The organism is Flavobacterium sp. (assembly GCF_036515215.1).
In the GTDB taxonomy this organism is placed as follows: Bacteria; Bacteroidota; Bacteroidia; order Flavobacteriales; family Flavobacteriaceae; genus Flavobacterium.
The window spans coordinates 1-57,256 of record NZ_DATBVQ010000177.1 but is presented as its reverse complement, the minus strand read 5'-3'; the positions used below and the strand labels follow the sequence as shown (position 1 = coordinate 57,256).

Below are 57,256 nucleotides of genomic sequence, written 5' to 3'. Positions count from 1 at the left end.
CCACTATTTGTAAGAAAAAAATTAATATATTTGAAAGTATATAAGGCAAAACAAAACTTCGTATTTACACCCATATTGGGGTAGATTGGCGAACTTTCATTTCGCCTAGATACTAATTGTACGAAGGCCTAAAAAAACTCTCGTCTTAAAATAGGTTGACAAAAAATTAATCAAAAAAAATGAAGAAAATAATAATAGTATTAATTTTGGCAATAACAGGACTTTTTTCCTGTAAGCAAAGCAGTAAATCAAAGCCAGATACTATTGGTGTAGAAACTTTAGATTCGACAACAAATATCAAAAGTCAAAAGCTATCGGCTAAGCATAGTGAAAATAATTTTTACACTAAATATGAATATAACGAGTCTAACGGTGCACGCCTAATAATACAAAACAGCTTTCCAAAAAGTGGAATAAACTATATTGACCCAAATGGTAAGAAATATATGTATGCTGTATTTTGGACTCGAATAACAAATGAGACAATTAATCCTATTGAATTGACAATTGATTTTCCTTTAGATTCATTTGAGATTCCATCTTCATCGGGCAACCATATGAAATTACTTCTTCCTTCCGACACAATGACAATTCATAAAGAGCCCTTGTATGATTATGGTCTGACAATAAAATCTTTTTTAGATAAGAATAGACATAAACCGTCTTCGTTGAAAAGAACTATTAATCCAAAAGGCACAAGTGCTTTTTATGTTGTGACTCTCTCTAATCGTGGAGTAGGCGGAACTTTGCGAACAGGATTTAGCTTAAAAGGGCAAAATCTATTTTATATAGTTAACAATAAAGAAATTCTTTGCGGAACGATTGATTTAACAAAATTAATGCTACGAAAATAAATAAAAATTCAGCACACAACAGCTACTACAACGGATTTGGGCAATTGGCTTAGTGGAAAGTTGCTTTTGTATTAGGGATGATTGCTATGGCCTTAATTTAACCCTAAACCCGCTGTAGTAACAGAACGTCACAACCAATTTAAAAACAAAAATGATGAAGAAATATATTTTTGTAACTGTATTATTTTTAATTTCTAATTTAATAGTTAGTCAAAAAATAGAACAAGAAGAAATCAGTGGAACTTGGAAAGTCGCAAAAAATTTGACGAAAACCACTGATCCTAAATTTAAAGATTTAATTGAAGGATTTAACTCCTCAATTTTTAAGTTCAAACAAAACGGAAATTGTGAAATGTCTTCTCCAAATAAAAGCAAAATTTTTTTGATGACATTAGAAATGATTACTAACAAAAAATGGAGATTTAATAGTAATCGACAAATGATTAAAATTGGAAGCGAAAAAGATTATTTCTCCATTATGGGAATAAATGTCCAAAAAAATCAAGGTAAAATGATTTTTCAAATAAGCGAAAGTGAACTGCAATTTGAAATGATTAAATCATAAATAAACTGGCTATAACATATGTTATTCCTTTCTGTTAGCGCGAGCGTCTCGCTCGTGACTACAAAACAAATTAGCCAAAGTTGAAATCCTAGATGAGATTGCTTCGTTCCTCCCCTTCTGGTGATCGTCTGCGACGAGTATCTACTTTAATTAGAAAACAAATCGTAGCGTTTATAACGCGGTTTCTTAAACTAAATACTTCCTACTTCCCCAAACTTGTACTCTTCATTGTCGAAATCCTGGATGAGATTGCTTCGTTCCTCGCAATGACTCAGATTATATAAAACAAATGCAAATGCTTAACAGTTAAACTATTTTGCGTTTTCCTCAAAATAACGCGCTTCGATGCGTTTGATGTCTTTTATTGAATTCTTGGCCCAAGCCAGGCGCTTGACTAAAATTTCCTCCTCGGACAAATGCCAATCGATATTGGAGTTCCGCAATCTGTTGGTCAGGTTTTGAATGATGATTGAGGCCGAAACGGAGATGTTCAGACTTTCGGTAAAACCGACCATCGGGATTTTAAGGAAGCCGTCGGCACGCTGCAAAATTTCTTCTGACAATCCGTCCCTCTCTGTCCCGAAGAACAAAGCGCTCGGTTTTGTAATATCAAAATCGTCCATCAAGCAATCATTTTCATGTGGCGTGGTGGCGATGATTTGGTAGCCTTTGTTTTTCAAGGTATCCACGCAGTTCGTAATGCTATCATATGTATTGATATCAACCCATTTTTGGGCCCCCATCGCAATTTCCTTGTCGATACTTTTCCCGTAACGCTGCTCGATGACATTCAGCTCCTGTATCCCGAAAACCTCACAGCTGCGCATCACCGCACTGGTATTGTGCATCTGGAAAATGTCCTCTACGGCAATGGTGAAATGCTTGGTTCTGTTTTCCAGTACTTTCAGGAATTTCTCTTTGCGGTTGTCAGTAAGAATGTTTTCAAGGAAATTAAGGTAATCTATATCAGTCATTGGAAATTATTTTTGGCAAAAATAGTAAAAAAGACTAGCTTTAAATAAATATAGTAAGTTTGTCATTTCGACGAAGTAGAAATCACAAGATATTGAAAAATAAAAAATGAAAAAGAAACTAGTAGTACTAACTGGCGCAGGGATTAGTGCAGAAAGCGGCATCAAGACTTTTAGGGACAGTGACGGACTTTGGGAAGGACACAACGCCCAGGATGTGGCAACCCCTGAAGGCTGGTATAGAAACCCTAGTTTGGTGCTGGATTTTTACAACCAAAGGCGAAAACAACTCAAGGAAGTGAAACCCAATCTAGGGCATCAGATTCTGGTAGAACTGGAATCTCATTTTGACGTTTTTGTGATCACACAGAACGTCGATGATTTGCATGAACGTGCAGGAAGCACTAATGTGCTGCATCTGCATGGTGAATTATTGAAAGTAAGAAGTATTGCAAACCCAAACTACATTCTGGATTGGAAAGACGATTTGAACATCGGCCACTTCGACAACAATCAAAACCAACTGAGACCACATATCGTCTGGTTTGGAGAAGAAGTCCCGGCGCTTGAAGAGGCGATCGCCCTTACCGAAACCGCGGATTATTTTGCCGTGATTGGAACTTCCTTGCAGGTATATCCAGCGGCGGGATTGATTGATTTTACCAATTCCACAACTCCCGTTTATTACATTGACCCAAAACCCATAAAAATCCCGAATCTGCGAAATCCCCTTCAGGTTTTTCCGCACGTCGCTTCTGAGGGAATGAAACTATTAAAAAAGGAGCTTCTTCGGTTTATTTAAAAAACAATCCTTTTCGGAATTGCTTCTAAAGGTTTATATTTGTGCCTTTCCAACAAATAACACAACAATGACTACTTTAAACGAATTGAATGCTATTTCTCCAATTGACGGAAGATATAGAAACAAGACTCTTTCTTTGGCTCCTTTTTTCTCGGAAGAAGCGCTAATCAAATACCGCGTATTGGTTGAAATTGAATATTTCATTGCTTTGTGCGAGGTTCCTTTGCCACAACTTAAAGGTGTAAACCCGGATTTATTCGAAAGTTTGCGTAACATTTACAAGAATTTCTCCACTGAAGATGCGCTTTGGATCAAAGAAACGGAGAAAGTAACCAATCACGACGTTAAAGCGGTTGAATACTTTATCAAGGACGCTTTTGAAAAATTAGGTCTATCACAATACAAGGAGTTCATCCATTTTGGGTTGACTTCACAAGATATAAACAATACGGCGATTCCACTTTCAACAAAAGAGGCTTTCGAAAAAGTATATATGCCTTCTTTGATCACTTTAACTTCAAAATTGAAAGATTTAAGCGGAGAATGGAAGGACATTCCAATGTTGGCCAGAACGCATGGACAACCTGCCTCCCCTACTCGTTTGGGTAAGGAAATTGGTGTTTTTGTGGAAAGATTGGAAGAGCAAATGCGTTTGTTGTTCAACATCCCTTTTGCAGCCAAATTTGGCGGAGCAACAGGAAATTACAATGCGCATCATGTGGCCTATCCACAAATTGACTGGAAAAAATTTGGTGGGAATTTTGTTGAAGAGAATCTAGGTTTGCACCACTCTTTCCCTACAACCCAAATTGAGCATTACGATCATTTCGCAGCGTTTTTTGATGCGTTAAAAAGAATCAACACCATTATCATTGATTTGGACAGAGACATTTGGACGTACGTTTCGATGGAATATTTCAAGCAAAAAATTAAAGTGGGTGAAATTGGGTCATCAGCGATGCCACACAAAGTAAACCCTATTGATTTTGAAAACTCAGAAGGAAACTTAGGTATAGCCAACGCTATTTTCGAACATTTGTCCGCTAAATTGCCTTTGTCAAGATTGCAACGTGATTTGACTGACAGTACGGTTTTGAGAAATATTGGAGTGCCAATTGGACACACCATCATCGCTTTTGAAGCCACCTTGAAAGGATTGAACAAATTATTGTTGAACGAACCTAAGTTCCACGAAGATCTGGAGAAAAACTGGGCAGTTGTTGCCGAGGCGATCCAAACCATTTTGAGACGTGAAGCCTATCCAAACCCTTACGAAGCATTGAAAGGATTAACAAGAACCAATGAAGCGATCGACAAGAAAGCAATTCACGGTTTCATTGCCACTTTAGATGTTTCAGAAGAAGTAAGAGCGGAGTTAATGCAAATCACTCCAAGTAATTTCTTGGGAATTTAAAGAACCAATAAGAAAATGAAAATTCTTAGTTTATATTTTTTCGAATATGACAAAAATTTTCTTTACACTTAAAAATATAAAAAAATAATCTTCAAAAAAAGCTATCTTTATCGATAGCTTTTTTTATTACAATACACATCCAAAATACAAAATATGAGTACTGTAGCAACAGTTGCTGAGGCATCACACCATTTAGAACCTTTAATAAGTGACTTAGGATTAATCCTTATGACCGCCGGAATTGCTGTATTAATATTTAAAAAACTAAAACAACCTTTGGTTTTAGGATATTTAATTGCGGGCTTTTTGGCAGGTAATCACTTTGACTTTTTTCCCTCAGTAAAAGACATAAAAAGCGTAGAGGTTTGGGCAGAAATAGGTGTTATCTTTTTGCTGTTTAGTTTGGGCCTCGAATTCAGTTTTAAGAAATTGATGAAAGTGGGAGGCACAGCTTCTATCAATGCTTTTACACAAATAATAACAATGGTAATCATGGGTTATTTAGTTGGACAGTGGATGGGCTGGAAACAGATGGATTCCATTTTTTTAGGGGTAATACTCTCCATTTCTTCCACAACTATTATCCTTAAGACTTTTGATGAATTGGGTGTAAAAGCACAAAAATTTGCAGGTATTGTTATTGGTTCCCTGATAGTCCAGGACATTGTAGCCATCTTAATGATGGTATTACTTTCTACTTTAGCTGCCAGCCAGCAATTCTCAGGAACCGAATTATTACAGTCAATTTTGAAGTTAGGTTTTTTCCTGACAGCCTGGTTTGTGGCGGGTATCTTTTTTATTCCAACATTATTAAAAAAAACCAAACACCTTTTAACAGACGAAATGATGTTGATTATTTCAATCGCCTTGTGTTTGATGATGGTTATTTTAGCTGCAAATGTCGGATTCTCACCTGCACTTGGCGCCTTTATCATGGGATCTATTATCGCCGAAACGACTCAGGCGGAACAAATCGAACATTTAGTAAAACCCGTTAAAGACTTATTTGCCGCCGTGTTTTTTGTGTCAGTTGGAATGCTTATCGACCCAAACACGCTATACGACTATGCATGGCCCGTTTTAATTCTGACTTTTGTTACCATTTTCGGTCAATCCACCAGCTCAATAATCGGTTCGCTAATTTCAGGACAGCCTTTAAAACAGTCCATCCAAATCGGTATGACTTTAGCGCAAATAGGCGAGTTTTCTTTTATTATCGCCACTTTAGGAATGTCATTAAATGTAACTAGTGATTTCTTATATCCAATAGTTGTTGCCGTTTCTGCTGTCACCACTTTTACGACACCGTTTATGGTAAAAATGGCAGTTCCTTTTTCTGAGTTTTTAGACAAAAAACTACCCCGAAAATGGGTTAAAAGAATGGCACGATACAGTGCAAATGCACAAGCGATAAAATCCATAAGTACATGGCAGGTGGTATTAAGAGCTTATATGATTCAAATTATAGTTCACACCATTATAATTACTGCAATAATTTTATTGTCATCCAGATTCGTTTTGCCTTTGGTCGAAAATTCAAAATTTGGTAATGCTATCGCAGCTTTGATAACTATGATTATAATTTCTCCATTTTTATGGGCTTTGTCCTTGCGACGTGTTGCCGTAAAAGAGGTCGAAATATTATTTCAGGAGCGTAGATACAGAGGCCCAATTTTAATGATGATCTTTTTTAGAATGGGATTGGCAATATTCTATATTGGTTTTTTACTGAATATCTTTTTTTCTCCTATAATTGCATTTTTCGCATTGATAAGCGCCGGAGTTCTTTACTATCTATTTCCAAAACAACTGCATGAGCAATATCACCGAATTGAAAATCACTTTCTAAAAAATCTTAACGACAGGAATTCTGTAAAAATAACCAGACAATATGCCAGTTTAACTCCCTGGGATGGACATATGACTACATTTGAAATAGCAAAAGAATCAAATATTGCAGGAAAAACTTTAGAAGAATTACGCCTTAGGGAGCAAATGGGGATTAACATTGCTTTTATCAAAAGAGGTGACATTATGGTAAAAATACCTACCAAAAATGAGCGGTTATTTCCCGGAGATGAAATTTGCGTTATTGGCTCAGATGAACAGGTGGACGAATTCAAAAACTATTTGCACCAGCATGAAATAGAATCTCCGGAAAGTGTACAAAAAACAGAAATCATATTGCAACAGGTACCGTTAAATAATGAAGAATTCATCGGAAAAAGCATAAGTCAGTCTAACATCAGAGAGAAAACCAACGGAATGGTAGTCGGTATTGAACGAAGTGGAAAACGAATTCTAAATCCTGAATCAAATTTAATTTTAGAAAAAAATGATATTCTATGGGTAGTAGGTGACAAAAAAAGAATGGGCCTTTTATTCGAAAATTAGAGAATTGAAAAAGGGCATAAGTTTTAAACTTATGCCCTTTTTGATTTATATCTGCAATAAATTATCTTGAATAATTTGGAGCTTCTTTGGTGATAGTAACATTGTGCGGATGACTTTCGTTGATTCCGCTCGCGGTGATTCGAATGAAACGTCCCGTTTCTTGCAAAGTAGGAATGTCTTTTGAACCACAGTATCCCATTCCGGCACGAAGACCCCCAATGAACTGCAACATACTTTCGTTCAATTCCCCTTTATAAGGCACACGGCCTACAATCCCTTCAGGAACTAGTTTCTTAACGTCGTCTTCAACATCTTGAAAATAACGGTCTTTAGAACCCGTTTCCATCGCTTCAACAGAACCCATTCCGCGGTATGATTTGAATTTTCTGCCCTCGAAAATGATAGTCTCTCCGGGAGATTCTTTAGTTCCCGCAAGAAGTGACCCTAGCATCACGCAATCGGCACCTGCGGCAATCGCTTTAGGAATGTCTCCTGTGTAACGAATTCCACCATCAGCGATTACGGGAACTCCCGTTCCTTTTAACGCTGCGGCAACTTCGAGTACTGCAGAAAACTGAGGGAAACCAACGCCCGCTACAATACGAGTGGTACAAATTGAACCTGGACCAATTCCGACTTTTACTCCATCGGCTCCATTTTCGACTAAAAATTTAGCGGCTTCGGGAGTGGCAATGTTACCAACGATAACGTCTATTTGAGGAAATTTAGATTTTACTTGTTTCAGTGTGTTTACCACACCTTGAGTATGACCATGAGCCGTATCTATAATGATGGCATCAACTCCAGCATTTACTAAGGCTTCTGCTCTTTCAAGAGCGTCACCGGTAACTCCGATTGCAGCCGCTACGCGCAAACGTCCGAAAACGTCTTTGTTTGCAATTGGTTTTTGAGTTAACTTCGTGATATCCCTAAAGGTAATCAGTCCAACTAATTTATTGTCTTTATCTACAACTGGCAGTTTCTCGATTTTATGTCCTTGCAAAACCACTTCCGCTTGTTCTAGGGAAGTTCCTGCGGCAACGGTAACTAAATTTTCTTTAGTCATCACCTCAATGATAGCTCTTGCATTGTTTTTTTCGAAACGCAAATCTCTATTGGTAACAATTCCTTTCAATTTTTGATTTTCATCAACGATTGGAATACCGCCAATTCCGTATTCTTTCATCGCGTTTTTTGCGTCTGCCACCGTTGAAGTTAGAGGCAAAGTCACTGGATCAATAATCATTCCTGACTCCGCACGTTTTACTTTACGTACTTTGGCAGCTTGTTGCTCGATCGTCATGTTTTTATGCAGAACACCTATTCCACCTTCTTGAGCAATAGCGATTGCCATAGCACTTTCAGTAACGGTATCCATAGCAGCGGACACTATAGGAACGTTAAGCGTTATGTTTCTTGAAAATTTTGATTGGATACTCACTTCGCGAGGAAGCACATTGGAGTAGTTAGGAACTAATAATACATCATCGTAAGTTAAACCTTCACCGATAATCTTTGAGTTGTGTGCTATCATGTTGCAATTTGTAGTTGAATTGCGTGCAAATATAGCAAATTATTTTGATTTATTTTTGAAAAATGGGGACGAAAAAAAATAGCCCCTGCCGTCAACAATTTCCTTAATTGTTTAATAGGATAATTATGATATTAGAACGCGGCGTGAATTACTATAACTACTGCCCTAGCCCAAAGAGCAATGGAAAGCCGCGAAAAAAAAACAACTCTTTTTATGAAGTGCTTGAAATGTATCGCTGGATTAGCCCTTATTAAAAATCAAAAGGGTTCATTATTATCCTTGAAAATAAAATTAAGTCCGAATTGGAAAGAAAGGCTGTTGGCTTTTGAGACATCGCGATACTCCAGAAGATTATCAGCCATGGCATACATATTAAACTTCCCTATGGTGGTGGACAAGCCCAAACCAATATTCGTATAAGAAAAAGAGTCCAATGTATAGGTCGCTTTTAGCTGCAAATTGCTGAGGACATTCCTTTTATAATATCCCGTAAGAGCCATGATCGGCGCTCTTGGCGCAGTCATCAAAAACAATTGAGCACCTACGGCATTTTTATAAGCTGCATCATCATTGCTACAACTACAGTCACTCCCTCTGGAATCGTCAAATGAGTACTGATAGGAAGCATTCAATTTTGTGGGCCTCCAAGTGGTATATTTGGTATATATTGTATCCAAAGGAATGGCATTTTTAAATTCCTGGTATACATCCCTGGGAGCATCACTATCATTAAAATTAGGGTTTATCCCTTCGTATTTATAAAGCCCTTTGTAAGTGAAACTCTCCACTTCTTTGGAATGCTTTATAAAACCAATGTCTAAAACGCTGGCTGTAATTTGAATGTTTTCCTGGAGATAATAGGTAAACCCCAAATCAAAACCTAGACCCAAATTACCTCCCAAAAAAGTCTTTTTCTGAATATCACTTGCCGCATCCACATCACTATCTTCCTCAATATAAGGCGAAATCCCCGAGGTATTCAGCTGTGAATTTGAATAAATAACCTGTTCATAGGCCGTAGTTGTCCCAGGAATCGTATAAATGTAGCCCGAATTGTCAGTGGAAGTCGCATTAAAAATACTGGAATAAATCTTTGCTCTCATTCCTACGACAAGATTCTCCCTAATGTTTTTATTATACCCAAAATGTAAAACCGAAAGCATTTCTGTTCTTCCATTTAAATCGCCCAAATTGAACACCTTACCTAAGTAGTCTCTGTTTCCGTCTAGAGCGAGTATTGCCAAATCCTTAGGCATATAGGACAGAAAATCAAATTCCTGATACATCCCAAAAGAAACATAGGCATGATTTTGCCAATCCCCAACTTTAAAGCCTCCGTTGAACAATTCGATTTGTTCGTTTAAAATCACCTTATCTTTTCTGGAAGTCGACGATAGCACATCACGCAGTTTCGTATTAAAATCCACACCGTTATTGGCGAACAAGTCGTAAGTGGAAAAACCGGTTGAGCCCACATTTAATGAAATTCCCGAAAGTAAAGGAACACCAAAATAATAGTTATATTTAAAATCGGCTCCTGGATTTGTCAACAAAGACTGAGGAACTGTTCTGAAATTATATAAAATTTGTTTGTTTTGGGATAAGCAACCAATCGATAGTAATAGAAGCAAAATTAAGTATACTTTTCTCATTCTACCGATAAATAAGCTGTTGCACTTGAACGCAATTTAATACTCCCCAAGCTACTCTCGCTTAATGCCGGGCCGGGAGCCATAGAAAGCACGAATTCCATCCTCTTGGCGGTTTTCAACAAGTCAAGTCTGGCGTTTTCAAAAACCTCCGTTTTTTCTATAATGATGGGAGCGCCGGTAGAAGCGGGAACATCGAAGCGAATGGTAATGACTGCCTGACCATTCTGATCTAACAGGATCAAATCAAAAGAGTATGCCCTGTTTATGGTGTTTGTGACTTCAAAAAAGAAATCAGCTCTTTTTAAATTATTTCGCAAAAAGGCATCCCGAAAAACATCAAAATTTTCTGCATCGAAGGAAACAGTCCGCTCCATCCCATTGTCAACAAAATTTTTTGCGGGAACATCAAAATAGCTTAGATTAGCAATAAATATGGGTTCTAACTTGAGATCGTTTACTTGATTGAAGTCTAAATCACTGTTACATGAAAAGGAAAATAATGTCAATATGACAATTCCTATTAATCTATATGTGGGGTATGCTTTCATTATAAAATTGTATTGGCAAAAGTAGGTTAGGGATGAAATAAGAACGCCTCAAAGAGATACATATTATTTCGTTATCCTTTTTTTGATCATGGAAAAAGTCAATTGCTCCTAATGAAATTCTCCAAAGAGTTTAGAAGCCTCATTATAAGCGCTTTCAAAACTCAGTGGGTTTAGGTTTGTGTTTTCCTTGTTGGATGTAAAATAGGATAATAATTTTTCAGTGGGCATATTTCCAGTTAAATCATCCTTAGCCATGGGACATCCACCGAATCCCTGAATAGCGCCGTCATAACGACGACAACCAGCACGGTAGGCGGCGTCAATTTTTTCGAACCATTTGTCGGGCGTGGTGTGCAAATGGGCTCCAAACTCAATTTCGGGATATTGTGGAATTAGATTCGAAAACAAGTAACTGATCACCTCGGGCGTTGAGCTACCAACGGTATCGGAGAGGGAGAGAATCTTGACACCCATAGCGGATAATTTCTCGGTCCAATCGCCAACAATCTCCACGTTCCATGGGTCCCCGTAAGGGTTTCCAAAACCCATAGACAAATAGGCAACCACTTCCTTTTTGCTTTTGTCGGCAATTTCAAGAATTTCCTGCAAAGTAACTAAGGATTCCGCTATGGTTTTATGAGTATTCCGCATCTGAAAATTCTCGGAAATCGAAAAAGGGAAACCCAAATATTGAATTTCATTATGAGTGGAAGCTATTTCCGCCCCTTTGGTATTGGCTATAATCGCCAGTAATTTGCTCGTTGTTTGTGACAAATCCAGTTGCGCCAAAACGGCTGCGGTGTCCTGCATTTGCGGAATCGCTTTTGGGGAAACAAAGCTTCCAAAGTCAATTGAATCAAAACCTACCCTCAACAAAGATTGAATGTAAGCCACCTTTCTTTCGGTAGGGATGAATGGTTTGATGCCTTGCATTGCATCACGGGGACATTCTATTATTTTTATTGGCTCCATAGACTTTCAAAGATAATAAAACTTGCAAATTGGCAAAGAGTAGCTGCGATAAAGTTTGCAAAAAAAGAGTGGTATTTTACAAACTATTCCGTTTTATAGTCATAAACATAATTATTACATAATTTGGCAATGGATTACTTTAAATATTCACCAAATCCTTTTCGCTCAAAAAGGCATTTCATAAAAAAACGGCAGCAAAAAAAATTCCTGCTGTCGTTTTAGATAGTTATATTCCTTATTTCAATCTCTCCAAAATCTTTTTATTAATGGCTTTCACCAAAGCGGGCCCTTCATAGATGAAGCCCGTATACAACTGCACTAAACTGGCTCCAGCATCCAATTTTTCTATCGCATCTTCGGCAGAATGGATTCCTCCCACTCCGATGATTGGAAATGCCTTATTGCTTTTTTCAGATAAAAATCGGATCACTTCGGTAGAGCGTTTTCGCAAAGGCTTCCCTGATAAACCACCCATTTCGGCTTTATTATCGGATCGCAATCCTTCTCTGGAAATGGTGGTATTAGTGGCAATTACTCCAGCAATTTGCGTTTCTTTTACTATCTCAATAATGTCCAACAATTGTTCGTTGGTCAAATCGGGTGCGATTTTCAGTAGGATTGGCTTTTGTTTTGGCTTCGCCAAATTCTTATTTTGCAAAGTTTGCAACAATTGCGTCAACGGCTCTCTATCTTGTAAGGCACGAAGGTTCGGTGTGTTTGGGGAACTCACATTCACCACAAAATAATCCACATAATCGTACAAAGCATCAAAGCAAATTTCGTAATCTGAAGTCGCCTCTTCGTTTGGTGTCAGTTTGTTTTTACCAATGTTCCCTCCAATCAGTACACCGGTGTTTGCCTTTAGTCGTTCTACCGCTTCCATAACACCACCGTTGTTAAACCCCATTCGGTTAATGATCGCTGAATCTTCTTTCAAACGGAACAGACGCTTTTTCGGGTTTCCCTCCTGCCCTTTTGGCGTCAAAGTTCCTATCTCGATAAAACCAAACCCGAAATTGGACAATTCCCTAAATAACTTTGCATCCTTATCAAAACCAGCGGCCAAGCCGACAGGGTTTTTAAATTTTAAACCAAAAACTTCCGTTTCCAGTCTCTTGTCTTCAACCAAATAGAGCGAACGATAGATAGCTGAAAAACCTGGTATTTTGGACGTAAAACGAATTAAAGAAAAGGTGAAATAATGGACTTTCTCGGGATCAAAAAGGAAAAATAACGGACGTATAAGGAGTTTGTACATGAGTGTTTTGTTGTGTCGTGCAAAAATAGAATTATCTAGCCGATAATTATAATTATAACCAAAAGTTTATTCTTTATCACAATAAATAAACCGAACCCATCATTGTGATGGGTTCGGTTTATTTATCTAAAATCTATAATGTATAAGGATAGTGACAATGAATGTTCCATTCTAACTTAATCTTCGCTCACATCATTCCATTTCCATTTTATCCATTTTCATTTTATGATCTTTCATATCATGCATCATCATACCGTCCATGTCCATCTTATCACCATTTTTCATCATCATGGTTTTTCCGTCTTTCATTTTCACCATTCCATTCGGTGATACCACAGTCCCATTGGACATTGTCATTTCCTTGTCCATCTCCATCATCTTACCGTCCTTCACCATCATCATTTTGCCGTCTTTCATTTTGACGTAATTTTTCATTTGGTGCATCATCATCATTCCGTGCATGTCCATTTTATCTCCATTTTTCATCATCATGGTTTTTCCGTCTTTCATTTTCACCATCCCGTTGGGATAAACCATTGTCCCGTTCTCCATTGTCATTTCCTTGTCCATCATCATCATTTTGCCGTCTTTAACCATCATCATTTTACCATCTTTCATTTTTACGTGGTCCTCCATTTGCATCATTTTTGTGTCCTGCATGGTCTTTTTCTGCATTTCTTTTTCCTGGGCCATCATCCCAATTGAGAAAATGGCAGTTACTAAAAACATAATTATTTTTTTCATAACATATTGATTTTAAGATAATTAAATTAATTTTTAAACAATAAATTTACAAAAAAAATATTTTAGAGCAATATTTTTACTCAATTAAAAAACAGTGGGAACAAAAAATATAAAAACTTGGGTAAAATCAAATTTTTTCCATCATTAGAGCTCTAACTCGATGATTTATTTTAAACGTCCATTTCTTCACTAGAACTGAAAACCAAAAAACAAAGATTCCCCTTTGTAAATTTAAAATGCACAAAAACAGTATGGCCTATTCCATAAATAATTTTCTATTCATGTATATAAACAATTTATTAACAGCTATTTAAAAAAATGATGACTAACTTTAAACTATCAAATAGAAAAATCGCTAACCTAAATACAACTCGAAAATGGAAAAGCACATTCACTCAACAACCAAGGACAAACAGAACAAGAAAGGCCTCTTGATAACAAGGACATTTGACGCCCCTCAAGAACATGTTTGGAAAGCTTGGACAGACTCTGAAAGCTTCATGAAATGGTGGGGACCCAAACATTTTAGCTGCCCTTTTTGCGACATCGATTTTAAAGTAGGTGGCAAATATTTGAACTGCATGCTCTCACGTGATGGAAAGAATTTTTGGGGCACGGGCACTTATAAAGAAATTGTCCCCATGAAACGAATCGTATATACCGATTCTTTTTCGGACGAAAAAGGAAATGTCGTTCCATCCACATATTATGGGATGGAAGGGTTGCCTTTAGAGTTAGAGGTAATCCTCACATTTGAAGAATTTGAAGGCGGAACGAAAATGTCTCTTACACACATAGGCATTCCTGCTGGTAAAATGGAAGAAATGACAAAAACGGGATGGAATGAATCCTTTGACAAACTCGAAAAAATGCTAATTGCAAATAGGCTTCAGGTTAATCCGAAAATGAAAGTCATAGCGATTCCAGGCATACCGGAATTATTTATCATCCGCGAATTTGAGGCTACACGGGAAACCGTTTTTAATGCCCATATAGACCCTGAACTTTACATACAGTGGCTTGGCCCGCGCTATCTTAAAACGACGCTAAAAACATTTGAACCGAGAAGCGGCGGCAAATGGCGGTATGTTTCCAAAGACGATGACGGTAATAAATACTCTTTTCATGGTTTCTATCATGAAATTTCCGCGCCAGAGTACATTATTTCCACTTTTGAATACGACAAGTTTCCAGAAAGCGGCCATGTATTTCTACAAAAAATCAGATTTGATTCCTTATCAAAACAAAGAACAAAATTAATCTACCAGATGATATTCACCTCTGTTGAAGATCGCGATTTCATGCTTCAATCCGGAATGGAAAGGGACATCGAGGAAAGCTATGAAAGACTCGAAGACCTTTTGTTGAACAAATAAACACATGCAATTCTGACATAATTTAAATCAATAGCATCATGAACTCGTTAATCAGCAAATCGATAATGGGCGGAATAATAGGCTCGGTTATAATGTCAATAGAACTGTTTGCGGCATCAAAGATAGGAATGCCCAAAATGTCACCGCCAGATATGTTAGCCGATATGATGACCATTCCCCTGTCTGTCGCTTGGGGCCTGCACATCCTGATAGGAATTACCTTTGCCTTGGCATATAGCTTTATTTTCGCACCAAAGGTGAAAATCTCAAATACCTACCTGAAAGGCGCGATATTCGGTTTTGCAGTTTTCGTTTTCGCACAAATAGCCATAGCACTTTTGGAAATGATATTTCCAACTCCTCAAATGGAAGGTTCCATGACGCAGCTGATGATAGGCAGTATTATAGGCCACGTTGTTTTTGGGATGGCGGTTTCTAAAACAGTTGGTCATGCTTTCAGCACGGAAAAAGCTATCGAATACAGCTAGGAAAAACCGTCAACTCAACCATTGGTGAATGGGAAGACAGATTGGCTATAAATTAATTTTTATACCGTAAATTGATAATGTTTTATGTTGCTAGTTATAAAGAGGGCGTTTTTCAAATAAACTGTATCTTTGCTTTTCATTATAAAAAAAATTTATGCAACATATAATCGACCGTTTCATCAGCTATGTAACTATTGATACGGAATCTGACCCAAACTCTGATACTACACCAAGCACGGCAAAACAATGGGACCTGGCCAATAAATTAGTCGAGGAATTAAAAGCCATCGGCATGCAGGATGTCACGATTGATGACAAATCATATATTATGGCCACTTTAGCCAGTAATGTGGACCATGAAGTGCCTACCATTGGATTTGTTTCTCATTTTGACACTACTCCTGATTTTACGGGTGCAAATGTAAAACCGCAAATTGTCCCTAATTACGATGGGAAAGATATTGTCCTTAATGCCGAACAAAACATAATACTCTCACCTAGCTATTTCAAAGATTTATTGCTTTACAAAGGGCAGACTTTGATCACTACTGACGGTACGACCTTGCTTGGCGCAGATGATAAGGCGGGAATTACCGAAATTATGACTGCAATGGAATTCTTGATCAATAATCCTGAAATCAAACACGGAAAAATCAGAGTTGGCTTTACGCCCGATGAAGAGATCGGTCGCGGTGCACACCATTTTGATGTGGAGAAATTCGGCGCTGACTGGGCTTATACCATGGACGGAAGCCAAGTGGGAGAGCTGGAATATGAAAATTTCAATGCGGCTGGAGCAAAAATCACTTTCAAGGGTAAAAGTGTGCATCCTGGATATGCCAAAGGAAAAATGATCAATTCCATTTTGATAGCCAACGATTTTATCAACGCTTTGCCGAAGGACGAAACACCGCAGGAGACTAAAGGTTACGAAGGTTTCTTTCACGTAAATCATCTTACGGGAGGCATCGAAGAAACGGTTTTGGAGTTGATCATCAGAGATCACAGCAAGAAAAAATTCGAAAAACGTAAGGAACTAATTGAGAAAATTGCCAAGAAAATCAACAAGAAGTTTGCGAAACAGTTTGGAGAAGATATTGTCGCTGCTGAAATTAAAGATCAGTATTACAATATGAAGGAAAAAGTTGTTCCAGTAAAACATATCGTCGATATCGCCGAAAAAGCGATGAAACTGGTCAACATCAAACCTTTAATAAAACCAATCCGCGGGGGAACAGACGGTTGTCAATTGTCATACAAAGGACTGCCTTGCCCGAATATTTTTGCGGGCGGACACAATTTTCATGGCAAATATGAATATGTTCCCGTAGAAAGTATGCAAAAAGCAGTGGACGTGATCGTAAAAATCGCTGAGCTGACAACAATGCCAAATTTTGGATTGGAGCAACCTAAAACTAAAAAAGGAAAATAATTGGAACCTTCACAACCAAAAAAGCATACTTGGGACAAGAACAATAAATGGATAGAAGAATTAAATCTACTAAAAGGAATTATTGCCCAGACTGAACTTGTCGAAACTACAAAATGGGGAGGCCCAGTTTATGTTTTAGACGGGAAAAACGTTTTGGGTATTGGGGGATTTAAAAGTTATTTCGGAATTTGGTTCTTTAATGGAGTTTTTCTTGAAGACAAAAAAAAAGTATTAATCAATGCTCAGGAAGGTGTTACCAAATCCCTACGGCAATGGCGCTTTTTATCAATAGAAGAAGTCAATGAAAATAGGGTGTTAGCTTACATTCATGAAGCTATTGCTAATGAAAAAATCGGCAAAACAATTACTCCTGCAAAAAAAGAGGCTCTTGTTTCGGAAATGTTGCAGCAGGAATTAGAAAACAGTGCTGATTTGGCTAAAGCCTTTCAGCAATTCTCACTCGCCAAACAAAGGGAATTTCACGAATACATTGAGGAAGCCAAAAGAGAGCAAACCAAACTTTCCAGAATGCTGAAAATAAGGCCAATGATCATGCAAAACATTGGTTTGAATGATAAATACAAATAAAAAAAGCCCCATTTTCATGGGGCTTTTTAGGTTTTAAGCCCTATCAGTTTTACAAAAGCGATGAAATCCTTAGGCAAAAGCTTAACATTATCGTGTTTCTTTATTCACTATATTTACTATTGCCCTGTTAATCAGTTGATTTAAATCAAAAAAAAAAAGAGAAAGAATGTACTATTAAAACTAAACTGAAGACGCAATCATGGATGAAAAAAAAGTAGAGATAAAAACTCCAGCGGCCACCATTAAAAAGGTAGTTCCTGTTAAACCTAGAAAACCAACAGTTAATAAGCCAACTGCTGACGCCATTCCCAAAGCCTCCAAGGACGCTAGCATAGAGAAAAAACCAATTGTAATTCCGCAAAAAGCAATTACCCAAGACGACAAAGACGAAAAGAAAAAGGCAAAAACTCAACTGAAGAAATTAAAAGCAAAAGAGAAGGCTAAACTAAAAAAACTGATTGTCAGCGAAATAGCCAAGCTAAAAGCCAAGGCAAAAAAAGCAAAAGCTAAGAAAGCAAAAAAGGACAAAGCCAAGAAAGCAAAATTAAAATCGAAGCTTAAAGCTAAAAAAGCCAATGCAAAATCTAAAAAGAGCAAGAAAAAGCAAAAAAGTAAAAAGTGATTTCCTTTTTCTGCCAAAAAAAAAGTCCCATTCAGAATTAAATTCCGAATGGGATTTTTTTGTAACCTTAAAAAAATATTATTTTTTTGCCAATACAGCACTCATTTCCATAGAAATTGCAGAACGCTCCATTTTTAATTTTCCAGCCATTGTTTCGATAACAACTGTAGTATCAGCAAGCTCGGAAACTTTTCCATGAAGACCACTTTTAGTAACGATCTTATCGCCTACTTTTAAAGCGCTTTCAAATTCTTTTTCACTTTTCGCTTTTTTCTGTTGTGGTCTAATCATAAAGAAATAGATTACTACAAACATTAATAGAAAAGGGGCAAATTGAGTTAATTGTTCCATAATTTTTAATTCTTTTTTTATTTAATTACTATTACATTAATCCGCGACCGGTCTTAATCATTTTTTTACTGGCTTCCAGCTCTTTAACTAAATTGTCTAAAATCCCGTTGATAAAAATACTACTTTTTGGTGTAGAATACTCTTTGGCAAGTTCTAAATATTCATTTAAAGTCACTTTTACAGGAATTGAAGGGAATTTCAAAAATTCACAAATAGCCATTTTTAAAATAATGGTATCCACCTCTGCAATTCTGTCACTATCCCAATTGGGGGTTTTATCAGCAAATTCCTTTGCCAATTCCATTTCGTTCAAAACTGTTTTTCTAAACAAATCTTTAACGAATGCCTTGTCTTCGCTGTCCTTGTAAACTTTAGGAACAGTGAAATTATCGTCCATGATAGGTTTCATAGCCTTCAACTGCTTAATTATATGGGTGTTAACCAATGGGATATCATCAATCCAAGTCAGTTTATCGTCTTCCAAAAATTCGTACAATTTTTCGTTTGGCACGATCACCTCCAAAAACAAATCCACTATAAGCTGTCTGTCCTCTTCAAAGGAACCCGCTGGACTACTCATGTAATCAGTATACGGCTTACTCGCTTTTACGGCATTCAACAACAACAAAATATAGTCGTCATTCAAAGTCCAAGCGTCAATTTTACGGCTCTCCATAGCGATGCTCAGAGAATTGTTTTCAGCTAGAATTTGAAAAATACTGTTTTTGATGAACTTTTCGTTGGGTTTGCGTTCTTCAGGAGTTGCAAGATGCTTAAGACTTGATTTATGCAGAAATTCAGTTTCTTTTTTACAGATTTCCATAAGCGAGGAAATCATTGTAAGGTATAAATCTTGAATATTGTCGATACTATAAAAAAGAAATTTTTCTTCTTTCTCTAAGTTATCAGAACCGTTTTGATGCATCGCATAAATGGATTGCATGACTTTAACGCGTATGTGTCTTCTATTTACCACCTTGTAAGAACTTTTATTAAATTATTTTGCAAAAATAAGAATTTCATTCTTGTAAATAAAATATATAATTGCTTATTTTAAAAGTATTCAATGATGGGCATTCAGGGGTCATTATAATCAACCCCTGGATTCCGCATCACGAACACCTGATATTATTTATTTCTGTTCTCGATCCTTCTTTGATCAATTCTGTTTTGCGCGATGGTAAGCGCCGCTTGATGCGTTGTGATTCCTTTAGCAACAGCGTAATCTATTATCTCTAAAGTTGTATTGTAAATATTTTCGGTTCTGCGCATTATTTCTTCTTTCCCGTAATGTGCTAATTCAGCGTAAACATTGATAATTCCACCGGCATTAATCAAGAAATCCGGTGCATATAGAATACCGCGTTCTTGCAAAATAGCACCGTGAATATCTTCGTTTGCCAACTGATTATTGGCGGCTCCAGCGATCACTTTTGCTTTTATTTTATGAACCGTACTGTCATTAATTGTCGCTCCCATAGCACAGGGCGCATAGATATCTACATCAGCGCCATACAAATCTTCTCCAGTGAATATTTGAGCATTGTATTTAGTTCCCACTTGATATAGTTTTTCTTCGTTGATGTCAGCAATGGTTACCAGAGCACCCTCTTTAGTTAAATAATCCACTAAAGTTTCCCCGACATGACCAATCCCTTGGACCAAGACTTTTTTGCCAGCCAGCACGTCCGAGCCAAATTGATGCTTTGCGGCTGCCTTCATTCCCATATACACACCATATGCAGTGACAGGCGATGGATTGCCTGCTCCACCTCTTGATTCAGAAATTCCCGTAACATATGGAGTTACATCTCTCACGATATCCATGTCACTTGTTTCCATTCCCACATCTTCCGCCGTAATATATCTTCCTGATAAAGAATGTACGAATTCACCAAACTTGCGCATCAATGCAGGTGTTTTTTGCGTTTTGGCATCACCCCAAATCACGGCTTTTCCACCGCCAATGTTCAATCCTGTAATAGCAGCTTTATAGGTCATCCCACGTGAAAGGCGTAATACGTCATTTAAGGCATCCCATTCGGTTGCATAATTAAACATCCTAGTTCCTCCCAAAGCTGGTCCCATAACCGAATTATGAATACCAATAATTGCTTTTAAACCCGTATCTTTGTCGTTGCAAAAAACAATTTGTTCGTGATCATCAAATGATAATTGTCCAAATACGGGATCCATTTTTTGAAGTTCCTTTGCTGTTGTGAAAGCTGCATTCATATCGTAAATTTTTATAATGATAAAATTATGAATTTGTCAAAAAGACAAATCAAAATTACGTAAAAAATACAGATATGTCAAAATTATTAATAAAAATCACTTATTTGACAATTCGAGAACGAAAAAACAAATTTAAAATTATTGAAAATCGATTAAAAACCGAAAAATAAAACTATTTCAATACAGAATCTCTTAAAAAAATGAAAGAATTACTTTATTTAAACAAATATTTTGTCAAATATAAATATCGCTTTTTACTAGGAATAGTGTTCACCATAATTGCACAAATTTTCATGTTGTTCACCCCTAAACTGATCAGCAAATCTTTTAAGGTAATCGAGACTTTTTCAAAAGACAAAAGCATTGCCACATCAGTGATTCGCCAAGAGTTAATTTCCAATATTTTACTGATTATTGCCACCACAATTATCGCTGGTTTTCTTACATTTTTGATGAGACAAACCCTAATCGTAATGTCGCGTCACATTGAATTTGACTTAAAAAACGAGGTCTTTAGACAGTATATGAACTTGTCCCAAAATTTCTACAAAAAGAATCGTACGGGCGATTTGATGAACCGCATAAGCGAGGATGTTTCGAAGGTGAGAATGTATGTTGGGCCAGCGGTCATGTACACCATAAACACTATTATCCGATTCACAATCGTTATTATGTATATGTACAATGTATCCCCTCGATTAACTTTGTATACCATTCTTCCGCTGCCTTTGTTGTCGTATGGAATTTTCAAATTGAGTTCAGAAATCAACAAGAGAAGTACCATTTTCCAGCAGTACCTATCAAAAGTATCCAGTTTTACACAAGAAATATTTTCAGGAATTCGCGTAATTAAGGCCTACTCGCTTGAAGACCAACATCAAAACAACATGGTGAATCTGGCTAAAGAAAGCAAACGTAAAAGTTTGAATTTAGCCAAAGTACAATCATTATTCGGGCCATTAATGTTGGCTCTTATCGGCATAAGTAACCTGGTGGTCATCTATTTTGGCGGTTTAATGTACATTGACGGAACGATCAAAAGTATCGGTACAATCGCCGAATTTATTTTATACGTCAACATGCTTACTTGGCCTGTTGCCTCGTTAGGCTGGGTTTCATCAATGGTTCAAGAAGCTGAAGCTTCACAAAAACGACTGAACGAGTTCCTTAAAATTGAACCCGAAATAAAAAATAAAAACCCAAATCACTCCATAATAAATGGCTCGATTTCATTCGAAAATGTTAGCTATACCTACGAGGACACCAATATAAAAGCAATTAAAAACATTTCTTTTACCGTCAAAAAAGGAGAAACATTAGCCATTCTCGGAAAAACGGGATCAGGAAAATCAACTATTCTGTCGTTAATTTCAAGATTGTACGATGTGACAGAAGGTAAAATCACAGTTGACGATAAAGAAATCAGCACCTTAAACCTTTTTGATTTACGAAACAGCATCGGAATTGTGCCTCAAGATGCCTTTTTATTTTCCGACTCGATTAAGAACAACATCAAGTTTGGTAAAGAAACTGCAAGCATTGACGAAGTGATTGCAGCTGCAAAAAATTCGGTTGTACACGACAACATCATGGGCTTTAACAAACAATATGACACCATTCTGGGCGAAAGAGGAATCACATTGTCAGGAGGACAAAAACAAAGGGTTTCCATAGCGAGAGCCATTATAAAAAACCCGCCTATTTTACTCTTTGACGACTGTCTGTCAGCGGTTGACACTGAAACCGAAGAAGCTATTTTGAACAACCTAAATGAGATTTGCAAAGACAAAACGACCATAATTGTTAGCCATAGGGTATCATCTGCCAAAAATGCCGATAAAATCATTATTCTGGAGGACGGAAAAATTATCCAACAAGGATCTCATAACCAGTTGATAAATCAAGAAGGGTATTATGCTTCCCTCTATCTAAAACAACTTTCCGAAAAAGAATTGCAGTAATTGTTGTTTAATACATATATTTTTAGGATTTTTGGTTACGATTTAATAACCATAAATTGACTGAAAGGATTATGAGAGAAAATGACATGTTAGAAAAAGAAGAGATATTTTCTAAAGTTTTACGTGCAGGAAGAAGGACTTACTTCTTTGATGTTAGAGCGACAAAAGCGGATGATTATTATATTACGATTACAGAAAGTAAAAAATTCACCGAAGAAGATGGCTCATTTCACTTCAAGAAACATAAAATATATTTGTACAAAGAAGATTTCGCATCATTCTCGGAAATCCTTAACGACATGACTTCCTACGTTTTGAACCACAAGGGCGAAGAGGTGATATCAGAAAGACATCAAAAGGATTTTAAAAAAGAATATGCCACTGAAAAAGTGGTAACTGAAGAAACAGTACCCGAAACATCCAGTTTTATCGATATTGATTTTGATGATATTTAAGATATTTATTTAAATTAAATATTTTGCACAAAAAGCAAAAAGTCCAAAAACCATACGGCTTTTGGACTTTTTGCATATAAAATAATTCAAATAAAAAATTTTCATGAACGAAATTGCATTACAATATACCGAAAAGTATAGTGAATTAATTATCCCATGGTTGCTGACAAGCGGACTCAAAATCGTACTAATCATTGTAGGCGCTTTAATCCTCAATAAAGTGATCACCTCTTTCATTGAAAAAGCGGTTAGAATCGCGGTTAGACCGGACGGAATCTCTTCAAAAGAAGCAGAAGAAAAGAGAGAAAACACCTTAATCCAAATATTCACCACCACGGCAAACATTGCTTTGCTAACCATCACCGGTTTAATGGTGCTGCAAGAATTCGGAGTAGAGATTGCCCCTATTTTGGCCGCCGCAGGAATTGTGGGCTTGGCTTTCGGTTTTGGTGGGCAATACCTCATTCGCGATATCATTTCCGGCCTTTTTATCATACTTGAAAACCAATACCGCATAGGCGATGTGGTGAGTTTTGATAACGCAAGTGGTACAGTTCAGGAAATCAGTTTAAGGAAAACAACTTTACGGGATTTAGACGGAACCGTTCACCATATTCCTCATGGTGAAATTAAAAAAGTATCCAATTTTTCCAAAGATTTTTCCCGTATCAATCTGGATGTCGGGGTTGGATACAGTTCCAATTTAGAACATGTCATAGCGGTAATAAACAGGACAGGAACTGAATTGGCGCAAGATGATTTATGGAAAGATTCCATCATCCTTGTCCCCCAATTCTTGCGTGTAAATGATTTTGCAGATTCGGCCATTATGCTAAAAATATTAGGCGAAACTTTACCTAGCAAGCAATGGGAGGTTACAGGAGAACTTCGCAAGAGATTAAAAGTAGCTTTCGACAAAGAAGGAATCGAAATTCCATTTCCGCAGATGGTTATTCACCAAACCAAGGAACCAGAAAAAGAGACAACTAAAAATGAAACTTTAAAACAAGAGTAGTTTTAAACCCTTAATCAATTCCCATTTAAAAAGTCTGAAAATCAATTGGTTTTCAGGCTTTTTATTTACATTTATAGAGGCATTAACAAACAATCTCTAATTTTGAAAAACATCAGCCGAACCGTCTGGATTTTATCATTAATCAGTTTGTTTACTGATACGGCCAGCGAAATGCTGTATCCTATCATGCCTATATATCTTAAGTCCATTGGCTTTTCAATTGTTCTTATTGGTATTCTTGAAGGTGTTGCTGAGGCGACTGCGGGACTCAGTAAGGGTTATTTTGGAAAACGCTCTGATGTAACAGGAAAACGAGTTCCTTTTGTCCAAATTGGCTATGCCTTTAGTGCAATGTCTAAACCCATGATGGCGGTTTTCATATATCCTTTATGGATTTTCTTTGCTCGCACAATTGACCGCTTTGGCAAAGGAATCCGAACAGGAGCTAGAGACGCAATCCTTTCTGAGGAAGCCACTCCCGAAACCAAAGGAAAAGTGTTTGGTTTTCATCGCTCTATGGACACATTAGGAGCCGTTTTGGGCCCTTCATTGGCATTGCTCTACCTATACCTCTACCCTGAAGACTATAAAACTTTGTTTTACCTTGCTTTCATTCCGGGACTGCTTGCCGTGGGCGCCTCCTTTTTCTTGAAAGAGAAAAAAGGAACCGTTCCCACAGAAAAAAAACGGACGCCCTTTTTCTCCTTCCTAAATTATTGGAAAGTAAGTCCTGTCATGTACCGCAAGGTTGTAATCGGTCTTTTGGCTTTCACTTTATTTAACAGTTCAGATGTTTTCCTGCTGCTTAAAGCTAAGCAATCCGGAGCAAGCGATAGCGTCATCATTGGCATTTACATCTTTTATAATCTCGTATACGCAACATTTGCCTTCCCTTTGGGAATATTGGCAGACAGAATCGGATTAAAGAAAATGTTGATGTCCGGAATCGGGATTTTTGCCATTGTCTATTTCGGGATGGGTTTCAACCACAACATCTATGTTTTCATGGGACTGTTTGCCCTTTATGGAATTTATGCCGCCGCGACCGAAGGTGTCTCGAAAGCTTGGATCAGCAACATCACGGACAAGAATGACATCGCTACGGCCATCGGCACCTATTCAGCTTTTCAAAGTGTTTGCGCCATGTTGGCAAGTTCCTTGGCGGGACTGATTTGGTATCAATTTGGATCAGATGCCACTTTTATCGTAACCGGAACGGCAAGCGTTTTAATCTTGCTTTATTTTGTTTTTATGACCAACGAAAAAAATAATGGGGCTTAAATTGCAAAACAACATCTGATTCATTGATAAAACACTCGAAAACAACTATTTTAATAAATCTAAAAATCTTATATTTGAGTATCACTATTCATCATCAGTTCAATGTCCAAAAAAATAAATATTCCTGATTGCTTTATTGGCTTGACAGACACCGAGGTGCAAGCCTCAAGGGAACAATTTGGAAATAACGAACAAATACACAAACAAAAATACAGGTGGTGGTTAGCCCTTTTTGACCTTTGCAAAGAACCAATGTTGTTGTTATTGATTGTAGTGGCCATCATTTATTTTATTTTGGGTCAAAACAACGAGGCTTACTTTATGTTGGCTGCAATAATCGCCATTTCCGGGATTTCATTTTACCAAGACAACCGCAGCCGAAAAGCATTGGACGCTCTAGAAAAGCTGAATGAACCACTGAGCACCGTACTGAGGAATGGCGTAACGAAAAGCATTCCTACCAAAGAGATTGTTGTCAATGATCTTGTAATAGCCAAGGAAGGCAACACCATTAATGCTGATGGGGAAATAGTCCACAGCAATGATTTTTCGGTAAACGAATCCGCACTTACCGGGGAGCCTTATGCGGTATTTAAATCAGAAAAAACAGAAAACAAAACTATTTACAGCGGAACCCTGGTCGCATCAGGACTGGCTGTTTATAGGGTGAATAAAATTGGTCCTGCAACAGTGATCGGCAAACTCGGAAGTTCCCTAATAGGCATTAAAGATGAAGCGACACCACTTCAAATACAAATCGAAAAATTTGTAAAAGGGATGGCGATCATAGGTATTGCCTTTTTTTTGTTGGTTTGGGCAGTCTATTTTTGGCGAACCCACAATCTGCTTAACAGTTTACTGAAAGGATTGACGTTGGCCATGTCAATTCTTCCCGAAGAAATTCCGGTGGCCTTCACCACATTTATGGCTTTGGGCTCTTGGAGATTAATGAAAGAGGGAGTTATTGTCAAAAAAATTAGAACAGTGGAAACCTTGGGGGGAGCCACGGTCATTTGCACTGATAAAACAGGAACTATTACCGAGAATAAAATGAGTCTGCAATCCATCTACGCTTTCAATACCGACAAGCTTTACGAAAAGGAAGATTGGAAAAACGTTGAGGCCGAAAAAGTAATTGAAATTGCCATGTGGGCAAGCGAGCCCGTTCCCTTTGACCCTATGGAAAAAAGTTTGCATCGTGAGTACGAGAAAACAACGACTGCCGACACCAGACGTGAGTATATGATGGTGCATGAATATCCACTGGACGGAAAACCGCCTATGATGACGCACGTCTTTCAAAATAAGGATGGCAAACGCATCATTGCCGCCAAAGGTGGCCCTGAAACCCTTATAAAGGTCTCCAATATTGACGCAGAGGATATAACCAGGATTCAAAAAACAATAGACAATTTAGCGTCCAAAGGCTACCGCATCCTTGGCGTGGGCTACTCCGAATACGGAGGAACGGACTATCCAAAAAACCAACAAGACCTTCCTTTCAATTTTGTGGGACTAGTGGTTTTCTACGACCCGCCAAAGCCTAATATTCAACAAGTAATCCAAAAATTCTATAATGCGGGGATTCAGGTAAAAGTGATAACTGGCGATAACAGCATCACAACCAGGGCCATTGCTGAAATGGCCGGAATAAAAAATCCTGGTTTTGTGATGGAAGGCGAAGAAATCATGCAAATGGATGAAGAGAACAGATTAGAAAACATTCACAACAGTACGCTAATGACCCGAATGTTTCCTGAGGCCAAACTTGCGGTGGTGAATGCACTAAAAAAAGACAATCAAGTAGTCGCCATGATTGGTGACGGAGTCAATGACGGCCCGGCATTGAAAGCTTCCCACATAGGGATTGCTATGGGCAAAAAAGGGACTGAAATCGCCAAAACGGCTGCCGACTTAATCTTAGTCGATGACGATTTATCCAAAATGGTAGTAGCTATAGCCGCAGGGCGCCGTATTTATACCAATCTCAAAAAGGCAGTGCAATATATTGTTTCCATACACATTCCCATTATCCTTACGGTTTCCTTACCATTGTTTTTGGGTTGGGTTTATCCCGACATTTTTACGCCCGTGCATGTCATTTTCCTGGAGTTGATTATGGGTCCCATGTGTTCCATTGTATATGAAAATGAACCTGCCGAGAAAAATAGCATGCTTCAAATGCCGCGGCAATTGGGGAGCACCTTCTTGTCATTAAAAGAGATGGGAATCAGCATTATACAAGGAATTGTCATCACGGTAGGAATATTGTTTGTGTATCAATTATCTGCTCAAAATGGAGGCAGCGAAAATTTAACTCGAACTATGGTTTTTACCACGCTAGTTTTTTCGAACATAATATTGTCATTGGTCAATCGTTCGTTCTATTATTCCGTTTTCACATCGTTGCAAAACAAGAATAACATGATGGTATTTGTCAATTCAGCAACGCTCCTGATGCTTGCCGTGATTATATATATTAATCCTATTGCCCATTTTTTTGCCGTTCTCCCATTGCAACTCCATCAAATTGGAATTTGCATTTTGGTAAGCACGGTTTCTGTAGGCTGGATCGAAATCTGGAAATGGAACAAACGCGCCAAAACAAAATCTTTAAAATAATTATAAAATGAAAAAACCTATCGTATCCGTAAAATGGCTTCATGAGCATCTTAACGATCCCGATTTAATTATACTCGATGCCAGCCAACAGGTAAACCAAGCAAAAGTGGAACCCCAATTTCAAGATATCCAAATTAAAGGCGCCCGTTATTTTGATATCAAAAACGAGTTTAGTGATACCGATAGCCCTTTACCTAACACGCTTCCTAGTCCCGAAGCCTTCGAAAAAGCAGCCAGAAAACTGGGCATCAACAACGACAGTAAAATAGTCGTTTATGACAGTTTGGGGATTTTCTCGAGTGCAAGGGCATGGTGGTTGTTTAAAATCATGGGGCATGAAAATGTTTGGGTTTTAGATGGCGGACTACCGGAATGGGCAAATCACGCTTATACTGTTGAAAAACCCGAAAAACGACACTATGCCTTGGGGAATTTTGTATCGAAATTCAAACCGGAACTTTTCAAAACCAAGGAGCAAATTTTAGAAAACATATCCACAAAGGAAGCCGTACTGATTGACGCAAGATCCGAAGATCGCTTCCTGGGCGAAACGACGGAACCCAGAGCGGGACTACGAAGCGGCCACATTCCTGGATCCATCAATATCCCGTACAGCAATCTCTTGAAAGACGGTAAATTTTTGCCCAAGGATGAATTGGCAAAAATACTGCCGCAAAACGACAAGCCCTTACTTTTTTCCTGCGGCTCCGGAGTGACGGCCTGCATTGATTTGATAGCGTATGAACTCATCGGAAACAACAACCCAAAAGCAGTATACGACGGTTCCTGGACCGAATGGGGACAAATTGACAGTTTGCCTATTGAGTAAAAAAAAATCCAGATAAGAACAGTGAAATAATCAAAGCTAAAATGAAACAAATAAAATGGTTTGACAGAAAATTTGAATTTTCATCCGAACAGAATATTTTTCCATCGATCATCGAGAGACTGGAATGCGCACCAGCAAACTTGCGACATTTAATTGATCAGATTTCCGCTGAAAAATTAATAACTAAGATTGATGAAAAATGGTCCATTCAAGAAAACGTAGGACATCTTATTGATCTCGAGCCGCTATGGCAAGGAAGACTTGAAGACATATTAAATGACAAGGAATTTTTGAGACCCACCGATTTAGAAAACAAAAAAACCGATCTGGCAAGGCACAATGAAAAAGACATTAATGTCCTAGTAGCCGAGTTTCGAAATCTTAGGGAAGCAACAATAAACGCATTAAAATTGCTCTCGGAAAAGGAAATTAACAAATTTGCCTTACATCCAAGGTTAAAAACGCCAATGCGAACCATCGATTTGTTCTTTTTTGTAGCGGAACACGATGACCACCACTTTGCGCAAATAGGTCATCTGTTTTCAAAATAGACGGTAGTCGGAAAAGTCAATTAATCACACACCACTAGATTTTCACCCATGAACGAAGAACAAAAATTGGACAATCCCGTTTGGTATTCCTTGGTGGAAAGCCATAAAAAACTGGTTCTCACTTACAACAAAACCCGCTTTTATCATCAAGATTATTGTGCCTTTGGCGCTTTTAATGAAATGCCGAACAAAGGAGAGGACTTTCTGGCCTATTCAAAACTAGTTCCTTCCTTTTTTATATTCGGGAAAAAACCGAGCATCCCGGCTTCTTTAAAGCTCAAAGACGAATTGGTGTGCTTGCAGATGATTGTACGCAATAAAATTGTAATTCCTTTTGCCGATGAAATTATAAAACTGGAAGAAAGCCATAGAGAAGCACTTTTGGGACTGGTCAAAATTGTTTATCCGGAATACTTTAAATCCAAGACGGCTGATTTAGGCAATTATTACGGCATATTCAAGGGCAACCAACTTGTCGCCATAACAGGCGAACGCATGCAAATGAATGCATTTACGGAAGTGAGCGCCGTTATTACGCATCCTGAACATATCGGAAAAGGCTATGCGAAGCAACTGGTTGCGCATGTTGCAAATGCCATTTTTGAACAAAACAAAACTCCTTTCTTACATGTAGCCACGGCCAACATTCGAGCCGTCAAATTATACGAAAAATTAGGATTTGAAACCAGAAGAAAAATAAGCATTTGGAACATAAGCCCGTGATGCAATCCTAAAATTGGTTTAGAGTTTCCGCAATTCCCCGTTGTTGAAATATTGATCTTGTGGCAACTAATCACTGGCATTCGCTTTTAAACATATTTTGCTGATTATCAAGTGAATAATTAAAATAAACCGTAACTTTAATCTTATATTCTATAATTTGAATAATCTTTAAAAAACGGCATCATGGAAAGCACAAAATGGGTGATAGACCCGGCACATTCTACGCTACAGTTTAACATTCAACATCTTAACATTAGCACCCTAAGGGGAACATTCACCAAAATTGAGGGAACGGTAGAAGCTGGCGAGCATTTTGAAAACGCAAAATTTTCATTTAGCGCAAACGTCAATTCCATCAATACTAATGATGAAAAAAGAGACACCCACCTTAAAAGCGCCGATTTCTTTGATGCGGAAAAATTCCCGAAGCTTTCCTTTATCTCAACAAACTTCACAAAAAAGGGAGATGACAAATTTGAATTGACAGGCAATCTTACCATTAAAGATATAACGAAACCGATTACACTCGCTGTAATATATGGAGGAACAGCGAAAGATCCTTGGGGCAATACCAAGGCGGGTTTTGAGATTAGAGGTAAAATTGATCGCAGAGAGTATGGACTGACATGGAATGTTGCAATAGAGGCCGGAGGGAAAATGGTGAGCGAAGAGGTCGCCCTAATAGCAGATATCCAGCTCTTAAAAAAATAATTACGCCCTTGATCTTCCGATACGCTTACACTAAAAACATAAGTTATATTTATCAATTAAAGTGATAAATATACTTATGTCCTTTTTACAACTAAGTCTCGAGAGTCCGTTTATTTTTCAAAGTCTTTTATACAATCCAATTAATTCCCCGGAAGCAATTATATGCTTTTTCATGGCATTCATTAGTTCATTTTCATTGGTACTTGGTGGCAGGGAGTTCAATTTAACGTCCAAAGCAAATACCTTAAAATGATAATGATGTGTGCCTCTTGAAGGACATGGCCCAGCATACTTGTTTTCATTCATGCTGTTTTTGCCTTCTATTCCGGGCCGGCTATTCTCTTTTATGGTGTTGCTTGGCAGAATATTCCACACTACCCAGTGGGTATAATTTCCATTCGGAGCATCCGGATCGTCGACAATTAAAGCGAGACTTTCCGTGTTTTCGGGAATATTCCCGATAGTTATATCCGGATTAATATTCTTCCCATCGCAGGTATATTTTGACGGGATAGTTTCGTTGTTCTTAAAAGCGGAACTTTTAATTGTCAAGGTGGTGCTTATGGTTGCTGACATGATATAAAGAATAAGAAGGTTCTTAGTTATGGGTTGTAAATAGTGGTACTTGAAATCCCTTTTCAGGTTTTCTTTTTCGGAACGTCCTCCGAAATCAGCCCCTGCTTGCTCGCCCAAGTTTTGGCATTATTTATTGCTGTGGCGATAATTCTACCCTCCTCCATGTTTCCTTTTTCCAGCAAGGCATTGGCGATTTCGATAGCTTTGTTGCGAACCGGGGGAGGAAGATTCTTCAGAGAACTCGGATAATTTGTTTTTGTCCAAGGCATGACTGTTGCTCTTCAAGTCCAAATACCGGCTATCGTCATTTCGGATAACGATAGCCTATTTTTCTAATGTGCCAATTCTTGTTCATGGCACATTGCTGCGCATTCGCGGCATGCCTCAGCGCATTTTTTGCAAGCTTCCATCTTTGGATATTTCTCACATTCGGTGGCGCATCTCTCGCACATCACCATGCACACTTTCAGAAATATATCCGCATTATCCGAGTTTCGTTCCAGTACCTGTGCCGTTAAGCGGCATAAATCGGCACAATCCTGATCGTTCATCATACAGCTGGACATATCCATTTCTTTTTCTAAATGGCAGGCATCATAACAGTGCGTGCATTGTGCGGCACAAAAATGCAATACGTCAATCATTTTTTTCTTTTCCATTTTATATTGTATTTAAAATTTATAATCCTCGTTACTTTTTAAACTCCAAATGGGAAGGTTTCCGGCATCTGATTTCCGTCCGGTTTTATGTGAAGCGGATGCAATGCCGACGTTTCGTCAATGTAAACAAAAGCATTATAGCGATACGGAAGCATACTCGGGACATAATTGCCAAAATGCTCCTGCTTTGGATGGTACACCACGCCGATGGCCCGATGGTCGAATTCCCTTTTCCCGATGCGGTTTTTCATCTCTTCTGTCATAAAAACGATCCTGTCTTTAGCATCCAGCTTATGTAATTCGTATTCCCAACTGTGCTTTATTGCCTCCGGAACTTTCATTACTTGCATCACGTCGCCCCATTCCCGGCCGGCAATTACAGTGCCCTGATAGCTTCCAAATCCAACAGAAAACACTTCCTCGGGTTTATGCTCCTCGTTTATAATTTGTCCCACATTTATCTTACCCCTGTGGGCCATATCTGTCGCGCGCGCATCACCAATATGGGTATTGTGCTCCCAAATGATTCCCTTGGCTTCAGCCCCATGGAATTCCATTAGCCTGTATAAAGTCTGTACCATGTGCCGGTCTCGAATATTCCAAGATTTTGGACCTGAACTTAGCATTGCGCGATAGTACCGCTCCGCGTTGACAATCACCTGGGCATTTTGCTCGACATTAATCACCGCTTCAGGATCCGCATTATACATCGGGACATTTCTTCTGATTTTGGTCAACAGATTGACAACCTCATCTTCACACTGCAGCGAAACCATTCGGGTGGCCCTTGCATATTCCTGCCCTTCCCCGTAGTTATAGGGCTCGAAACAGCTGAGCGCATCGATTGCCGCTTGCTTTGTCACTGGATCTTTCTCATCCAAATAGTTTATGATCTCATCAAATGATTCCCAGAGACTATATACATCCAATCCATAAAACCCTACTTTCCTACCTTTTGAATGATTGTCATTATGTGTGCGAAGCCATTCCCCCAATGCGACGGTCTCCCAATTTGCCCACATCCAAGTAGGCCATCTGTTGAATGCTTGAAGTACTTCGAAAGCGGTTTTTCCTGCGTCGGGATAATTTTTCACATATCGGTTCAGCTTGTAGCAATCCGGCCAGTCACCTTCCACGGCAATAAATGAAAAGCCTTTTTGCTCAATCAGTTTTTTGCTAATTTGCATGCGCCAAGTGTAATATTCATGGGTACCGTGAGAGGCTTCCCCTAACAGTACATACTTGGCGTCTCCTATCCTTTCAAGAAGGGCATCAAGATCCTTCTCGTCATTCGGCTCTAGTGAATTTTCAAGAATCAACTTTCTTACATCAACCGTTTCGGCTTCATTATAATTTAGATTAGAAGAGTCCATAATTTCGGGATTATTTTAGTCTTGTTGCCAACAATTGTTGGGGACTTATTGTTTACTGCCGCACAAACAGCCGCATCCATTTAGTTTTAAATCTTAGGAATGTTTATCCCCGATTTCTTTTCAATTCGCATAAAACATTTAATTAGAATGATTTATACAGCAATCAAGGTTCCCCTTGTTAGGTGTAGGGGAACCTTAACCAAACGAAATAAATTATTTGGGGCAAAAAACACTATCGCTCAATTAAGCCCAAAGTAAATTTACGATATTTTTTAAACTAAATATCTATAATTCAGCTTATTAACATTTTTGTAACTGAAATATGCGATTGTGGATTTTTAAGCCATTTGAAGTTAGCCAATCCGTAATCCATTTTCGATTTTGAAATCCGGTGCAAGTAAAACAACGTCGCTATCAGCCCCAATTGCTCCCAGGACAAGACATTCGCTCATGAACTTCCCAATTTGCTTTTTGGGAAAATTGACTACAGCAACAATTTGTCGGTTGATCAAATCTTCTTTGGAATATCGTTTGGTGATTTGCGCAGAGGTTTTTAGGATCCCTATCGCGCTACCAAAATCAATGCTGAGCTGGTAAGCAGGTTTTCTGGCTTCGGGGAAATCGTTTACTTCCATTACGGTGCCTACTCGCATTTCCACTTTTTCGAAATCTTGCCAACTTAAATTATTTTCCATATCAATGCAATCATTAGCGTCCAAAGCCATTTAAAACCTAAATGTAGCTTTTTTGAACAAAAAAGCAATCCTTTTTTCTTAACTTTAAGCTCTAAAAATTAAACAATGTCGCGAACCGCATCTAAAATGCTTCCCTTGGGAACAAGAGCTCCCGAATTTTATTTAAAAGACATGACATCCGGAACAGAATCCTTTTCTTTTGCGGATCTGAAAGGAGAAAAAGGCACATTGGTTATGTTTATTTGTAATCACTGTCCTTTTGTGCATCACGTTATTGAGGAGGTGGTTATGATTTCCAATGATTACAGGGTACAAGGACTTGGTGTTGTCGCCATATCGAGTAACGATGTGGTAAACTACCCTCAGGACGCTCCTGAATTGATGACCGAATTTGCTTTCGAAAATGGTTTTGAGTTTCCCTATCTGTACGACGAAACGCAAGAAGTAGCCAAAGCCTATGATGCTGCTTGCACGCCCGATTTCTTTTTGTTTGACAATCAGGACAAATTAGTTTATCGCGGGCAACTAGACGACAGCCGTCCAGGAAATGGTATCCCGTTAAGCGGAAGCGATTTGAGAGGTGCGATTGACGGGGTGATTTACAACAGAACAATCAATCCCGATCAAAAACCAAGCATAGGCTGCAATATAAAGTGGAAAAAATAGAGGAAAGAATAAAGAGGAAAGAAAAAGGGAAGGACATTATCAAAACATCCTTTAAAAACAAAAATCCCCTTCGCCGCGGCGAAGGGGATTTCGATATATTCTTATAATCTCCGACCACTAAAAACTGGCCGCTGAATACTTATTATTTAACGTCCATCAACTCTACGTCAAAAATCAAAGTGGCGTTTGGTGGAATTGCTCCTCCGGCACCGCGAGATCCGTAACCTAAATGAGCCGGAATGACGAAACGCGCTTTGTCACCCACTCTCAACAATTCGATACCTTCATCCCATCCTTCGATCACCTGACCTTGGCCTAATCTGAATTCGATTGGTTTTTTTCTTGGATAAGAAGAGTCAAAAACTTTACCGTTTTCTAATGAACCCTCGTAATGAACTGAAACCGTTTTTCCGCTTTCCGCTTTTTTACCCTCACCTCTTTGGATGAACTGGTAACGCAATCCGCTTTCCGTTTTTTCAAAACCGGCCGCCAGTTTTTCCATCGCAGCTTCCGCATCAGCTTTCATGGCAGCGTCACGCTTGTTACGTGCCCCTTTGAAAGTGATAAAAGCTTCGATGGCGTTCCAATTCTTTGCTTCGTCCCCTACTCTTACAATTTCTAAACTGTCTAAAACATCACCTTGAGCAATAGCGTCAACGACATCCTGTCCTTCGACAACATGTCCAAATACAGTGTGCTTCCCGTCCAACCATGGAGTCGGAACGTGTGTGATATAAAATTGAGATCCGTTAGTTCCAGGACCTGAATTAGCCATAGCTAAAATTCCTGGTTTGTCGTGTTTCAAACTTGGGTGGAATTCATCATCAAATTTGTATCCTGGGTCCCCAGTTCCAGTTCCAAGTGGACATCCTCCTTGAATCATGAAATCTGGAATTACTCTATGGAATTTTAAACCGTCATAAAATTTTGTCCCCTGCGGTTTTACTTTATTTTCCATATTTCCTTCTGCAAGTGCTACAAAATTCCCTACGGTTCCTGGTGTCAATTCGTGTTCTAGTTTTACTAAAATAGCACCTTTAGCGGTGTTGAATTTAGCGTATATTCCATTTTCCATTGTTGTATGATTTTTATTGAATCGCAAATTTACAAATTAAATGACCAATTTGAAAATTTGAAGATTTGTTAATTCAGGACTATTATTTTATTTTAGTCGGATGCCAAGAATCATAACGCTAAAAATAATCTAATATACTGATATTTAACAATATAACTTTGATATTTCATTGCGCTATTTTGTATCTTTAGTAAACATTAATTTTAAAATCTATTGCTATGAAAATGTTAGTCAATGTAATCTTCCCTATTGAACCGTTCAATTCAATGGTTAGAAATGGTTCAGCTGGAGAAATCATCGGTCGAGTAATTGATGATATTAAACCGGAAAGTATTTATTTTTCAGAACAAGATGGCAGCAGAGGAGCTGTCATGATTGTTGAAGTTCCGGAAGCTTCTGCAATTCCTTCAATTTCCGAACCCTGGTTTTTAAATTTTGAAGCCCACTGCGAGTTCAGGGTTGCCATGACTCCAGATGATCTAATGAAGGCTAACCTGACCAAGCTCGCCGAAAAGTGGAATGACATTCCCGTAATGTAACTACGGAAACGAACGATTAAAACCACTTCAAATCAGTAGAAGGGGTTATTTTTTAGCTCTTATTTAAGCGGATAAAAAATACAGTTCCTGAAATAAATTTAAAAAAAATGGCGTCTTTTACGGATGCCATTTTTTTGCTTCTTTTTTAAAATTGTTCAAAGCGTTAATTTCTAGCGATTTGAAAATCTTGTGTCGTTTACTGTTCAAGTATTTCTTATCATTTCGCACTTGTATTAAATCCCAGTTGTAAAAAATACTGGCGGCTCCTTTTTAAAGCCAACATGCTGTTTTTGAAATTTGGTCTAGCGGGATTGTTCACAATATTTTGAATTTCCTGATTATGATTTTTAAAACCTTAGTCAGAAAAACGAAAGCCAAATTACTCCTGAAAAATCTTTGTACCTTTGCAGCTTTCAAACTAAGATTTAAAATTATGCGCATTGATATCGTTACCGTTTTACCCGAATTATTGCGGAGCCCTTTTGAGGCTTCGATTATGAAACGCGCCATCGACAAAGGATTGGTGGAAGTTCATTTTCATAATTTACGGGACTATACCACAAACAGGCAGAAAAGCGTTGACGATTATCCCTATGGCGGGGGCGCTGGCATGGTGATGACGGTGCAGCCCATTGATGCCTGCATCACGCACTTGAAAAGCGAAAGAAACTACGACGAAATCATCTATATGTCACCTGACGGGGAAACTTTGAACCAAAAAATGGCCAATACCATGTCGATGTATGAAAATATCATCATCCTGTGCGGACATTACAAAGGAGTTGATCAACGCGTTCGCGACCATTTTATCACAAAGGAAATCTCCATTGGGGACTACGTGCTGAGTGGAGGCGAGCTGGGAGCTCTGGTATTATCCGACGCTTTAATCCGATTGATTCCGGGCGTTTTGGGTGACGAAACCTCGGCATTGACGGACAGTTTTCAGGACGGATTACTATCAGGGCCGATCTACACGAGACCTGCGGACTACAAAGGATGGAAAGTCCCTGATGTTTTGACCAGCGGAAACTTTGCCAAAATTGACAAATGGCGTGAAGACATGGCCTATGAACACACCAAAACGAGACGCCCGGATTTGCTGGAAGAATAAGCACCATTATAAATGTTGAATTTTAAATATCTAAGAATAGGATTCAAATAATTCAAAATTTATAATCTATAATTCAAAATAATTATTTACTTTTGCGCCCACTTTAGACCAACCTCTGGCGAGATCCGTGAATGTTGATTTGATAAAAAACCATAATTAAAATTATCATGGCAGATTTAATGAAATTCGTTCAAGACGAATTAGTAGCTAGAAAAGATTTCCCTGTATTCGGAGCTGGTGATACTATCACTGTATACTACGAAATTAAAGAGGGTGAAAAAACTAGAACACAGTTTTTTAAAGGAGTTGTTATTCAAAGAAGAGGTTCTGGTAACACAGAAACTTTTACAATTCGTAAAATGTCAGGTGCTGTAGGTGTTGAGCGTATCTTCCCTGTAAACTTGCCTGCTTTGCAAAAAATTGAAATCAACAAAAAAGGTGCAGTTCGTAGAGCTAGAATTTTCTACTTTAGAGAACTTACCGGTAAAAAAGCAAAAATTAAAGACAAAAGAAGATAGTCAAATATCTCTTTATCATAAAAGTCCCGACAGTGTCGGGACTTTTTTTTGCCTTTTTTTTAGGCAAAGGCAATAAAAGAAATAACATTTTAAGATTAAGTAGTTAAGTAATCCCATCACTGACACATTTCTACCGAAATCCCGCACTAATTTCGGTCTGATTTTCATATATTTGCTTCGCTTAATTTTTAGCAAAATACACATTTCACATCCTATTCTTCAGGGTACGATCATAAAAATAAAAAAATGACACAAAAATCAAAGATTGTTTACACCTTAACTGATGAGGCGCCATTATTAGCGACTTACTCTTTTTTACCAATTGTTAAAGCATTTACCGCACCGGCGGGGATTGAAATCGAGACCAAAGACATCTCTCTTGCCTCCAGAATTTTAGCTAATTTCCCTGAATTCCTTACCGAAGACCAAAGAGTTAACGATGCTTTAGCTGAATTTGCACAATTGGTGACTACCCCTGAAGCAAACATCATCAAGCTGCCAAATATTTCCGCTTCGGTTCCTCAATTAAAAGAGGCTATTGCAGAATTACAAGCGCATGGATACAAAATACCTGATTTCCCTGAAGATCCCAAAAGTGATGACGAGAAAGAAATAAAAGCAAAATACTCTAAAATTCTTGGTTCTGCGGTAAACCCTGTTCTACGCGAAGGAAACTCAGACCGTAGAGCTCCAAAAGCGATCAAAAACTTTGCGAAAGTTCACCCGCATTCCATGGGCCCTTGGTCCCCAGATTCAAAAACAAAGGTGGCGACAATGGAAAATGGTGATTTTTACGGAAGTGAAAAATCGATAACTATTCCTGAGGCCACTGACGTGAAAATCGAGTTTGTAGGAGCGGATGGAACAACAACCGTTTTGAAAGCAAGCACTCCATTGAAAGCGGATGAAATAATTGACACTTCAGTGATGAGCATGAATGCTTTGAAAACTTTTGTAGCCAAAACGATTGAAGAAGCTAAAAAAGAAAATGTATTGTTTTCGGTGCATTTGAAAGCGACAATGATGAAAATATCGGATCCAATTATTTTTGGTGCCGTTGTTGAAGTTTTCTTCAAAGATGTTTTCGAAAAATATGATGCCATTTTTAATGAATTGAATATCGATACCAGAAACGGATTAGGTGACGTCTACGCAAAAATTGCGGGACACCCTAAACAAGCTGAAATAGAAGCCGCCATCAATCAAGCAATTGAGAATGGCCCAGCATTAGCGATGGTCAATTCAGACAAAGGGATTACCAATCTTCATGTGCCTTCTGACGTAATTGTTGACGCTTCTATGCCAGCAATGATCCGTACTTCAGGGCAGATGTATAATAAAGACGGAAAACAACAGGACACGATTGCATTAATTCCGGATCGTTGTTATTCTGGAGTTTATGAAGCTACGATTGAATTCTGCAAGAAACATGGTGCATTTGACCCAAGAACAATGGGAAGTGTCCCTAATGTGGGCTTGATGGCGCAAAAAGCGGAAGAGTACGGTTCCCATGACAAAACATTCCAGATGGCTGCAAACGGAGTTGTTCGTGTAGTAGACACCAAAGGGAATGTATTAATGGAACAAGCTGTTGAAGCAAAAGACATCTTTAGAATGTGTCAAGTAAAAGACGCTCCTATTCAGGACTGGGTAAAACTGGCGGTAAATAGAGCTCGTGCAACAAATGTGCCTACCATATTTTGGTTGGATGAGAACAGAGCGCACGACAGAAAAGTAATCGAAAAAGTAAAAAAATATTTAAAAGACTACGATACGACAGGTTTAGACATCCGAATTCTAAACCCAATCGAAGCTACCAATTTTACATTAGAAAGAACAAAAGAAGGACTAGATACTATCTCCGTAACCGGAAACGTATTACGTGATTATTTAACCGATTTATTCCCAATTCTTGAATTAGGAACCTCAGCAAAAATGTTATCTATCGTTCCTTTGATGAATGGTGGTGGAATGTTTGAAACCGGCGCCGGTGGATCTGCTCCAAAACATGTAGAGCAATTCACGCAAGAAGGATATTTACGTTGGGATTCCCTTGGGGAGTTCTTGGCATTGGCAGTTTCACTGGAACATTTAGGTTCTGTTTTTAACAATCCAAAAGCATTGGTTTTGTCTGAAACTTTGGATTTAGCTACGGAGAAATTTTTGGCGAACGACAAATCACCTGCCCGCAAGGTAGGCCAGATTGACAATCGTGGTTCGCATTTTTATCTTGCCATGTATTGGGCGGAAGCGTTAGCGGCTCAAACTAAAGACAGTGAATTGCAAGCTATTTTTACTCCTATAGTAAAAGACTTGGAAGGAAATGAAGCTAAAATTAATGAGGAACTGATTGGAGCGCAAGGAAAGCCGCAAGACATTGGAGGTTATTACCAACCAAATCCGGAATTGACCGGCAAAGCAATGCGTCCAAGCGCAACCTTAAATGCCATATTGGATAAAATCGCCTAATTCGACTTTACTGCTTAGCATACTTACAAAGGCAACCGAAAACGGTTGCCTTTTTTTCTTAATAGTACTTTAACCATTGTTTAATAGCAATTTACTTATCTTTTTACCAAATTTGCAGTTCAAAATTTAAGAAATGATTTTAAAAAAATGTAGTTGCCTCTTCGTCTTTCTTTTATTAACCATTTCTTCCTTTTCGCAAGATAGATTTACTTTAAGCGGAACAATTACCGACAATAAAAACAACGAAACACTTATTGGCGTAAATGTATATATACCTGAAATAAAATCGGTTGCCATTACCAACGAGTATGGCTTTTATTCGATTACACTTCCCCAAGGAAATTATACCATGCAAATTAGCTATGTAGGATTTCAAACCATTACCGAAAAGGTAGTGTTATTGGAAAACACTAAAATCAACTTTAGCTTATTTGACAGCAGTGAAATATTAAAAGAAGTTATTGTTTCCGGTCAAAATACTGGTAGCAATATCCGTTCTCCCGAGATGAGTCTCAACAAACTTTCCATTTCGGCGATTAAAAGGATGCCGGTAGTTCTAGGCGAGGTAGATATACTAAAATCGCTTCTACTGCTTCCCGGTGTTACGAATGCCGGTGAAGGAGCCTCAGGATTCAATGTCCGCGGTGGCGGAGCCGATCAAAATTTAATATTATTGGACGAAGCAACCATATTTAACTCCTCCCATGTTTTCGGTTTTTTCTCTGTTTTTAATCCTGATGCCATAAAGGATTTAAAATTATACAAAGGCGGAATTCCGGCACGTTATGGCGGAAGGGCCTCTTCTGTTTTGGACATTTACCAAAAAGACGGCAGCAGCAAAGGTTTCCATGTAGATGGCGGAATTGGCTTAATCTCCAGCAGGATTTTGGCCGAAGGACCATTGGTAAAAGATAAAGGTTCTTTCCTTGTCGGCGGAAGAAGTTCCTATGCCCATTTGTTTTTAAAGCTATCCGAAGATCAAAAAGACAACTCCGCTTATTTTTATGATTTGAACACGAAATTGAGTTATAAATTAAACCCCAATAACAACTTATATTTATCGGGATATTTTGGGCGGGATGTTTTTAGTCTAAACAAAAGCTTCATTAATATTTACGGAAACTCAACTTTGAACTTACGCTGGAATCATTTGTTTTCAGACAAGCTTTTTTCAAATTTATCGTTGATCTATAGCGACTATTATTATGGTCTGGACCTTGACTTTGTTGGTTTCAAATGGGATTCCGGCATCAAAAATTATAATATCAAATACGACTTCAAGAATTACATTTCCGACAAGTTTAAATTGAATTATGGTGCAAATGCCATTTATTATGATTTCAATCCCGGAACCATCCGACCTTCTGATGAAAATTCTGGAATTAATTTTGACCAATTGGATAAGAAGTACGCCTTTGAACCTGCATTATACCTCAGCGCTGAGCAAGAAATTTCAAAAAAAATCTCTTTATCCTATGGTTTTCGTTACAGCCTGTTTTATCGTTTAGGCAAATCTACCGTAAACAATTATGAAGACAACAATCCCGTCACATTCAATGCTGATCTACAGATCTATGAAAAGGCGACTCCGATAAGCACCCGATTCTACGACAAAAACAAAACCATCAAAAGCTACAACAACCTGGAGCCACGCTTTTCCATTGCCTATAAAATCAATGACGACCAGTCCGTTAAGGCAAGTTACAACCGCATGGTACAGTATCTGCAATTAATCTCAAACACCTCATCACCTACCCCTCTTGATGTATGGACTCCAAGTGACAGCTACATCAAGCCACAAATTGCGGACCAAGTTGCCCTGGGATATTTTAAAAATTTCACTAATCAAACCTATTCACTCGAAGTAGAAACCTATTATAAAAAAGTACAAAATAGACTGGATTACATCGATGGAGCCGATTTGATTGCCAATAAGGCAATAGAGCAAATAATTCTAAACGGCCAATTAAGGTCCTATGGTTTAGAACTTATGTTTCGTAAAAATGAAGGGAAACTGAATGGATGGATATCATATACGTTATCTAAATCCGAGCAGCAAACACCCGGAAGAACGCCTCTCGAAACCGGAATTAACGATGGCCAATGGTACAATTCCGTTTATGACAAATTACATAATATTGCCATTACCAGTTCTTATAATTTGAACGAAAAATGGTCTTTTGGAGCCAATTTTTCATTACAAACAGGACAAGCCGCTACCTATCCAAAAGGGAAATACGACTATCTGGGGATTTCCGTTCCAAGTTACGGATTGAGGAATGAGAATCGCCTGCCAACCTACCATCATATGGACATTGGAGCAACATTAACACCTCGTAAAAATAACGGTAGAAATTGGAAAGCCGAATGGGTTTTTAGTGTCTATAATTTGTATAACCGAAAAAATGCAGCGTCTATAAATTTTAGGGAGAACGTGGATACGGGAAACAACGAAGCGATAAGAACATCCATTTTCGGCATCGTCCCCGCGGTAAGCTATAACTTCAAATTCTAATTCCATGAATAAAATAAATGTTTTCTTACTAATAATAGCGGCCATTTTCTTGAACGGCTGCGAGGACGTAGTCGCCATCGATTTAAAAACTGATCCACCTAAACTCGTTATAGAAGCCTCTATTAATTGGTATAAAGGCACAAATGGACAAGAGCAGACAATAAAATTAACTACCACTACAAATTACTACAGCGATGAAATCCCAAAAGTGTCCGGGGCGACGGTTTTCATAAAAAACAGTTCCAATACAACATTTGATTTTATAGAAATTGCAAATACAGGAGTGTATGCTTGCTCCAACTTTAAACCCATCATTAACGAAGCATATACTTTAACAATAACAAACAGCGGCAATACGTATACTGCTACTGAAACTTTAAAACCAGTAGCTTCCATTAGTGAAGTTATTCAAAATAACGAAGGCGGTTTTACAGGAAACGAAATAGAAATCAAAACTTATTTTACGGATCCTGTAAATGAGTCCAATTACTATCTGTACCAATACAGTTATTCTAATCAACTGAAGCACAATATTTATGCAGATGAAGATACTTTTTTCCAAGGAAATGAATTTTTCAGCATTTCGCAAAATGACGACCTGAAAATTGGAGATGAAATTTCGGTTACCCATTATGGGATATCTAAACCTTACTACAATTATGTGAATGTATTGATAAGCGTTGCCGGGAATTCCGCTGGCGGGCCGTTTCAGTCGCCACCGGCAACGGTGAGAGGAAACGTTATCAATACCACAAATCCGGATGATTACCCATTGGGCTACTTTTCGCTAAGCGAAGCTGACAGCAAGACATATGTAATTAAATAAAGTGGCCCTTTTTGAATCTTATTACCAATTGCTGACTATAGAAGTGACCAAGCGAAAACGGTATTGGAAACTATTTTCTATCTTTGCGCAAAATATAATTGAATTAACGATTTTAGATCCTAACCCCACTTCTCACAATGTCCTCACATCATATCGTTCGCGATGACCAAGAACCCGCACTAATAATCGCAAATGGCGCTTCATGCAACCCTGAATTGTTGGGTCAGTTATTGGAATGGTCCCCTTTGGTGATCGTTTTAGACTCCGCTATGGAACGGGTTATGCAAATGGATATAAAAGTGGATGTTCTGTTAGGCGATTTTGACCGTGGTTTTGACGCTAATTTTTACAAAGAAAAACAGTATCCTATTGAAATAGTGCATACTCCAGACCAAAACAAAACCGATTTAGAAAAAGCGTTTGATTATCTCCACGAAAGAAATATTCCCGCTGTAAATGTGGTTTGGGCTACAGGAAAACGCACTGACCACACCATTACAAACCTAACCAACATTGTGCGATACAGGGAAAAATTGAAGATCGTCATACTCGATGATCATTCGAAGGTTTTTTTATTGCCCAAAAGATTTGAAAAATGGTATACTGCAAACACACCAATTTCACTAATCCCAATAGGTCATGTAACGGGAATTCACTCCGAAAACTTATTTTATCCTTTGCAAAATGACACTTTAACCATTGGTTATCGAACCGGAAGCAGCAATCATGTAATTAATGATGGAATCGTAATAATCGAACACGACCAGGGAGACCTGCTTATGATGGAGTGTACGGATTAACCATTAAATAAAAATAAATTATCTAAGCCGTTAATTTTTTACATAACTTGCTGAAGATTCTCATACATATGAAATCACAATTTTTGCCCTGAAATACAGAAAATGACACCTAAAACGATTACAGAAAAAACCAATTTACATCCAAGAAATCAACATAGATTCCGATACGATTTTAAGCTTTTAATTGAAAACTGCCCTGAACTTAAACCTTTTGTTTCCATAAACGAACACCAAATTGAAACAATCGATTTTAGCAAGCCTGAAGCGGTAAAAGCTTTAAATGAAGCGTTACTAATAACCTATTACGACATTCAAAATTGGGACATTCCCGCGAACTATTTATGCCCTCCCATTCCCGGCAGAGCTGACTACATTCATTACATCGCCGATTTATTGGCTGGCAGCAATAATGGAGTAATTCCTGAAGGTGATGCAGTACAGGGCTTAGACATTGGGGTTGGAGCCAATTGCATTTACCCAATAATTGGGAATGCCACTTATGGATGGAGTTTCGTAGGAACGGATATAGACGAAAAGGCGATTGAAAATTGCGAAAAGATAATCGAAGCCAACCCAAAGTTGATCGATTTTATCAGTTTGCAACAACAAACCGAATCGCGCTTTATTTTTAAAAACATAATTACGGCTGAAGACAAATTTGCCTTCAGTATTTGCAATCCTCCTTTTCACTCCTCCCAAGAAGAAGCCACAAAAAGCAGCATAAGAAAGGTAAACAATTTAGAAAATACGAAAACTACCAAACCGGTATTGAATTTCGGCGGCCATAATGCAGAATTGTGGTGCGAAGGTGGTGAACTCGGTTTCATAACACAGATGATATACGAAAGCGCCAAATATCCAATGCAATGTTTATGGTTCACGACCCTAGTGTCCAAACAATCGCATCTGTCGAGCATCTATAAAACATTAAACAAAGTAAATGTTGTCGAAGTAAAAACAATTGATATGGCTCAAGGCCAAAAAATCAGCCGCATAATTGCTTGGACATTTCAAAGCGAATCTCAACAGAAAGAGTGGAAATTTTAATCGATCTTGTAAAATAGTCTTTCGCCCTGATCGGCGCTCTAGATTCTCAACAAATCTAATTTGAAAATCCACGCAGTTAATTTTTCAAATTAGATTTTTTTTTGCATATAAATGGTATAAACAGCAACGATACCATACATTAATCGTCATAAGATAAAATTTACAAAACCCTTAAAACTAATGTATTACAAAAGTACCGCCTAAAAAAATGACAATTTCACAATAATCAGGGCCAAACCAAACATCATATTGCCAATTTCCTATTTTTTAACATATAAATAACATTTTACTTATAAAATTGTATTTTAGCTAGAACAAACTAAACAACCAAAAAAATGAAAAAACTACTTTTTATTCTAACCCTAATTTTTTCTGCAGGCATAACTGCACAGGAAATTAACGTCTCCGGTTTAGTAACGGATGAAATGCAACAGCCATTGCCAGGAACAACAATCCTTGTAAAAGGAACTGCTAAGGGAGCCACGACCGATGCTGACGGAAGATATTCCGTAATAGCAAATATGGGTGAAACCCTACAATTTTCTTATGTAGGTATGGAAACTCAAAACATAAAGATATCTGGAACCACTATTAATGTTACTTTAGTTGGAACGGGAGAAACACTTCAGGATGTTGTGATTCTTGGTTCGCGTAGTGCTGCCAGAACAGTTACGGAATCTGCCGTGCCAATTGACGTGATCAGCATGAAAGATATCGCTTCACAAGGGCCGCAAGTCAATTTAAATCAGATCTTGAACATGGTAGCCCCTTCGTTCACTTCAAACACTACCACCGTGGCCGATGGAACGGATCATATTGACCCTGCCCAATTGAGAGGTTTAGGCCCGGACCAAGTTTTGGTATTGGTTAACGGAAAAAGAAGACACACTTCTTCATTGGTAAATATTAACGGCTCGCCAGGAAGAGGGTCTGTAGGAACCGATTTAAATTCCATTCCTGCGTTTGCAATCGAAAGAATTGAGGTTCTGAGAGATGGCGCTTCTGCACAGTACGGTTCAGATGCAATTGCGGGTGTTATCAACATCAACGTGAAAAAAGCCACCAATAAATTTGACATCGCTCTTTTTGGAGGAAGTCATTTTTCAAAAAACGCCAATGACCACCGAGGAGGAAATGATGGTAACAATGCCCAAATAGATATGAATTATGGTACAGGTCTTGGAAAGGAAAAAAGTTTTATCAATGCAACGGCCAGTTTCCAGTTAAGAGGACAAACAGGTAGGGCCAAAGATGCAACCGGCAACATATTCAGCGCGTTCAATGCGATAGAACAAAGAGGGTTTGAAGCGGGAACAAACATCAACGAATTATGGGGAAACATCAACAACACGCCAAATTCTGCTCAAATCTTAACCGCAATCCACACTTATGCCCCTCAAGTAAGTTATTTTACTGCTGCACAACAAACCTCCATTCTTGCTGCAAACACGATCAGTGACATGCAAACAGCATTAAATTTTGATGCTACTGATGGAGAATTGGCTTACAGAAAACTCGAAAGAAGAAATTTCAACATGAAAGTGGGACAATCTTCACTAGAAAGCGCGCAATTTTTCTTGAATGCCGCATACCCGATAACTGACAATCTAGAAGTTTATGCTTTTGGAGGGACTAGTCATAGAAAAGGTCAAGCGGAAGGTTTTTACAGAAGGCCAAATCAATCAAGAGCCTACACCGCTTTATATCCAAACGGCTTTTTGCCTGAAATTCATTCCACCATAAATGACATATCAGCTGCGGCCGGTCTTAGAGGTATGCTATTCGAAACTTGGAATTTTGACTTGAGTAATACTTATGGCAAAAACACTTTCGATTACAATATTGAAAACACATTAAACGCAACACTAAGGGAAGACTCTCCCACCGAATTTGATGCGGGTGGCTTAGGCTTTTCACAAAACACAACCAACTTTGATGTGTCTAGAAAATTTAACAAATTGAACGTCGCATTTGGTGCCGAATACAGGTACGAAAACTATAAAATCAATGCGGGCGTACCGGATTCGTATAATCAGTATGACATCAATGGCGATGTCGTAACCGGCACTACCCCTTCCGACATTAAAGTTACCGATTTCTACGGCTCCGGAAGACCTGGTGGCTCTCAAGTGTTCCCTGGATTCAAGCCTTCAAATACAGTAGACAAGGGGCGAAATAGTGGAGCGGTTTATGCCGATTTGGAGTACGACGTTACCGAAAAATGGTTGCTCAATGGTGCCCTTCGTTACGAAAACTATTCCGATTTTGGCAGCACCACCAACTACAAGCTGGCGACTCGCTATAAATTAACGGATAACATTAATCTACGTGGTGCAGTTTCGACAGGATTTAGAGCGCCTTCACTGCACCAAATCTACTTCAACTCCACAGCCACGCAATTCGTGGGAGGTGTTCCGTTTGAAGTGGGAACATTCAGGAATGATTCCCCAGCCGCAAAATTGTTGGGTATTCCCCAATTGAAACAAGAAGAATCTAAAAGTGCGAGTATTGGTTTCACTGCTAAAATTCCTGAAGCGAAACTAACCCTAACTGCGGATGCCTATTTTGTAAAAATTAAAGACAGAGTAGTACTTACGGATCAATTTTCCAGACCTGGCGGAACTCCTGCCCCTGGAACTCCCGCTGCGCAATTAAACGCGCTTTTTGACGATGCAAATGCAACTGCTGCGACATTCTTTGCAAATGCAATTGATACAGAGTCAAAAGGAATTGATGTGGTATTAAGTCACAAAGCCGATATTGGAAATGGTTTAATATTAAAAACTGATTTGTCAGGTACGATTTCCAATACTCAGCAAGTAGGAGATATTCATGCTTCAAAAATTCTAGCGGATAATGGCCAAATAAGCAGATATTATTCTGAAACTAGCAGAGTTTATCTGCAAGAAGCTGTGCCAAGAGTAAAAGCTAATTTAACCAATTCCTTAACTGTAAACAAATTCGATTTCTTTCTAAGAAATGTCTATTTCGGAAAAGTAACTGATCCGAACACAGTTGACGTAAATGGGGATGGGAGAATTGAAGGAGCCATTGTTAACGGTCAGGTGATAGAAATCGAACATCCAATATGGGGAGCAAAAGTAATAACTGATTTGTCGGTAGGCTATAATTTTACTAAATCGGCTAAGATTGTTATTGGAGCTAATAATCTTTTCGATATTTATCCGGACGCTAATTTTGGGCCAACTACAGCCGTTAGACCGAGATTGGTTAATGGTGCAATTGATTATACAAATACCCCGTCAACTGTTGATTTATCAAATTCAAACCAATTTACATATTCAAGAAACGTTTCTCAATTTGGACAAAACGGAAGATTCCTTTTTGCTCGTTTGAGCTTTAGTTTCTAAACCATTATTTGATTTTATTACAAAACCATCATGCTCAGCATGGTGGTTTTTTTTTGATTTTAACTTCTTTCCGAAATAGTCATAATCTTCGTAACTTTGTAATTCTAAAAACTTTGCCCCCTAATAAAAATGAATTTCCAAGTAGTTTCCGATTACCTTCCTAAAGGCGACCAGCCACAAGCCATTGAAAAATTAACTCAAGGTATAATTGATGGAGAAAAGTTCCAAACGTTACTGGGGGTTACAGGTTCAGGTAAAACATTTACAGTGGCCAATGTTATTCAAGAAGTCCAAAGACCCACTTTAGTTTTAGCGCACAATAAGACTTTGGCAGCTCAACTGTATTCCGAATTCAAACAGTTTTTCCCCAATAATGCGGTAGAATATTTCGTTTCCTATTACGATTATTACCAACCGGAAGCATTTATGCCTGTTACTGGAGTCTTTATTGAAAAAGATTTATCTATCAATGAAGAACTGGAAAAAATGCGTTTGAGCACCACCTCTTCCCTTCTCTCTGGGCGTAGAGACATATTGGTTGTCGCATCAGTTTCTTGCTTATACGGTATTGGAAACCCAGTTGAGTTTCAAAAAAATGTGATTGAGATTGAAAGAGACCAAACCATTTCACGAACCAAATTATTGCACAGTTTAGTTCAGAGTTTATATTCTCGGACAGAAGCCGATTTCAATCCCGGAAATTTCAGGATAAAAGGAGATACCGTTGAAGTATACCCAAGTTATGCGGATGACGCTTTTCGAATCCATTTCTTTGGTGACGAAATTGAAGAAATAGAGTCTTTTGATGTGAAAACGTCGGCGGTAATCGAGAAATTCAATAAATTGACCATTTATCCCGCCAATATGTTTGTGACATCTCCAGACGTATTGCAAGGAGCGATCTGGGAAATCCAACAGGATTTAGTAAAACAAGTCGATTATTTCAAAGAAATAGGAAAACATCTTGAAGCAAAACGACTGGAAGAACGAACTAATTTTGATTTGGAAATGATTCGCGAATTGGGGTATTGCTCGGGAATTGAAAATTATTCTCGTTATCTCGATGGTAGATTACCAGGAACAAGACCGTTTTGCCTCTTGGATTATTTTCCAAAAGATTTCTTGATGGTCGTTGACGAAAGTCACGTAACCCTTTCTCAAGTGCACGCCATGTACGGCGGTGACCGTAGCCGAAAAGAAAACCTCGTGGAATACGGTTTCCGTCTTCCTGCTGCGATGGACAATCGTCCTTTGAAATTTGAGGAATTTGAAGCGATGCAAAACCAAGTGATTTATGTATCGGCAACTCCCGCCGATTATGAATTGCAAAAAACGGAAGGTGTCGTAGTGGAACAAGTGATTCGTCCCACCGGATTGTTAGATCCAATAATCGAAATCCGCCCGAGTTTAAACCAGATTGACGACCTTATCGAAGAAATTCAAGTCCGTTGCGAATTGGACGAACGTGTTTTGATCACTACCTTAACTAAAAGAATGGCCGAGGAATTGGCAAAATACCTGACAAAAGTTAACATTCGTTGTCGCTATATCCATTCTGATGTGGACACCTTAGAACGTATTGAAATCATGCAAGATTTACGTAAGGGAATATTTGATGCGTTAATTGGAGTAAACTTACTTCGTGAAGGACTTGATTTGCCGGAGGTATCACTGGTTGCAATATTGGATGCAGATAAAGAAGGCTTCTTGCGTAGCCATCGTTCATTGACACAAACCATTGGGCGAGCCGCCAGAAATTTGAACGGGAAAGCCATAATGTATGCGGACAAAATTACGGCCAGTATGCAAAAGACAATTGACGAAACCAACTATCGCAGAACCAAGCAGATTAATTTTAATGTGGAGAATAATCAGGTGCCACAAGCCTTGAACAAAAAAATTGAAAGCGCATTTACCAAAAATCCTTTGGTGGACTATGAACTTGGATTAACATTAAACGCTGCCGCGGAAGCGGAAACTGAATATTTATCAAAACCCGAAATTGAAAAACGCATTCGAGAAAAACGAAAAGCGATGGAAAAAGCGGCAAAAGATTTAGATTTCATGCAAGCCGCAAAATTGCGTGACGACATTAAAAAATTACAAACGCAGTTAACCTAATTGCGCTCTTCTTTAAAAATACCCATCAAAATGTCTGATGAGATAGTGGTTTTTGGGGATTTATCCATCTTTTTCAGAACTCGTTTGCTGGCTTCCGGATTCAGACCCATCCTGATGGCGATTTCCTTAATGGCAACCGACTCTTTTAGGTGTACTACTCCATCACTATGCATCAAAAGGGCCAGCCGATAAAATTGTAGGATGCGTTGAAGCTCCGTCTTTATTGGCAATTTAGGCAATTCCTGATGGAACAAATCATTGAATCCTCCTTTTTCAATATTCAATTCGTTGGCGACAAGAAACAAAAATTCGTATTCTTTTTTGTGTAAATGACCGTCGACTGTAGAAAACGCAATCATTTCTAAAAGTAAGCTCTTTTTTTCTTCGTATGTATTCATCAAAATGTTAATTTTAGCTAAAATATCACTTTTATAATGAAAACCCTAAATCTTGGTAATGATTAAACAATTTACTCTGGTTCTCCTATTTTTTTTTATAAGCACAAAAAACATAGCACAACAAAGCACCGCTTCAAAACAAATTTCCACTTTCACAGTTGAAGCATCACAGTTACAGACCTCAAAAAAAATATGGGTATATCTGCCGAAAAGTTATTCCTCTTCAGATAAAAAGTATCCGGTTATCTACATGCATGATGCGCAAAATCTATTTGACTCAACAACATCCTATGCAGGAGAATGGAATGTGGATGAAAAACTGGACAGCATCAATGCTCAGGTAATCGTGATAGGCATTGAACACGGCAATGACAAACGAATGGAGGAACTTACTCCTTATAAAAACGAAAAATACGGCGGCGGTAATGCCGACGCCTACCTTGAATTTATCGTTAAGACCTTAAAACCTCAAATTGACAGAACGTACAGGACTAAAACTAAAGCAAGAAATACAATAATCATGGGAAGTTCTCTCGGAGGCTTGGTTTCCTATTATGCTGTCATTAAATACCCAAAAATATTCGGGAAAGCAGGAATCTTTTCGCCATCTTTCTGGTTTTCGGATAAAATATATGATCTGGCAAACGAAAACAAAAAAATGAAAACCAAAATCTATTTTTTGGCTGGTGACAAAGAGAGTGACGACATGGTCTCCGATTTAAACAAAATGGAAACAATTGTCAACCAAAAAAGATGCAGCTGTCTCAATTTAACGAAAAAAGTGATTGTAAAGAATGGGGAACACAACGAGAAATTATGGCGTGACGGATTTTCGAATGCCGTAAAATGGTTAGGCTATTAGGATTGTCATTAAATTATTCTACAAAAAAAATATTCAACTCGAATTTAATACAAACAATCAATTATGGAACTGATATTAAGAGCATATGACCTTAAGTTAAAACATACGTTTACCATATCAAGAGAATCGATAGACTTTCAACCTTCACTGATCGTTGAATTAAAAAGTGACGGATTTTCGGGTTTTGGAGAAGCGACCTCCAATCCCTATTACAAAACAACTGTTCCTGTGATGATGGCTGATTTGAATAAAATTCGATCCATTATAGAGACTACCACAGATGAAACTCCTGAAGCATTCTGGGCAAAAGTGCATCCTTATTTAAAAGAGGATATGTTTGCACTATGCGCCTTGGACATGGCATATACCGATTTGTATGCTCGTAGAAAAGGAAAAAAACTGTACGATTTATGGGATTATACAATCGACAAGAACCCATTAACAGATTATACCATTGGGATCGCTTCGATAGATAAAATGGTTTCCAAAATGAAAGAATTGCCCTGGCCCATCTACAAAATCAAGTTGGGAACCCATGAAGACATTGAAATCGTGACCGAACTTCGAAAACATACCGATGCCATTTTCAGAATTGACGCGAATTGCGGATGGGGTGTCGAGGAGACCATTAATAATGCTATTGCATTGAAAAAACTGGGCGTGGAATTTCTGGAGCAGCCCATGAAAGCGGATAATTGGGAAGGACACAAAGAAGTATTCAAACATTCTGTTTTGCCTATTATAGCGGATGAAAGTTGCATTATAGAAGAAGATGTAGCCAAATGCCACAATCATTTTCATGGTGTCAACGTAAAACTTGTTAAATGTGGCGGATTAACCCCTGGAAGAAGAATGATTCAAGAAGCAAAAAAACTGGGTCTGAAAACGATGGTTGGCTGTATGACTGAATCTTCGGTGGGTATCTCCGCAATAGCACATTTGCTTCCCCAGTTGGATTACGTAGATATGGACGGCGCTTTGCTGCTGGCAGAAGATATTGCCACGGGAGTTACCACAAAGGACGGAGTGATTTACTATTCTGAATTTAACGGCACCGGAGTTACTTTAAATACACTATAAATGAAGGTCAATACCTTTCCCGATAGAATCATTGAAATAGACCATGAGGATTACCTCTATTTTGGTGGGACCGCCTATTTGGGCTTACCCACCAATCCCGAATTTCAGAACATCCTCGTTAAAAACATTTTAAACTGGGGAAGCTCTTATGGCAGCTCCAGAAGTGCGAACATTAAATTGACCGCCTATGACAACGGGGAACTTTTTTTGGCCAAATTTATAAAAGCAGATGCCGCGTTCACGACTTCATCTGGAATGCTGGCTGGTAAAATAGTTGTTGATACCTTAAATCCCCTGACTGACTGCTTTTTTCATTTTCCCGACACTCATACTGCAATTAAAACGCCAAATAGCATACCATTTTTTATTGGAACGGAACTAAACCCTCGGCTTTTGGACAATGCGAAGGAAAAAATCACAATCCTGACGGATTCGTTCCCATCATTCCAAATAAAAGAGATTGACCTTTCGGTCCTAAAATTGATTCCAAGTAACAAAGAAATAACGTTGGTCATTGACGAATCCCATTCTCTCGGAATATTAGGCAAAAATGGCCGCGGGATTTATTCCTCAATCGATTATCCAAACATCAAAAGAAAAATAATGCTGTCTTCTTTGGGAAAAGCCTTTGGTTTGACAGGAGGCGTGATTGCGAGTGATTCCGAATTTATCAAGCAAATTGCCAAAAATGATATTTTTGTCTCAAGCGCCGGAATGAATCCCGCTTTCGCACAAACAATAGCTGATGCCGGAGACATCTATATTCAACAACATCAAAAACTGAAAGACAACTTAGTTTATCTGAATGAGAATTTGAGGCCATCGAAGGCATTTGATTTTAATAAGGACTATCCGATTATCTACCCGGAATTTGAAAAAAGCACCGAAATATTTGCCGCCAATAAAATAATAATTACCAATTTTAAATACCCGACCGCTGCTAAGGATTTGAACCGAATTGTAATTACTTCCAATCACAGGAAAGATGATTTGGACAAAATTATTCGCATTCTTAACCACAGCTAATTCAAAATTCAAAATTGGTGAGCAAATACTTTAAAAACGTACCTTTGTAAAAAATTAGAACATGATGACAAATAACGATATCTTCAAAAAACTCCGTGTAGCTTTAATGTTACGTGATGACCAAATAGTTGAAATATTGGAGTTAGTAGATTTTAGAATTACTAAATCCGAATTGGGCGCTTTTTTCCGTGACGAAAAACACGAAAATTACATGGAATGTGGTGACCAGGTTTTGCGTAACTTTTTAAATGCATTGGTAATCCATTTGCGTGGAACAAAAGAAAACCCGAAAAACCCAAATGACGTTTTAGCGAAACATAAAGCTCAAATCCCTGCAAAAGAGGGAGCGAAAGAACGACCTGAATTTAAGGCAAAACCAAGGGACGAAGAAAAGTCCAGAGGGGACCAAAGCCCTTCTAAAAAGAGTTCCGCCACCAAGAAACCTAGCAAAAAACAATACCCGAAAGGGAATGCTAAAGTGCAGGTAGTCGAAAAAGTAAAATACAATTTCGGTAAGGATAAAAAGTAATCACTGCATGAAAACAGCTTTAATTATAGGAAGTACCGGTTTAGTTGGTTCCCATTTATTGGACCTTCTTTTGGACAGTGACGACTATAATAAAGTAATCACTTTCGTGAAAAGGGATACTGGAATAAAGCATCCAAAATTAACGCAATATGTTATAGATTTCGACAAACCGGAAACCTATAAAGATTTAGTGCAAGGAGACGATTTCTTTTGCACCATTGGTACAACAATCAAAAAAGCGGGAAGTAAAGAAGCATTTAGAAAAGTTGATTTTGAATATCCTCGACAGTTTGCCACTTTTGCATTGCAAAACAAAGTCAAACAATTTTTGATTATTTCATCCCTTGATGCAGATGCAAATTCTGGAAATTTCTATTTGAGAACCAAAGGAGAAATTCAAGATTTCCTCAAGGGCTGTAGTTTCGAAAGCGTTTCCATTTTGCAACCTTCACTTCTATTAGGACATCGAACCGAATTCAGATTAGGCGAAAAGGTGGGTGCTTTTTTTATGAAGACATTCACTTTTCTATTTCTTGGTAAATTAAAAAAATACAAACCCATTGAAAGTACCGCCGTCGCCAAAGCACTTTTGAAAATTGCTCAAAGAAACAATAAAGGCTTCAAAGTATATGAATCCGACACAATACAGCAAATTGCGGATAAATAAAAGCAATTTATTCTCATTTATCACCACAACAAAAAAAATCCTGTTCGCTTGAGCAAACAGGATTTTTTAGATATATAACCTATTTCTAATTTAAGAAAGCGCTGCTTTTACTTGATCAGCTGCTTCTTGAAATTCAACTGCAGATAAAATTGGCATTCCTGAATTGTCTATTAATTCTTTTGCGATAGCTGCATTGGTACCTTGCAAACGAACAATGATTGGCACTTTGATAGCGTCTCCCATATTTTTGTAAGCATCAACTACTCCTTGCGCCACACGGTCACAACGAACAATTCCTCCGAAAATGTTAATCAAAATTGCTTTAACGTTAGGATCCTTCAAGATAATACGGAAAGCCGTTTCAACACGTTTCGCATCAGCAGTTCCACCTACGTCAAGGAAGTTTGCAGGCTCAAAACCGGCATACTTGATTAAATCCATAGTTGCCATCGCCAATCCGGCTCCGTTAACCATACATCCTACAGTTCCATCAAGGTCAACGTAGTTTAATCCCACTTCTTTTGCTTCTACTTCAATTGGATTCTCTTCACGGATATCACGCATGTCAGCATATGCTTTTTGTCTGTATAAAGCATTATCATCGATATTTACTTTAGCATCCACAGCCATAATCTTATTATCAGATGTTTTTAAAACCGGGTTGATTTCAAACATTGATGCATCAGATCCAATATATGCATTATATAGAGAATCGATAAATTTTACCATTTCTTTGAAAGCGTTTCCTGAAAGACCTAAGTTAAAGGCAATTCTTCTTGCTTGAAAACCTTGTAATCCTACAGCAGGATCAATTTCCTCAGTAAAGATTAAATGAGGTGTGTGTTCAGCCACCTCTTCGATATCCATCCCACCTTCAGTAGAATACATGATCATATTACGTCCTGTAGCTCTATTCAACAATACTGATACGTAAAACTCAGAAGTTTCAGTTTCACCAGGATAATAAACATCTTCAGCAACTAAAACTTTGTGTACTTTTTTTCCTTCTGCAGAAGTTTGAGGAGTAACCAATTGCATTCCGATAATTTGATCTGCAATTTCTTCTACTTGTTGAATATTTTTGGCAAGTTTAACTCCACCACCTTTTCCACGACCACCTGCGTGAACTTGGGCTTTAATTACGTACCAACTTGTACCTGTTTCAGCAGTTAATTGTTTTGCGGCAGCAACAGCTTCAACTGCATTATTTGCAACGATTCCACGTTGAATGCGAACTCCGTAGCTAGCTAAAATCTCTTTTCCTTGATATTCGTGTATGTTCATAATATAGAATTTGTCTGGATCCTGAATTTATTTCAGAATATAAGTGGCACAAAAGTAGCAAAATTCATCTAAACAGAGAAATCTTTTTCCCATTTAAAAAG

Annotated in this window: 53 protein-coding genes; 35 read left to right on the top strand and 18 right to left on the bottom strand. The window is 38.2% G+C overall.

All coding sequences use genetic code 11. The features are described 5' to 3' along the window. Window positions 1-179: 179 nt before the first annotated feature. Both VIH09_RS12210 and VIH09_RS12205 read left to right on the top strand, forming a co-directional pair. Window positions 180-854, top strand: a complete 675-nt coding sequence (locus VIH09_RS12210; RefSeq protein WP_331581369.1) for a hypothetical protein — start codon at window positions 180-182, stop codon at window positions 852-854. A 151-nt stretch (window positions 855-1,005) separates the two neighbouring features. After that, entirely contained in the window at window positions 1,006-1,419 is a 414-nt protein-coding gene (locus VIH09_RS12205) for a hypothetical protein (protein ID WP_331581367.1), read from the top strand. 311 nt (window positions 1,420-1,730) lie between these two features. On the opposite strand, the gene VIH09_RS12200 is transcribed toward VIH09_RS12205, so the two are convergent. Beyond that, window positions 1,731-2,393: an RNA methyltransferase gene (locus tag VIH09_RS12200; protein ID WP_331581365.1), complete on the bottom strand. Its 663-nt coding sequence runs from the start codon at window positions 2,391-2,393 to the stop codon at window positions 1,731-1,733. Window positions 2,394-2,499: 106 nt separating this feature from the next. Here VIH09_RS12200 and VIH09_RS12195 point away from each other — a divergent pair, with 106 nt between their 5' ends. The 3 genes from VIH09_RS12195 to VIH09_RS12185 all read left to right on the top strand — a co-directional run bounded on the left by VIH09_RS12195 (window position 2,500) and on the right by VIH09_RS12185 (window position 7,000). After that, window positions 2,500-3,192 carry an NAD-dependent deacylase gene (locus VIH09_RS12195; RefSeq protein WP_331581363.1) on the top strand — a complete coding sequence of 231 codons (693 nt, stop codon included), beginning with the start codon at window positions 2,500-2,502 and terminating at the stop codon, window positions 3,190-3,192. Between the two features lie 67 nt (window positions 3,193-3,259). Then, entirely contained in the window at window positions 3,260-4,606 is a 1,347-nt protein-coding gene (gene purB / locus VIH09_RS12190; protein ID WP_331581361.1) for an adenylosuccinate lyase, read from the top strand. Between the two features lie 153 nt (window positions 4,607-4,759). Continuing rightward, complete coding sequence (locus VIH09_RS12185; protein ID WP_331581359.1) at window positions 4,760-7,000, top strand: cation:proton antiporter; 2,241 nt, start codon at window positions 4,760-4,762, stop codon at window positions 6,998-7,000. 61 nt (window positions 7,001-7,061) lie between these two features. On the opposite strand, the gene guaB is transcribed toward VIH09_RS12185, so the two are convergent. From guaB to VIH09_RS12155, 6 genes are all read right to left on the bottom strand, one after another. After that, window positions 7,062-8,534, bottom strand: a complete 1,473-nt coding sequence (gene guaB, locus VIH09_RS12180) for an IMP dehydrogenase (RefSeq protein ID WP_331581357.1) — start codon at window positions 8,532-8,534, stop codon at window positions 7,062-7,064. 257 nt (window positions 8,535-8,791) lie between these two features. Next, complete coding sequence (locus tag VIH09_RS12175) at window positions 8,792-10,186, bottom strand: DUF5723 family protein (RefSeq protein WP_331581355.1); 1,395 nt, start codon at window positions 10,184-10,186, stop codon at window positions 8,792-8,794. Next, a complete protein-coding gene (locus VIH09_RS12170; RefSeq protein ID WP_331581353.1) occupies window positions 10,183-10,734 on the bottom strand; it encodes a hypothetical protein in 552 nt (183 codons plus the stop codon). Before VIH09_RS12170 ends, VIH09_RS12175 begins: the two co-directional genes overlap by 4 nt. Before the next feature lie 108 nt (window positions 10,735-10,842). Next, window positions 10,843-11,706 (bottom strand): hydroxymethylglutaryl-CoA lyase, encoded by an 864-nt coding sequence (locus VIH09_RS12165; RefSeq protein WP_331581351.1) that lies wholly within the window; start codon window positions 11,704-11,706, stop codon window positions 10,843-10,845. A 235-nt stretch (window positions 11,707-11,941) separates the two neighbouring features. Next, complete coding sequence (locus tag VIH09_RS12160) at window positions 11,942-12,964, bottom strand: quinone-dependent dihydroorotate dehydrogenase (protein ID WP_331581349.1); 1,023 nt, start codon at window positions 12,962-12,964, stop codon at window positions 11,942-11,944. A 192-nt stretch (window positions 12,965-13,156) separates the two neighbouring features. Then, a complete protein-coding gene (locus VIH09_RS12155; RefSeq protein ID WP_331581347.1) occupies window positions 13,157-13,708 on the bottom strand; it encodes a DUF6799 domain-containing protein in 552 nt (183 codons plus the stop codon). 377 nt (window positions 13,709-14,085) lie between these two features. On the opposite strand from VIH09_RS12155, the gene VIH09_RS12150 reads away from it, so the two are divergent. The 5 genes from VIH09_RS12150 to VIH09_RS12130 all read left to right on the top strand — a co-directional run bounded on the left by VIH09_RS12150 (window position 14,086) and on the right by VIH09_RS12130 (window position 18,214). Then, a complete protein-coding gene (locus VIH09_RS12150; protein WP_331581345.1) occupies window positions 14,086-15,084 on the top strand; it encodes an SRPBCC domain-containing protein in 999 nt (332 codons plus the stop codon). 38 nt (window positions 15,085-15,122) lie between these two features. Then, on the top strand, window positions 15,123-15,572 hold the full coding sequence (locus VIH09_RS12145) for a DUF6789 family protein (RefSeq protein WP_331581343.1): 450 nt from the start codon (window positions 15,123-15,125) through the stop codon (window positions 15,570-15,572). Window positions 15,573-15,726: 154 nt separating this feature from the next. After that, complete coding sequence (gene pepT / locus VIH09_RS12140; protein ID WP_331581341.1) at window positions 15,727-17,004, top strand: peptidase T; 1,278 nt, start codon at window positions 15,727-15,729, stop codon at window positions 17,002-17,004. Then, entirely contained in the window at window positions 17,005-17,592 is a 588-nt protein-coding gene (locus tag VIH09_RS12135) for a YdeI/OmpD-associated family protein (protein ID WP_331581339.1), read from the top strand. Window positions 17,593-17,791: 199 nt separating this feature from the next. Next, window positions 17,792-18,214 (top strand): hypothetical protein, encoded by a 423-nt coding sequence (locus tag VIH09_RS12130; RefSeq protein ID WP_331581337.1) that lies wholly within the window; start codon window positions 17,792-17,794, stop codon window positions 18,212-18,214. 78 nt (window positions 18,215-18,292) lie between these two features. Here the strand turns inward: VIH09_RS12130 and yajC are convergent, their stop codons facing one another. The 3 genes from yajC to VIH09_RS12115 form a co-directional block, all read right to left on the bottom strand. Continuing rightward, window positions 18,293-18,565 (bottom strand): preprotein translocase subunit YajC, encoded by a 273-nt coding sequence (gene yajC / locus VIH09_RS12125; RefSeq protein ID WP_331581335.1) that lies wholly within the window; start codon window positions 18,563-18,565, stop codon window positions 18,293-18,295. A gap of 31 nt (window positions 18,566-18,596) precedes the next feature. Beyond that, a complete protein-coding gene (gene nusB, locus VIH09_RS12120) occupies window positions 18,597-19,508 on the bottom strand; it encodes a transcription antitermination factor NusB (protein WP_331581373.1) in 912 nt (303 codons plus the stop codon). Window positions 19,509-19,693: 185 nt separating this feature from the next. Further along, window positions 19,694-20,800, bottom strand: coding sequence for a Glu/Leu/Phe/Val dehydrogenase (locus VIH09_RS12115; protein ID WP_331581333.1), 1,107 nt, complete (start codon window positions 20,798-20,800; stop codon window positions 19,694-19,696). Window positions 20,801-21,000: 200 nt separating this feature from the next. Between VIH09_RS12115 and VIH09_RS12110 the strand changes: the two genes are divergently transcribed. The 9 genes from VIH09_RS12110 to VIH09_RS12070 all read left to right on the top strand — a co-directional run bounded on the left by VIH09_RS12110 (window position 21,001) and on the right by VIH09_RS12070 (window position 30,948). Continuing rightward, window positions 21,001-22,761, top strand: coding sequence for an ABC transporter ATP-binding protein (locus VIH09_RS12110; protein WP_331581331.1), 1,761 nt, complete (start codon window positions 21,001-21,003; stop codon window positions 22,759-22,761). A 71-nt stretch (window positions 22,762-22,832) separates the two neighbouring features. Then, window positions 22,833-23,216 carry a PUR family DNA/RNA-binding protein gene (locus tag VIH09_RS12105; RefSeq protein WP_331581329.1) on the top strand — a complete coding sequence of 128 codons (384 nt, stop codon included), beginning with the start codon at window positions 22,833-22,835 and terminating at the stop codon, window positions 23,214-23,216. A gap of 103 nt (window positions 23,217-23,319) precedes the next feature. Continuing rightward, window positions 23,320-24,231, top strand: a complete 912-nt coding sequence (locus VIH09_RS12100; RefSeq protein ID WP_331581326.1) for a mechanosensitive ion channel family protein — start codon at window positions 23,320-23,322, stop codon at window positions 24,229-24,231. A 102-nt stretch (window positions 24,232-24,333) separates the two neighbouring features. Further along, a complete protein-coding gene (locus tag VIH09_RS12095) occupies window positions 24,334-25,512 on the top strand; it encodes an MFS transporter (protein ID WP_331581324.1) in 1,179 nt (392 codons plus the stop codon). A gap of 102 nt (window positions 25,513-25,614) precedes the next feature. After that, window positions 25,615-28,134 carry a cation-translocating P-type ATPase gene (locus VIH09_RS12090; RefSeq protein ID WP_331581322.1) on the top strand — a complete coding sequence of 840 codons (2,520 nt, stop codon included), beginning with the start codon at window positions 25,615-25,617 and terminating at the stop codon, window positions 28,132-28,134. Between the two features lie 7 nt (window positions 28,135-28,141). Further along, window positions 28,142-28,963, top strand: a complete 822-nt coding sequence (locus VIH09_RS12085; protein ID WP_331581320.1) for a sulfurtransferase — start codon at window positions 28,142-28,144, stop codon at window positions 28,961-28,963. A 41-nt stretch (window positions 28,964-29,004) separates the two neighbouring features. Next, window positions 29,005-29,514 carry a DinB family protein gene (locus tag VIH09_RS12080; RefSeq protein WP_331581318.1) on the top strand — a complete coding sequence of 170 codons (510 nt, stop codon included), beginning with the start codon at window positions 29,005-29,007 and terminating at the stop codon, window positions 29,512-29,514. A gap of 48 nt (window positions 29,515-29,562) precedes the next feature. Further along, window positions 29,563-30,237 (top strand): GNAT family N-acetyltransferase, encoded by a 675-nt coding sequence (locus VIH09_RS12075; RefSeq protein WP_331581316.1) that lies wholly within the window; start codon window positions 29,563-29,565, stop codon window positions 30,235-30,237. A gap of 183 nt (window positions 30,238-30,420) precedes the next feature. Beyond that, a complete protein-coding gene (locus VIH09_RS12070) occupies window positions 30,421-30,948 on the top strand; it encodes a YceI family protein (RefSeq protein ID WP_331581314.1) in 528 nt (175 codons plus the stop codon). 117 nt (window positions 30,949-31,065) lie between these two features. Here VIH09_RS12070 and VIH09_RS12065 read toward each other — a convergent pair whose 3' ends face one another. The 5 genes from VIH09_RS12065 to VIH09_RS12045 form a co-directional block, all read right to left on the bottom strand. Then, on the bottom strand, window positions 31,066-31,641 hold the full coding sequence (locus VIH09_RS12065) for a YbhB/YbcL family Raf kinase inhibitor-like protein (RefSeq protein ID WP_331581312.1): 576 nt from the start codon (window positions 31,639-31,641) through the stop codon (window positions 31,066-31,068). Then, on the bottom strand, window positions 31,587-31,793 hold the full coding sequence (locus VIH09_RS12060; protein WP_331581310.1) for a hypothetical protein: 207 nt from the start codon (window positions 31,791-31,793) through the stop codon (window positions 31,587-31,589). The genes VIH09_RS12065 and VIH09_RS12060 overlap by 55 nt, the downstream gene beginning before the upstream one ends. A gap of 63 nt (window positions 31,794-31,856) precedes the next feature. Further along, complete coding sequence (locus tag VIH09_RS12055) at window positions 31,857-32,183, bottom strand: hypothetical protein (RefSeq protein ID WP_331581308.1); 327 nt, start codon at window positions 32,181-32,183, stop codon at window positions 31,857-31,859. 38 nt (window positions 32,184-32,221) lie between these two features. Then, window positions 32,222-33,556, bottom strand: a complete 1,335-nt coding sequence (locus tag VIH09_RS12050; protein ID WP_331581306.1) for an erythromycin esterase family protein — start codon at window positions 33,554-33,556, stop codon at window positions 32,222-32,224. A 353-nt stretch (window positions 33,557-33,909) separates the two neighbouring features. Beyond that, on the bottom strand, window positions 33,910-34,251 hold the full coding sequence (locus VIH09_RS12045; protein ID WP_331581304.1) for a tRNA-binding protein: 342 nt from the start codon (window positions 34,249-34,251) through the stop codon (window positions 33,910-33,912). Window positions 34,252-34,356: 105 nt separating this feature from the next. Between VIH09_RS12045 and VIH09_RS12040 the strand changes: the two genes are divergently transcribed. After that, window positions 34,357-34,917, top strand: coding sequence for a thioredoxin family protein (locus tag VIH09_RS12040; protein ID WP_331581302.1), 561 nt, complete (start codon window positions 34,357-34,359; stop codon window positions 34,915-34,917). A 142-nt stretch (window positions 34,918-35,059) separates the two neighbouring features. Here VIH09_RS12040 and VIH09_RS12035 read toward each other — a convergent pair whose 3' ends face one another. Then, entirely contained in the window at window positions 35,060-35,992 is a 933-nt protein-coding gene (locus VIH09_RS12035) for a peptidylprolyl isomerase (protein ID WP_331581300.1), read from the bottom strand. Window positions 35,993-36,210: 218 nt separating this feature from the next. Between VIH09_RS12035 and VIH09_RS12030 the strand changes: the two genes are divergently transcribed. From VIH09_RS12030 to uvrB, 10 genes are all read left to right on the top strand, one after another. Then, entirely contained in the window at window positions 36,211-36,531 is a 321-nt protein-coding gene (locus VIH09_RS12030) for a panthothenate synthetase (protein WP_331581298.1), read from the top strand. Between the two features lie 433 nt (window positions 36,532-36,964). Further along, window positions 36,965-37,642, top strand: coding sequence for a tRNA (guanosine(37)-N1)-methyltransferase TrmD (gene trmD, locus VIH09_RS12025; RefSeq protein ID WP_331581296.1), 678 nt, complete (start codon window positions 36,965-36,967; stop codon window positions 37,640-37,642). A 167-nt stretch (window positions 37,643-37,809) separates the two neighbouring features. Further along, window positions 37,810-38,160, top strand: coding sequence for a 50S ribosomal protein L19 (gene rplS / locus VIH09_RS12020; protein WP_331581294.1), 351 nt, complete (start codon window positions 37,810-37,812; stop codon window positions 38,158-38,160). Between the two features lie 246 nt (window positions 38,161-38,406). Further along, the gene (locus VIH09_RS12015; RefSeq protein ID WP_331581292.1) at window positions 38,407-40,629 is read left to right on the top strand and encodes an NADP-dependent isocitrate dehydrogenase; all 2,223 of its coding nucleotides are present in this window, start codon (window positions 38,407-38,409) and stop codon (window positions 40,627-40,629) included. A gap of 133 nt (window positions 40,630-40,762) precedes the next feature. After that, window positions 40,763-43,144: a TonB-dependent receptor gene (locus VIH09_RS12010; protein ID WP_331581290.1), complete on the top strand. Its 2,382-nt coding sequence runs from the start codon at window positions 40,763-40,765 to the stop codon at window positions 43,142-43,144. 4 nt (window positions 43,145-43,148) lie between these two features. Beyond that, window positions 43,149-43,970, top strand: a complete 822-nt coding sequence (locus VIH09_RS12005) for a DUF4249 domain-containing protein (RefSeq protein ID WP_331581288.1) — start codon at window positions 43,149-43,151, stop codon at window positions 43,968-43,970. Between the two features lie 137 nt (window positions 43,971-44,107). Further along, window positions 44,108-44,770, top strand: coding sequence for a thiamine diphosphokinase (locus tag VIH09_RS12000; RefSeq protein ID WP_331581286.1), 663 nt, complete (start codon window positions 44,108-44,110; stop codon window positions 44,768-44,770). Window positions 44,771-44,872: 102 nt separating this feature from the next. Next, entirely contained in the window at window positions 44,873-45,817 is a 945-nt protein-coding gene (rlmF, locus tag VIH09_RS11995; protein WP_331581284.1) for a 23S rRNA (adenine(1618)-N(6))-methyltransferase RlmF, read from the top strand. A 335-nt stretch (window positions 45,818-46,152) separates the two neighbouring features. Beyond that, the gene (locus VIH09_RS11990) at window positions 46,153-49,188 is read left to right on the top strand and encodes a TonB-dependent receptor (RefSeq protein ID WP_331581282.1); all 3,036 of its coding nucleotides are present in this window, start codon (window positions 46,153-46,155) and stop codon (window positions 49,186-49,188) included. A gap of 129 nt (window positions 49,189-49,317) precedes the next feature. Continuing rightward, a complete protein-coding gene (gene uvrB / locus VIH09_RS11985) occupies window positions 49,318-51,309 on the top strand; it encodes an excinuclease ABC subunit UvrB (RefSeq protein ID WP_331581280.1) in 1,992 nt (663 codons plus the stop codon). Here uvrB and VIH09_RS11980 read toward each other — a convergent pair. Continuing rightward, window positions 51,306-51,707 (bottom strand): excinuclease ABC subunit B, encoded by a 402-nt coding sequence (locus VIH09_RS11980; RefSeq protein WP_331581278.1) that lies wholly within the window; start codon window positions 51,705-51,707, stop codon window positions 51,306-51,308. The genes uvrB and VIH09_RS11980 overlap by 4 nt on opposite strands. Window positions 51,708-51,765: 58 nt before the next feature. On the opposite strand from VIH09_RS11980, the gene VIH09_RS11975 reads away from it, so the two are divergent. The 5 genes from VIH09_RS11975 (at window position 51,766) to VIH09_RS11955 (ending at window position 55,871) form a co-directional block, all read left to right on the top strand. Next, window positions 51,766-52,569 carry an alpha/beta hydrolase gene (locus tag VIH09_RS11975; protein WP_331581276.1) on the top strand — a complete coding sequence of 268 codons (804 nt, stop codon included), beginning with the start codon at window positions 51,766-51,768 and terminating at the stop codon, window positions 52,567-52,569. Window positions 52,570-52,632: 63 nt separating this feature from the next. Continuing rightward, window positions 52,633-53,649, top strand: coding sequence for a dipeptide epimerase (locus tag VIH09_RS11970; protein WP_331581273.1), 1,017 nt, complete (start codon window positions 52,633-52,635; stop codon window positions 53,647-53,649). After that, entirely contained in the window at window positions 53,650-54,675 is a 1,026-nt protein-coding gene (locus VIH09_RS11965; RefSeq protein WP_331581271.1) for an aminotransferase class I/II-fold pyridoxal phosphate-dependent enzyme, read from the top strand. It abuts the gene before it with no gap. 64 nt (window positions 54,676-54,739) lie between these two features. After that, on the top strand, window positions 54,740-55,204 hold the full coding sequence (locus VIH09_RS11960; protein ID WP_331581371.1) for a DUF1456 family protein: 465 nt from the start codon (window positions 54,740-54,742) through the stop codon (window positions 55,202-55,204). Window positions 55,205-55,211: 7 nt separating this feature from the next. Beyond that, the gene (locus VIH09_RS11955; protein ID WP_331581269.1) at window positions 55,212-55,871 is read left to right on the top strand and encodes an NAD(P)H-binding protein; all 660 of its coding nucleotides are present in this window, start codon (window positions 55,212-55,214) and stop codon (window positions 55,869-55,871) included. A 90-nt stretch (window positions 55,872-55,961) separates the two neighbouring features. Here the strand turns inward: VIH09_RS11955 and sucC are convergent, their stop codons facing one another. Next, window positions 55,962-57,155: an ADP-forming succinate--CoA ligase subunit beta gene (gene sucC / locus VIH09_RS11950; protein WP_331581267.1), complete on the bottom strand. Its 1,194-nt coding sequence runs from the start codon at window positions 57,153-57,155 to the stop codon at window positions 55,962-55,964. Between the last annotated feature and the right edge of the window lie 101 nt (window positions 57,156-57,256).

Bases quoted from the DNA above. Each gene is read 5' to 3' on its own strand.
- VIH09_RS12010 (WP_331581290.1), top strand. From the start codon at position 40,763: ATGATTTTAAAAAAATGTAGTTGCCTCTTCGTCTTTCTTTTATTAACC.
- VIH09_RS12050 (WP_331581306.1), bottom strand. From the start codon at position 33,556: ATGGACTCTTCTAATCTAAATTATAATGAAGCCGAAACGGTTGATGTA.
- VIH09_RS11970 (WP_331581273.1), top strand. From the start codon at position 52,633: ATGGAACTGATATTAAGAGCATATGACCTTAAGTTAAAACATACGTTT.
- VIH09_RS12075 (WP_331581316.1), top strand. From the start codon at position 29,563: ATGAACGAAGAACAAAAATTGGACAATCCCGTTTGGTATTCCTTGGTG.
- pepT (WP_331581341.1), top strand. From the start codon at position 15,727: ATGCAACATATAATCGACCGTTTCATCAGCTATGTAACTATTGATACG.
- VIH09_RS12165 (WP_331581351.1), bottom strand. From the start codon at position 11,706: ATGGAGCCAATAAAAATAATAGAATGTCCCCGTGATGCAATGCAAGGC.
- VIH09_RS12185 (WP_331581359.1), top strand. From the start codon at position 4,760: ATGAGTACTGTAGCAACAGTTGCTGAGGCATCACACCATTTAGAACCT.
- VIH09_RS11960 (WP_331581371.1), top strand. From the start codon at position 54,740: ATGACAAATAACGATATCTTCAAAAAACTCCGTGTAGCTTTAATGTTA.
- VIH09_RS11955 (WP_331581269.1), top strand. From the start codon at position 55,212: ATGAAAACAGCTTTAATTATAGGAAGTACCGGTTTAGTTGGTTCCCAT.
- VIH09_RS12090 (WP_331581322.1), top strand. From the start codon at position 25,615: ATGTCCAAAAAAATAAATATTCCTGATTGCTTTATTGGCTTGACAGAC.
- VIH09_RS12195 (WP_331581363.1), top strand. From the start codon at position 2,500: ATGAAAAAGAAACTAGTAGTACTAACTGGCGCAGGGATTAGTGCAGAA.
- guaB (WP_331581357.1), bottom strand. From the start codon at position 8,534: ATGATAGCACACAACTCAAAGATTATCGGTGAAGGTTTAACTTACGAT.
- VIH09_RS11975 (WP_331581276.1), top strand. From the start codon at position 51,766: ATGATTAAACAATTTACTCTGGTTCTCCTATTTTTTTTTATAAGCACA.
- VIH09_RS12030 (WP_331581298.1), top strand. From the start codon at position 36,211: ATGAAAATGTTAGTCAATGTAATCTTCCCTATTGAACCGTTCAATTCA.
- sucC (WP_331581267.1), bottom strand. From the start codon at position 57,155: ATGAACATACACGAATATCAAGGAAAAGAGATTTTAGCTAGCTACGGA.
- VIH09_RS12105 (WP_331581329.1), top strand. From the start codon at position 22,833: ATGAGAGAAAATGACATGTTAGAAAAAGAAGAGATATTTTCTAAAGTT.
- VIH09_RS12160 (WP_331581349.1), bottom strand. From the start codon at position 12,964: ATGTACAAACTCCTTATACGTCCGTTATTTTTCCTTTTTGATCCCGAG.
- yajC (WP_331581335.1), bottom strand. From the start codon at position 18,565: ATGGAACAATTAACTCAATTTGCCCCTTTTCTATTAATGTTTGTAGTA.
- VIH09_RS12150 (WP_331581345.1), top strand. From the start codon at position 14,086: ATGGAAAAGCACATTCACTCAACAACCAAGGACAAACAGAACAAGAAA.
- trmD (WP_331581296.1), top strand. From the start codon at position 36,965: ATGCGCATTGATATCGTTACCGTTTTACCCGAATTATTGCGGAGCCCT.
- VIH09_RS11965 (WP_331581271.1), top strand. From the start codon at position 53,650: ATGAAGGTCAATACCTTTCCCGATAGAATCATTGAAATAGACCATGAG.
- VIH09_RS11980 (WP_331581278.1), bottom strand. From the start codon at position 51,707: ATGAATACATACGAAGAAAAAAAGAGCTTACTTTTAGAAATGATTGCG.
- VIH09_RS11990 (WP_331581282.1), top strand. From the start codon at position 46,153: ATGAAAAAACTACTTTTTATTCTAACCCTAATTTTTTCTGCAGGCATA.
- VIH09_RS12200 (WP_331581365.1), bottom strand. From the start codon at position 2,393: ATGACTGATATAGATTACCTTAATTTCCTTGAAAACATTCTTACTGAC.
- VIH09_RS12040 (WP_331581302.1), top strand. From the start codon at position 34,357: ATGTCGCGAACCGCATCTAAAATGCTTCCCTTGGGAACAAGAGCTCCC.
- VIH09_RS12060 (WP_331581310.1), bottom strand. From the start codon at position 31,793: ATGCCTTGGACAAAAACAAATTATCCGAGTTCTCTGAAGAATCTTCCT.
- purB (WP_331581361.1), top strand. From the start codon at position 3,260: ATGACTACTTTAAACGAATTGAATGCTATTTCTCCAATTGACGGAAGA.
- VIH09_RS12210 (WP_331581369.1), top strand. From the start codon at position 180: ATGAAGAAAATAATAATAGTATTAATTTTGGCAATAACAGGACTTTTT.
- VIH09_RS12045 (WP_331581304.1), bottom strand. From the start codon at position 34,251: ATGGAAAATAATTTAAGTTGGCAAGATTTCGAAAAAGTGGAAATGCGA.
- VIH09_RS12080 (WP_331581318.1), top strand. From the start codon at position 29,005: ATGAAACAAATAAAATGGTTTGACAGAAAATTTGAATTTTCATCCGAA.
- VIH09_RS12000 (WP_331581286.1), top strand. From the start codon at position 44,108: ATGTCCTCACATCATATCGTTCGCGATGACCAAGAACCCGCACTAATA.
- VIH09_RS12205 (WP_331581367.1), top strand. From the start codon at position 1,006: ATGATGAAGAAATATATTTTTGTAACTGTATTATTTTTAATTTCTAAT.
- VIH09_RS12170 (WP_331581353.1), bottom strand. From the start codon at position 10,734: ATGAAAGCATACCCCACATATAGATTAATAGGAATTGTCATATTGACA.
- VIH09_RS12035 (WP_331581300.1), bottom strand. From the start codon at position 35,992: ATGGAAAATGGAATATACGCTAAATTCAACACCGCTAAAGGTGCTATT.
- VIH09_RS12145 (WP_331581343.1), top strand. From the start codon at position 15,123: ATGAACTCGTTAATCAGCAAATCGATAATGGGCGGAATAATAGGCTCG.
- VIH09_RS12155 (WP_331581347.1), bottom strand. From the start codon at position 13,708: ATGAAAAAAATAATTATGTTTTTAGTAACTGCCATTTTCTCAATTGGG.
- VIH09_RS12115 (WP_331581333.1), bottom strand. From the start codon at position 20,800: ATGAATGCAGCTTTCACAACAGCAAAGGAACTTCAAAAAATGGATCCC.
- VIH09_RS12005 (WP_331581288.1), top strand. From the start codon at position 43,149: ATGAATAAAATAAATGTTTTCTTACTAATAATAGCGGCCATTTTCTTG.
- VIH09_RS12015 (WP_331581292.1), top strand. From the start codon at position 38,407: ATGACACAAAAATCAAAGATTGTTTACACCTTAACTGATGAGGCGCCA.
- VIH09_RS12070 (WP_331581314.1), top strand. From the start codon at position 30,421: ATGGAAAGCACAAAATGGGTGATAGACCCGGCACATTCTACGCTACAG.
- VIH09_RS12100 (WP_331581326.1), top strand. From the start codon at position 23,320: ATGAACGAAATTGCATTACAATATACCGAAAAGTATAGTGAATTAATT.
- rlmF (WP_331581284.1), top strand. From the start codon at position 44,873: ATGACACCTAAAACGATTACAGAAAAAACCAATTTACATCCAAGAAAT.
- VIH09_RS12130 (WP_331581337.1), top strand. From the start codon at position 17,792: ATGGATGAAAAAAAAGTAGAGATAAAAACTCCAGCGGCCACCATTAAA.
- nusB (WP_331581373.1), bottom strand. From the start codon at position 19,508: ATGCAATCCATTTATGCGATGCATCAAAACGGTTCTGATAACTTAGAG.
- VIH09_RS12055 (WP_331581308.1), bottom strand. From the start codon at position 32,183: ATGGAAAAGAAAAAAATGATTGACGTATTGCATTTTTGTGCCGCACAA.
- VIH09_RS12175 (WP_331581355.1), bottom strand. From the start codon at position 10,186: ATGAGAAAAGTATACTTAATTTTGCTTCTATTACTATCGATTGGTTGC.
- VIH09_RS12085 (WP_331581320.1), top strand. From the start codon at position 28,142: ATGAAAAAACCTATCGTATCCGTAAAATGGCTTCATGAGCATCTTAAC.
- rplS (WP_331581294.1), top strand. From the start codon at position 37,810: ATGGCAGATTTAATGAAATTCGTTCAAGACGAATTAGTAGCTAGAAAA.
- VIH09_RS12110 (WP_331581331.1), top strand. From the start codon at position 21,001: ATGAAAGAATTACTTTATTTAAACAAATATTTTGTCAAATATAAATAT.
- uvrB (WP_331581280.1), top strand. From the start codon at position 49,318: ATGAATTTCCAAGTAGTTTCCGATTACCTTCCTAAAGGCGACCAGCCA.